Raw genomic sequence first — 46,650 nt, forward strand, 5'->3', positions numbered from 1 at the left:
CGATCGTCGCCCACATCCGCAGCGGCGACCGGAACATGCTGGGAGCCGTGGTCTTCCTCGCGTTCTCGATCGCGACATCAGTCGTGCTCGTTCTCAATGCTCTCGTCGCCTGAGCTGGCGTTTTACCTGGCTACTGGCTGAAGTCCGATGATGTAAGGCAACGCCGCGCCGACCAAACCGGCCGACACGGGGCATCGGAAATCAACGGGCAGAGCGCTGTACGGCCACCGGCAGTGCGCGCTCATGCCGAGCTGCGGAGGTTCGAGATTCTACCGGGCGCTGGTTCCGGCGGGCTGCCTGCCGCGGCTGCAGCTGTGCGGATCACTGCAACGGTGTCGTCCGGATCAGACTGTCAGGGTCCAAGGTCACTATCGGTACGGTTGTGCCAGTGCCACGACGTGAACTGGTGGCCTGTCCGCTCATCGACGGGCTGGAGTCGGATCCCCGGTCAGAGGGCCAGGAGGCGGACGCAGATGGTGACGACGGCGTCGCTTACGCCGGGGCGGGTGATGAGGCGGGGGGTGAGGGCGATGTCGTTGAGGACGGTTTGGGCCGCTTGCACGCGGAGGCGGGCGGTGGTGGGGTCCCAGTCGGGGTGAACGCGGCGAAGCAGGGTGACCCATTCGTCGATGTAGGTGTGCTGGCTTTCGCGGGCTCGGTGGCGGGCGTCGGCGGGGAGGTGGATGGTTTCGGAGATGAGAAGTTGGACCAGTTCGGGGTTTTCGGCGACGAAGGCGGCGTAGCTGAGCAGGAGGCGGTGCAGGCCGTCGGCGGGATCGGTGGCTCGGGCGAAGGCGCGGCGCATGTCGATGCGGAGCCATTCGTCGCCGCGGAAGACGGCGGCGACCAGGATATCGGTCTTGGTGTGGAAGTGGTTGTAGATGCTGGGGCCGGCGATGCCGACGGCGGCTCCGATATCGTCCATGCTGACGCCCGCAAATCCGTTGCGGGCGAAAAGTTTCGCAGCCGCGACGAGAATAACTTCGCGCCGGGAGGCGGTGATGGTCAGGCCCGCATGGGCGTCGGGTGGGGTCGCATCCTCGGGTAGCCGGATCGTCGCGTCCACCGCGGCGGTGACGAGTTCGCCCAGCAATCGGCTGAATTCGGGTTCGGGCAGCGAAAGGTTGTGGAAGGACACGCTGTTGCCGACGGCGAGGGCGCAGTGCGCCAGCAGGTTCGCCTCGGTGGCGGGCAATTCCGGGTGGCGCTCGCCGATCAGTTCGGCGAGGCGCGCGACGATCCGATGGGATGTCGACCGGAGCATGGCCCGGCTGTCGTCGGACAGATGCCGGGCCTCGCGCCACCAGAGCACACCCACAGTGCGATGCTCGAGCGCCGCCAACGCCAACAGGTCCGCCATGTCATCGGCGCTCGTCGTGTCGAGTGCGGACGCGATCCCGTCGAGCGCCTCCACCACCACCGCGGCCAGCAGATCCTGCTTGCCGCGGAAGTGTCGGTACAGCGCCGACGGCCCAATGGCCACCGCATCGGCGACCTCGCCCATGCCGACGGAGGAGTAGCCCTTGCGGTAGAGGAGGTCGGATGCCGCGGCCAGGATGAGCTGCCGCCGGTTGGCGGGCCGGGTACCTCGCGCCGGGGTGCCGAGAGCGGACCCCTTCGCCCCGTAGGCCATGCCTTTTCACCTCCGTGGTTCGCGTCGGCTGGTATGCCCGCCAACCAGTGGCACGCTACTGGATGCTGTCGCGCGCGCCGCATCGGTTCCCGTGCCCCTCGCCCACCGGCGGCAGGCGAGTGGCATCGAGGCTCACAGGGAGCGGGCGATCAATTCCTTCATCACTTCGTTGGCGCCCGCGTAGATGCGCTGTACCCGGGCATCGGCGTACATGCGTGCGATCGGGTATTCGAGCATGTAGCCGTAGCCGCCGAAGAGCTGGACGCAACGGTCTACCACCTTGCCCTGGACGTCGGTCGCGTACGCCTTGGCCATGGAGGCGGTGGCCCCGTCCAGCTCGCCGAGCAGGTGACGCTGGATGCACTGGTCGACGAATACCCGGGACACGTGCGCCTGGGTGGCGCAGTCGGCGAGTTCGAAGCGGGTGTTCTGCATGTCGAACAGCGGAGCTCCGAATGCCTTGCGGTCCTTGGTGTATCGCACCGTGAGTGCGACCGCGGCCTCGGTGGCAGCGGCGGCGCACACCGCGACCACCAGTCGTTCGTGGGCCAGCTGCTTCATCAGGTAGCCGAAACCCGCGCCCACGTCGCCGAGCAGGTTGGCGGCGGGCACGCGGACGTCATCGAAGAACAGTTCGGCGGTGTCCTGGCCCTTCATGCCGACCTTGTCCAGCACACGGCCGACTCGATAGCCGTGTGCGTCAGAGGTTTCCACGACAATGAGCGAGATGCCCTTCGCCCCGGCCGCCGGATCGGTCTTGGCCACGACGATGACCAGATCGGCGTGCAAGCCGTTGGAGATGAAGGTCTTCGCACCATTGACCACGAAGTGGTCGCCGTCGCGAACAGCGGTGGTGCGCAATGCTTTCAGATCTGATCCGGCACCAGGTTCGGTCATGGCGATGGCACCGACCAGTTCACCGGTGGCCATGCCGGGAAGCCAGCGCCGCTTCTGCTCCTCGGTGCCGTAGGCGAGCAGGTAGTGCGCGACCAGCCCGCTGTGCACCATATTGCCGAAGCTGGTGTCGCCCAATCGGTATTGGGCATCGAAGACGGCGAAATCGTGCGCGAAGGTACCTCCCCCACCGCCGTATTCCTCCGGTATGGAGGCGCACAGCAGTCCGAGTTCTCCTGCTTTGTTCCAGAATTCGCGGTCTACATGCTTCTGCTCCGCGAACCGCTCCTGATTGGGTAGCAGTTCGGCTTCGAAGAACTTGGTCGCCATGTCGTGCAGTGCCTGCACTTCGTCGTCGACCCAGGGGGACCGGTACACCGCGGTGGTCATGTCGCCGTCCTCAGAAGGCGAAGCCGCCGCCGCAGACCAGGGTCTGCCCGCTGACGTAATCGGATTCCGGGGTGCAGAGCAGGTATACCGCGCCGGCGGCCTCGCTCGGTGCACCCGCCCGGCCGAGGGGGATCGTGCGTTCCATGGCCGAGAACAGATCCGGGTTGACGCCGACCTTCAATTGGCGGCCCTGGACGTCGATGGTGCTGCTGCCGTCGGCCGATGCCTCGGTGAGCCGGGTCTTGATGAAGCCGAAGGCGACAGCATTGACGGTGACGTTGTAGCGGCCCCACTCCTTGGCCAGGGTCTTGGTCAGGCCGAGGACGCCCGACTTGGCGGAGGAGTAGTTCGCCTGTCCCGCATTGCCTCCGGTGCCCGCGATGGAGGAGATGTTGACGACCTTGCGGCACAGGATCGGCTCACCGGCCTCCTTGGCCTTCTTCACCTGTGCGGCGATCACCGGCTGGGCGGCGCGCAGGATCCGGAACGGGGCCTTGAGGTGCACGTCGAGGATGGCGTCCCATTGCTCGTCGGTCATCTTCTGGATCACCGAGTCCCAGGTGTAGCCGGCGTTGTTGACGATGATGTCCAGCCCGCCGAACCCCTCGACTGCCGTCTGCACGAACCGGTCGGCGAAGTCCTCGTCGGTCACACTGCCGATGCACGCGAGAGCTTGTCCCCCGGCGGCCTCGATGGCGGCGACGGTTTCCTTGGCCGGATCGGCGTCGAGGTCGTTGACGACGACCTTCGCCCCCTCTGCGGCCAGCTTCAGCGCGATCTCACGACCGATACCGCGCCCGGAGCCGGAGACGATCGCAACCTTGGCGTCGAGATTTCCCATGTGAGACACAACCTTTCAGTTCAGGACAGCGCGACGACGGCGTCGCCGCTGAGCGTGACAGTGCCGTCGGCGAGCGCGACGGTGAGTTCGAGGGTGGCGCGGCGTTCGCCGTCGACCTCGTCGATCGAGACAACGGTGCCGGTGGCCGTGGGCTCGCCCAGCACCGGCGTGATCGTGGCGAACCGCACCCGGAAGGACCGAATCGCTTGCGGGTCAACCCAATCGGTGAGCAACCGGCCCAGGTAGGCCATGGAGAGCATGCCGTGGGCGAAGACATCGCCGAGTCCCGCGGAGCGGGCGACGTCGATGTCGATGTGCATCGGGTTGTGATCGCCGGACGCCCCGGCGAACAGCGCGAGCGTGGTGCGCGAGATGGGCAGAATCCGCAACGGCGGCAGTTCGGTACCGACCTCGACGGTCTGTGCGATGGTCACTTGCCAACCTCCGGGTTACGCACGACGATCACGGTTTTCAGCTCGGCGACGAGCTCCCCGTTCGCGCGGGTGACGGTGGACGTCTTCTCGATGAACTCGAGCGTGCCGCCTTTTTTGCTGTAGACATTGCCGATGGTCGGGGTCGAGGTGAGCACGTCACCGGCCATGGCCGTCGAGTGATAGGTGAACGACTGCTCGCCGTGCAGCACCCGACGCAGATCCACGCCGAGCCCGGCCAACCACTCGAACGCGTCGGGTTGTTCGAGTTCGATGCCGAACAGGAACGTCGGTGGGACAGGAAGATTCGTGTGTCCGGCCGCTCGCGCCGCGTCCAGCTCGGTGAAGATCGGGTTGGTTTCACCGATGGCCTTGGCGAAGAATCGCAGTCGCCCGGCGTCGACGGTCAGAGTGCTGGACGGCAGTTGGGTGCCGATCACGCTGGGATCCAAGGGCATTGGTTCAGCTCACTTTCTCATACAGGGTCACCACGGCCGCGCCGCCGAGCCCGATGTTGTGCTGCAGTGCGACCTTCAAGTCCCCCTCGACCTGTCGCGCCTCGGCCTGCCCGCGCAGCTGCCACACCAGTTCCGCGCACTGCGCCAGACCCGTCGCACCGAGCGGATGCCCCTTGGACAGCAGACCACCCGACGGATTGGTGACCACCCGGCCGCCGTAGGTGTTGTCGCCGTCGTTGATGAACTTCTCGGCCGTGCCCTCGGGGGTCAGGCCGAGGGCCTCGTAGCTGAGCAGCTCGTTGGTGGTGAAGCAGTCGTGCAGTTCGACGACTCGCAGATCGGTTGGCGCGACACCGGAGGCTTCGTAAACCTGCTGCGCGGCAGCCTTGGACATGTCGTAGCCGACGATCTTCGTCATGTCCTTTTCGGTGAAGGTCGACGAAAAGTCGGTGGCCATGGCCTGCGCCTTGATCACGACACTCGAATCGATGCCGTTGGCCTTGGCGAACTTCTCACTCACCAGCACCGCCGCGGCCGCGCCGCAGGTGGGCGGGCAGCACTGCAGGCGGGTCAGCGGACCGTAAATGGGCGGGGAAGCAAGGACCTCTTCGACCGTCACCGGATCTTTGAACACCGCATAGGGATTGTTCGCCGCGTGCTTGCGCGACTTCACCGAGATCTTGGCGAAGGTCTCCGGCAAGGTGCCGTACCTCTCCGCGTACTGCCGTCCCGCGCCGCCGAACATCTGAGCCGCGAACGGCGCGTCGGTGCGCTCCTGGATTTCATCCATGACCGCGTCGAATCGCGTGAACGGACTGGGCCGATCGGCGTAGGCCATGGCCAGCGCACCGCGCTGCATCTGCTCGAACCCGACCGCCAGCGCCACGTCCACCGCGCCGGACTCCACCGCCTGCCGCGCCAGGAACAGCGCGGACGAGCCGGTCGAACAGTTGTTGTTGACGTTCACAACCGGAATCCCGGTCTGACCCAGGCCGTAGACAACGGCCTGCCCACAGGTCGAGTCGCCGTACACATAGCCGGCGTAAGCCTGCTGAATCTTCTCGTATCCGATACCCGCGTCGGACAAGGCGACCCGGGTGGCCGCGGTGCCCATGACGTCGTAGGTCTCGCTCCGGCTCGGCGTGGTGAAGGGAATCATCCCCACACCGGCCACAACAACGCGTTCACTCACCGTAGACATCCCCATTTGATAGTTAGTACAGATTCACTTAGTGAACACGGCGACGGGTGACTATGCAAGTGTCGCTCAAAAATGCATAACAAGCAGGCATTATTTCCGTCGAGGTCGAGGGTTCCCTCGCCATGTGAGCTCTGTTACAGTATTGAATATTCACATAGCACGTACGGAGGAATACGCCGATGTATCTCACCCAAGGCCTGCACCGAGCGGTCCAGCACAACCCGGACGGAGTGATGACGGTCCATGGGGAACGCATCCGAACCTTCCGCGAGGTGGCCGATCGGGTTGCTCGGCTGGCGGGTGCGCTGCGTGGTCTCGGAGTGACCAGCGGTGATCGGGTCGCGATGCTGGCACTGAATTCCGACCGGTACAGCGAGTACCTGCTAGCGGTCCCCTGGGCCGATGCGGTCGTCAATCCGGTCAATGTCCGCTGGAGTACCGCCGAAATCGTCTACAGCTTCGTCGATTCCGGCACCACCGTGCTCTTCATCGACGACACCTTCGCGCCGCTGCTACCCGCCATCCGGCAGCAGTACCGAGGACTGATCGCGGTCGTGCACTGCGGCGACGGGCCCGCCCCCGAGGGCACGCTGCCCTACGAGGAGCTCATCGCGACCACCGCACCGATCGAGGACGCGCGGCGCGGCGGGGATCAGCTCGCGGGACTGTTCTACACCGGTGGCACCACCGGATTCCCCAAAGGCGTGATGCTCAGCCATCACAATCTGTTCACCTCGGCGCTCGGCTCCATCGCCAGCGGCTACCTGTTCAAGCCGGGCGGCACCTACTTACACGCCGCGCCGATGTTCCATCTCGCCGACCTGGCGGGCTGGCTGGCGCAGGTGCTGCAGGGCGGCACCCACGTCATCATTCCGGCCTTCGAGCCGGTGGCCACGCTGAACGCCATCCAGGCGCACCGGGTGACCGATACGCTGCTGGTGCCGGTGATGATCCAGTTGCTCATCGATCACCCGGCCGCGGCCGACTACGACCTGTCCAGCCTCGAGTGCATCATGTACGGTGCTTCGCCGATCGCCCAGTCCGTCCTCGAGCGGGCCATGAAGGTGTTCCCAGGCGCCGGGTTGACCCAGGCATACGGCATGACCGAAGTAGCCCCGGTGGCAACGCTTCTCGGCCCCGCCGACCACACCGTCGGCCTGTTGCGGTCGGCCGGTCGCAGCGCGCCGCACGCCGAGGTGCGCATCCTGGACGCCGACGGCGCCGAGGTCCCGCGCGGCACGGTCGGGGAGATCACGGTGCGCGGCGACCATGTCATGCTCGGCTACTGGAACAAACCCGAGGAGACCGACGCGGTGATCCGCGACGGCGCGATGCACACCGGCGACGGCGGCTATATGGACGAGCACGGCTACGTGTTCGTGGTCGACCGGATCAAGGACATGATCGTCAGCGGCGGCGAGAACGTGTACTCCGCCGAGGTCGAGAACGCCGTCGCCGCCCACCCGAAGGTGGCCTCCTGCGCGGTGATCGGCGTGCCGGATGAGGAGTGGGGCGAGCGGGTGCACGCGGTCATCGTCTGCGTGTCGGGCACCACGGTCACCATGGACGAGATTCGCGAGCACACGAAGACGCTGATCGCCGGCTACAAGGCGCCGCGCAGCATCGAAGTAGTCGACGAGCTTCCGGTCTCGGGCGCGGGCAAGATTCTCAAGCGCGAACTGCGCAAGCAGTACTGGGGCCACACCGATCGCCAGGTGCACTGAGCACCGGGCCGGTTCGTACTTCCGACAGAGACCCCCAGCAAATACTTCCACCGTTTACACGATCAGATTCTATTTTCAGGCCAACCTCCCACTATTGGCGTCGCCGTCGATCGGCTGACGCGTGAACGGATCGGTTGGACAGAAGGACCTTGGATGAAGCGCAGCAGCGCCTGTATGGCCATGATTTTCGCGGCAGCCGTATGCGTCGGCCCGACGGCTGCGGCATCCGCCGAACCCCCGGCAAACGGAGCGGTGATCGATGCCCGCCCGATCACTCCGTACGGTCTCCGGCTGCCGGTTCAAGCGTGGCAGATACGGTTCCGGTCCTCGGACGAGAATGACCGGCCAACGACCGGAATCGTCACCATCGTGGAGCCGGCGACCCCATGGGCCGGGCCCGGTGCACGGCCGATGGTGAGCTATCAGTTGGCCGAGGACAGTCTCGGAACGCACTGCGCCCCTTCGGTATCCATCGAGCAGGGTGTGGCGGACGGGCTGAACAACAGCAATGGTGAAGCGGCGGCGTCGATCGCCGCGTTGCAGCGGGGCTGGGCCGTCGTGTTCCCGGATTACCAGGGACCACATGAGCGGTTCCTGGACAAGAAGCAGGCCGCACACGGTGTGCTGGATGGGTTGCGGGCGGCCCGGGCATTCGAGCCCGCGGAACTGTCGGCATCACCGATCGCCATGCTGGGATACTCGGGCGGATCGCTCGCCACCATCTGGGCGGCCCAGCAATTGTCCTCCTACGCACCAGAACTGACACTGGCCGGTATCGCGGTCGGCGGTGTCCCGGTCGATGTGTCCGCGTCGGTGGCCGAAGTGAGCGGTACGCAGAACGCGGGGCTCGGCATCCTGCTGCTCGCCGCATTCAACCGGTTCTCTCCCGAGGTGGACATTCCCGCACTACTCAATGAACGCGGCCGCCGGATGCTCGCCGAGACCACCGATTCCTGCGGATTCGACTTCGTGACGAAATACATGTTCGCTGATGTCGACGACTACACGGCCGCGCCGAATATCGGCGACAACCCCCGGATACGGGAGATCGCCGCCGAGATCGCGGTCGACACAACCGCTCCCCCCGTTCCCACCTACTTCTGGCACTCCACCGGCGATGACCTGCTGCCGATCGCCTACGACGATCGGCTCGCCGAATCCTGGTGCGCGGGCGGACAACTCACCTACGTCCGGACCAACATCCCGACCCACGCCGGCGGTGCGGTTGCCTGGATGCCCGCGGCCCTCGACGACCTCGGTCAGCGGTTCGACGGCACACCGCTGTCCCCCGCCTGCGGCTGAAGGACGCCCACTTACCCGAAGGACACCGAACGTGCCACAACTCACCGAACCACTACCCAACGACACCGATTTTCTCACCCGCCAGTCGCCTGGCCGCTGGACGCCCTCGGCGAATCCGCTGAGCAGCGCAACTCGACCACCACATCGTGAACGCCAGGCCGCACGAGCCGATTACGGTATTTCACGAGCAGACCAGTGTCGGCTGTTCGCGCCGATTCGCTCTCGGAGAGATTGATGGCGACTATCGATTCGACGTTGCGCGCGACAGCGAGCCGAGTTCCCCATCGCGAAGCGCTGGTGTTCGGTGACCGCCGTTACACATATGCGGAACTCGACGCCGAGGTCGACCGGGTCGCCGGCGTGCTTGCTCGACACGGCATTTCGAAGGGCGATCGGTTCGCATTGATGGCGACCAACTCCGACCGGTTCGTCATCGCGTTCTATGCCGCGCACCGGCTCGGTGCGATCTTCGTGCCGATCAATCCGGCCTTGGCCGCACCGGAACTCGACTACCTGGTGCGGGACTCGGGTGCGGCGATGCTGGTCTTCGACGCCGCCGCGACGGGGGTGGTGCGCAAAGCCGTCGAGAACGGCCTCCCGGACACCCTGCGCCTGCTCGCCATGGACGAAATCGACGGCTTCCCCGATCTTTTCGCGCTGGCCGAGACCTACGACGGCGCACCGATCGAGGCCGCGGTCGCGGAGTCCGACGACGCGCAGATCCTCTACACCTCGGGCACCACCGGCTCACCCAAGGGCGCGGTGTTCGACCAACACCGTGCACTGTGGGTCGCCGCCGCCATGCAGGCCACCTGCGGCATGACCGACGGTGACCGCTTCCTGCACGTCGCGCCGCTACATCACGCCGCGGAACTGTGCATCATGCTCATACCCGGCACCCTGATCGGCGCAACACACCTGGTGCGCAACGGATTCGATCCGGCCGCGGTGCTGGAGACCATGGAGCGCGAACGCATTACCATGTTCTTCGGTGTGCCGACCATGTACCAATTCCTGCTGCGCACACCGGGAGCCGCCGACCGCGACCTGTCCGCCTGGCGCACCGGCATGTTCGGCGCCGCACCCATGCCCGCCACCGCGGTAGAACAGCTCATCACGACCTGGCCGGACGTCAACTTCCTGCAGCTTTGCGGTCAGACCGAGGCCGGGCCCGGCGGCATCTTCGCCGACCGGGATCAGGTGCGTGCCCGCCCCGATGCCAGTGGCCGGCAGGCGCTGGTCATGATGGAGTGCCGAATCGTGGACGAGAGCGGCGACGACGTCGCCCCCGGTCAGGTCGGCGAGCTCATATTGCGCGGTGAGACCGTCATGAAGGGCTATTGGAACAAGCCCGAGGCGACCGCCGAGACGATTCGCGACGGCTGGCTGCACACCGGCGATCTGACCCGCCTCGACGCCGACGGGTACATGACACTGGTCGACCGCCTCAAGGACATGATCATCACCGGCGGCCGCAACGTGTATTCGATCGAAGTCGAGAACGCCGTCGCCGCACACCCGGACATCCTCGACTGCGCAGTCCTGGGCAGGCCGCATCCAGAATACGGTGAGAGCATCGTCGCCATCGCAGTACTCACAGCGGGCGTGACGCTGACCCTCGACGCCTTGCGCGAATTCTGCGCCGATCGCATCGCGAGCTACAAACTGCCGCACGAGCTGGTCATCGTCGACGCGATACCTCGCAACCCGTCGGGCAAGGTCCTCAAACGCACATTGCGCGAACAGATGGCGACGGACTGAACACGCAGCACCGAGTTTGCTCGAGCTGCCACATCCCACCGGCAACCGCCGAAGCCCTACCGCGAACGCGGTACCCCTGGTGAAGGAACATGAATGTCACAAGACCAGTACACATTTCGTGGTAGCGACGGTACCGACCTTGTCGCCTACCGGTGGGATCCGGACGGCAGCGCGGTTGCATCGGCCGTGCTGCTGCACGGGATGGGCGAGCACGTACTCCGCTATGCCGAGTTGGCGGCCGCGCTGAACCGGCGAGGGTTTGTCGTCTATGGGTACGACCACCGCGGACACGGTGCCACAGTCGGCTCCGGAACGAAGGGGGATCTGGGTCCCGGAGGCTGGCCTGCCCTCGTCGCCGATATCCGCGTCTTCGTCGACCGGCTCCGATCCGAAAATCGCTCGCTTCCCGTCGTATTGATCGCGCACAGCATGGGCTCGGTCGCGACCCAGCAGTTCCTGCTGGACAACAGTGACAGTGTCGACGCCGTCGCCCTCACCGGGACCGCGGCATTCGATCTGCTCGAACCCGCCCTCGATCTCGAGCAGGACCTCGACCTGGCGCTGTTCAACACCCTCTTCGAACCCGCCCGGACCGATTTCGACTGGCTTTCACGCGATCATGCCGCTGTGGACGCCTACCTCGCGGATCCGCTGTGCGGCTTCGCGATCGATCGAACATCGACCAAATCGATGTTCGAATGCGCACGCCGATTGAGCGATCCCACGCAAGTAGCGGCGATCCGATCCGATCTGCCGATCTACATCGCGGTCGGATCCAAGGATCCGGTGAATGCCGATCTGGCACTGGTTCAGGTCCTCGTGCAGCGCTTGCGAGACGCCGGCGTCGAGGATGTGACCTTGCGAGCGTACCCGGATGCGCGGCATGAGCTGTTCAACGAGGTCAACCGCACCGAGGTCATCGCAGATCTGGTCGATTGGCTCGACCGCGCGCTGAACCTCAACGATATCGAGACGACTCGCGAGCCACGGTGACATCGTCTGCAATGCAACAAAGTTCATCGACGGACCATCAGGACTGCTGCACGATCGGATGGCAGGTTCGGTCAAGCGGCATGACGGACAGGGGGTCATGGTGATCTCGTATTCGACTGACGTCAAACGGCCGACACCGGTTCGACGTCGCTGACGGTGCTGAGTCCGCCCGCTCCAGGCGACGATCGACAACGCGGGCATGCCGTGGCAAGTCAAGGTACACAACAACGTTCATCCATGCACTTTGCCGAATTCGAGCACGCGCCGATGCCCGATCGCACCCGCGGGTCGACGACCACGGCAAAGGCGCTACACCGCGACCCAGAGCACCGCCAAATTCGGCGCCAGCCGCCTCACCATCGATCGGCATCTGTCCGCTGACGCAGCGAAAGCGGGAGGCGTGACTGCGGTTGGTCGACCCGACCGACTAGCCGGACAACCGATACACCCCGAAACCCTTGCCGTACTGGTCAAGAGCATCGGCGTCCCCGCCGTTTCTGCTCGGACATCCGCGATCCCAGCACGTTCTACAGATGCCCGCCCCACCTGGAGCGCTCCGTCACTGCACCCCGTCACCAGACGGCTGGAAACCGTCGAGAATCCGCGAAAGCGGAATAGTCGAGCCCACCAGTCCTGAACCCCGATCGTCCCAAAGGGCCCGTCGACTCACCCGCACTGTGAGCGAATCCTCAATTCCGAAGCGGCGCAACCACACTCAACTCTCCGAACTTGGCTGAGCGCTTTGCACCATCACTGCACGCCCGAACGGCGGCCGACTCAGTTGTTACCCATCCATGCAAGAGCCCCTCCACCCGAGCGCTGATGTGAATCTCTAATAACCGTTAGATTTGCCAAAATTCTATTGATGTCAAGCTAGAGCCGTAGTAGATCAAGATAAGTGAATCATCAATAACCTAACAGCCTTGACTCTTGATGTGATGGCGCTTACCGTTGCCGCATGAGCAACATTCCGACGAGTTCGGCGCCCGGCAATGACGCGCGACCGGCTGTGCAAGTGACCCGGCCTGCGCCCGGAGTAGCGATGGTGACGCTGGACCGCCCGGCGTCCCTCAACGCTCTCGACGGTGCCGCGGTCGACGGCCTCATCGAGGCGTTCACCGAGTTGGCAATTGCCGACGAGGTGACCGTGGTAGTAGTGACCGGGGCGGGGCGCGGTTTCTGCGCCGGCGCGGACCTGTCGACCCTGGCCGACGGGGTGGCCGCCGCGCCGCCGCTGGCAATCATGCAATACGTCGGAAAGCCGTTGCGGGCGCTAGCGAATCTGCCGCAGGTCACGATCGCGGCGGTCGACGGTCCGGCGGTCGGCGCCGGGTGGGGGCTGGCGCTGGCATGCGATGTGCGCATCGGTGGACCGCGAGCCCGCTTCGGCGCGACCTTCGTCCGGATGGGCTTGGGCCCTGACTACGGGTTGTCGGCAACGCTGCCGCGGGCCGTCGGGCGCGACCGCGCCCTGGAGCTGCTCACCACGGGTCGGTTCATCGAGGCAGAGGAAGCCGCGCGGCTGGGAGCGGTATCCGAGGTTGTGCCCGATGCGCACGCTCGGGCATTGGAACTGGCCGCCTCGATCGCAGGTGCGCCCAATCGCACGATCCGGTCCATCAAACAGACCCTCGTGCGGGCCGAGAGCGCCGGCATCGACGAGGTCGTCGATGTGATCGAGGCGAACGCGCAGGCACGACTGATCGAACATCCGCATTTCCTCGCAGATGCCGAGTCATGGCTGAGTCGGCATAACGGGGCATCCCGACCCGGAGCCTGATCCAGGTCACGGGGGACTCCGGTAGGCGAGATAAGTTGAGAGAAAGAGATATTCGATGACAGGCGACCGCGAGTAGTCGCAGCGGCATCCCGATGGTCACCGTCGACAACAAGTTCCGCCGGGTCCACCGCCTCGCGATTGGAGAGCTGGCAGGCTCGACTCGACCGAGCAGAAAGGACGGACGAGTGACCACCTCTTCCCGACCCGTTCGGAGAACCCGGCCAGGAAGCCGACGGTCCTCCATCATCGAGGCCGCAACCCGCCTGTTCCGGACTCATGGCTACGAGCATGTGTCGATGAGCGACCTGGCCGAGGAAGTCGCCGTGGGACCGTCCGCGCTGTATCGCCATTTTCCCAGCAAGCAGGATCTGCTCCGGGAGGTCGTCAATTCGGGTCTGGACCCGATGACCGCCGAGATGGCCGCCCTCGACTTCGCCGATCGCCCCGCGGTCATGGCCGCGGTGGCCACGCTCGCGGTCGACAACAGCCATCTCGGCGCCATCTGGCTGCGCGAGGCGCGTCATCTGCCGACAGAATCCGCCGACGAGATCAGCCAGCGTCTGCGCGCCGTGGCGGCGACGGTGGCGGACGCGATCGGGCGCGCCCGGCCGGAGCTCACCGAACCCGGGCGTGAATTGATCGCCTGGACAGTCTTCGGGTTGCTGCTCAGCCCGTCGTTCACCCATCTCGACATCTCGCGCGGCCGCCATATCGCGGTGCTGGCCGAGATGGGCTGCCGGGCACTCGACGCGCCCGTGTCCCCGGAGTTCCGGTACGGCACGACCGCGGTGCCGACACCGGGACTGCTGCCGTTGTCACGGCGTGAAGCGCTACTAGGCCACGCCATCCAGTTGTTCGCCGAACGACGGTATGCCGGCGTCGGCATCGAGGAGGTCGCCGCATCGCTCGGCATGGCAGGTCCTGCGATTTACAAGCACTTTTCCAGTAAGTCCGAGCTGCTGGCCGACGCATTGGGTCGCGGCGCGGGGTATCTGGCGTTGCGGATCGGCGAAGCGCTGGCGGGTTCGCAGACACCGGCCCAGGCCCTGCATCGAGCGGCAGGTTCGTACATCGATCTCGCCGTCACACACCCGGCCCTGGTCAATATCCTCCTGACCGAGGTCCGCAATCTCACCGAGCCATACCGGGAGTTCGCGCTCCAAACCCAGCGCGATTACGCCGACGAATGGACTCACCTGCTTCGCCAGACCTGGCCGAATCTGGATAAGGTCACCGCTGGAGTGGAGGTTCGCGCCACCCTCAGCGTCATCAACACGATATCCGAAATCCGGCATCTGCAGAGTGGGCCGGGCATCGCCGACGCCCTGCTCGGCGTGGTCGACCACCTGCTGGACCTCCACGCCAACTGACACCTCGAGCAACCTGACGCTGGTATTGGAAGTGCACAAAGCAACTCACCTTTTCGCTCGCCGACGGGCGACGCACCGTTCGGAGATCTTGATCGGGTCGATCAGCCCGCTGCCGAAGGCCTCCACGAACAGGCCGAGCGGTCGACCTTCGACGGGTCCTTGCCGGAGAACGCGCCGCCACCGTGGCGGGCCATGCCGCTGTAGGTATCGCCGCCAGCGCACCGTCGCCCCATTACCGCGGCGCGCGATCTGTTGCAGCCGTCAGCCTTCCGCGTCGGTCAGCCGACGCGCTCGAACCGGCGAACCGGCTCTGTCATGACAGTTCACCTCGACAGCGAATCGATCCCCGCTATCGAGACTGCACTGCCGACAGCGGCACCGCTGCAAAATTCAGAGGCCCATCACCCAGCCCTGCCGAAGTTCGTGGTCACCGCACTAGCGAGCGCGAACCTGGTAGACGCCGTGCGCGACGGCAACGATCGTGTCGGAAAGGTCACGAATCACCATATCGACCTCGAACTCCGCCTTGCCCGCAGCCGCCACATCGCGTCGCAATCGGGCACAGGTCACCTGGTCGAGATCGGCGGCGACCCGGATATCGGTGGTCGCCGGTCGCCGGTACTCGATGCGGACGCTCTTCACGGTCGGGTAGTAGTGGGCAAGATCGAAATTCGCGATGGCCAACGCGCCACCCACCACTTCTGCGGCACCGAAAATCGTTGCCGCGTACATGGTTCCCAGATGGTTACCGTTTCCTTCCAGCGGCACCGCCGACACCGCATGTTCTGGGGATAGTTCTTCGACACGGATGCCGAGGCCATGCATCGGCGGGATCGATTGCGCAATCAGAGCGTTGACCACATCCTTCGGTTCTCCTTCGCTCGAACTCATCTGCGGCGCATCGAATGAAGTGGACATGCCTACCCCTTTACTTACAGGTCAATTGATCTGTAAATCACACTATACAGATCAAGTGATCTGTTTATGTAGACTTGGTTCTCATGACCACAGCCGAACCCGGGACGCGGCGGACCCAGGCGCAGCGCACCGCGCAGATGCGCCGTGCACTGATCGAGGCCACCATCGCCAGCATCCGTGACGCTGGATACCACGCCACGACCAACCGATCGGTGGCCGAATTGTCCGGAGCCTCCCTGGGGGCCATGTCGCACCATTTCGCCAACCGCAACGAACTCATCGCCTCGGCGCTCGACGAGGTCGGCAACCGGGTGATCACCGAACTGGGCGAACGAGCTGCGGCGATCACCGCGACCGGTACCAACCGGATCCGCGGGACCCTGGATGTGCTGTGGACGCTGTTCTCCGGCGATTTGTTCCAGGTGTGGCTGAAGGTCTGGTTCGCTGCCGCCGATGATCCGGAGCTTTACGCGGCGCTCGCTCCTATCGAGCGCCGACTTTCCGACACGATCGCCACCGAGATCGCGAAACTGACACCGCCACACCTCGACCGCAAATCGTGGGTGCGCCGCGTCGGCGTCGCCATGGACGCCATCCGTGGTCTCGCCCTGACCCAGCAGTTGGAACCGCGTCGGCCCGAACGCGGCCGCGACCGCTGGCCCACGGTGCGCTCAGAACTCCTCCGGATGATCGAGTGCTGACCGGCGCCACTTCGCCGGTGATCAGCTGCCCGGCACCCAGGCCAATGGACGCCGAGCCCCTGGTGTCGGCGTAAACAATGTTGTACCGCGACCTAGGTGGAATGTGATCGGTATCACGTGTCGTGGAAATACTCTGGGCACCCGCCAACTCTGTCCATTGCCCATGTCAGATCATTTCCCCGGGAATGAGGAATTGACCGTGGAGAAGTATTGGATGGCGGCGCCGATGGCGTCCCGGTCGGTGACTTCGAAGGAAGGCCGGAAGCTGGCGACTTACCTACCTTGCGTTGCCCGAGAAGATGATAGGCCGTGAACGCCGAAAGGTTGTTCACACCCGAAGGTGATGTGCACCTTCGGATCTGGCTGGCCGGCGTGCCCTTCGACTACACGGCCACCGCAGAGGCGGCGCGCAACTTGATCCACGACTGGAGACGAAAGCATTGGTGCACAATCGAATTGATCCGCGACACCATCGAGGACTGCCGACTGCTGCGGCGCCTGCCATGCGAACGACTATTCCTCGGGCCATGACCAGCAGCGCACAGATGCCAGCAAACCAGGTCGATCAGCGAGTTTCCGTCATGTTCGGACTGCATCGACACCCTCAACTCCGGGACCGGCGGCACGGTCATCGTCGTGCTTTCACAACACCTGCCGAAATCTGCCACAGTCGCTGTGAAAGCCGCTGAGCTGCAAAGATGTTCATCAACCGGTCGCCTCGCAGACCCGGACCCCCCAGAGAAAGAACTTCGCGCTGATTGCGGGGTTAGAGCCGCACGGTGCCCTCCCGCAGAACACAGATGATCCGAGCGCCGTCCCACTTCATCTCGACGGCCCATCCGGCGTGATCGGGTGGCTGTCCGGGCACCGCGAGCATCGGAGCCGGTACGACCATCCGGTCAGCGTATTCCCAGGTAGAACGCCCGTGTGACCAGTCGACCCGGAGAGTCACGGTGAGCGAAGTTCTAGAGCAGGAAGCCGCTGGGATCTCGGAGCTGGTCTCGCGCTCGCGTCCACGCCGGACGCGGATACGATTCGAACGGCTTGTCCCGTTTCTGTGCCTCCGCGCTCCACGATTGCAGTTCCAGGAACGAATCGAACGGTGGTTCACATCATGCGTATCGGGAACCTGTCGGCGCGGTCGCCGGCGATCCCGGCAAGCGGGCGCTGCGACGAGAGAGCCACACCGATCACGCTGGCGGGCGGCCGCTTGACGGAGCATCCCACCGGGCACCTGGACCGAATCCTGGCCGGGACCCGGCCCTAACACCAGTCTCGAGTAGCCGATGACCGAGCGCCGTGTCGGTGCCGTTTTCGCCGGCAGCGACACGCTCGTGGTGCTCAACCTGCGATCGCCGTCCGCGAGTGCCCCCTATGGGATGTCGCCACCGGCCAGAAGCAACGATCTCCGCTGATTCGCGGCTGCCGTGGCGAGGATTTCCGGTACGTCCTCGGCCAGCAGGAAGCCTGCCGCGACCGTCTTGTCGGTTGCCGCTCGGAATGCTGGGAGGTAGTCGTCCGGAGGGGGTCCCGGGAGTGGTCGCGTGCAGCCGAACATGATCGCCGGTCCGCCGTCCTCCTGTCCGAGCCCGGACAGCACTGCCAATGGTACGTCCAGCCACGGCGTGCGGATGCCGCCCAGCGCGTTGCCATAGACGTCCAGCACCAGTTCCCCGGCGGATACCGTGAGCCGATCGGCCTGCGCCGGAGCGGGTCCGCCGTCGGCCCATTGGGACAGCGCCACGATGGCTCGCTGCACGACGTAGTGATGTTGCGGACCGGAATTGATCGGCTCGGGGAAATCGACGCCCAGCGGATTGCGGCGCGGCGCCATCCGCTCGACCAGTTCCTCCGCGGTCAGAGAACCCGAGTCGGTGAACGATGCGCCGACGGTGTAAGAGTCCGCGTGCGCGGCGCCGGCCAGCTCCCAGAGCCGGAACCGGTCGGAGTCGGGCTGGCGGGCGGCAATCGAGCGCATGAGACCGACCACCTCGAACTCGGTTTGGAGCACGAGCACCGGCGCGGTCGAATCCGCACGCACCCGCGTACCGCCGTCCAGCGCCTCGGGGTCCACCAAGCCGGTCAGCGTGGCAGGGCGGCCCGGCCGCCCGTCGATGAGGTACGCATCGTACGGCGAACCATGCGGCGCAATAGCATTCACAAATGTCACGAGCGTGGCCGCGGATTGCGACTGCCCGGCCGCGAGCAACTGCCGGGTCCCTGGCAGCAGCCTTCGAACCAGTTCTCCCGCCTGCCGGTAGATGTCGTAGCAGTAGGCATCCCCGGGATGCGAAAGATCGGCGTACCGCACCGGATCCGCCTGCTTCAGCGGCGGCAGCAGGACCGAGTTCCAGGTGTCGTCCCCCTCGGCCGCCGCGGCCATGACGCTGCCGCCGTGAATCGGCGCGCACTGCGCGGAAACCCCGATCCAGGCCATCCGGGCCCGGATGAGATGCCGGTGTGCCAGCAGCCAGATCGGCGGCGCGTCCGCACCGGAGGACGCGTTGAGCCACTCCACGACAGCCGTTCCGCAGTCGCCCTCAACCGGCCGGTACAACACGAGTCTGGTCGTGAACGGTGCGAGGCCGTCCGGCTCGGTCGCCCACTCCCCGTCGTCACCGGCCGAGCCGGTCAGGCGGTAGGACCCGGCTGTACCGGACAGGAAGTACTCCTCGGCGACGTAACCGACATCGGACAGTGGGAAGAACGTCGAGATCAGGTTGATCGGACCAGCCACCGGACCGGAAAGCTCCATCCCGAAACCCTAACAAGTGCTTGGTTTTTGGACAATCGCTGAACTCGCGCCGACCCGCCAGCGGGCGGGTCACTCCGGCTTGGCTGGCCAGCCCGCCGGTATGTACCCCCAAATCGGCACATGAGCGTTCCACTCCACCGCAACAATCCCGCCAATCGAAACGCACTACAGTGCCCGTGGCGCGCCAACCGAGTCGGCCAGCGCGAGGCCGCCGAAGATCAACGCGCAGAGCCTCATACGGGTGCCAGCTGAGCACGCCCATACCGAATGCCGTGCATCCTGCTGCGTTGATCTGGACAGCGCGGCAGGCTGCGAGAGCCAGGATCCGTGCGTGCTCGATGAGATAGGCAAGGTCACATACGCGGTGGATGTAGCAGTGCGATACGCCTGGACCTGGGCCGGTATACGGATCTGGAGAGATTCCCCGCAGCGAAGGGTGGGCATCACTCGCCGCCGCTGCGCTTCTCGCCGGACTGGCCGCAGCCAACCGCCTGAGGCCGCACCGGACACCGCGCTGACCAAACCGGCCAACGCGGGGCCGTCGGCGAGACCGACCGTGGCGTAGGGACATCTGCTCATGCCGAATACAGCGGGCTCTCCGTCGGCCGTTGGACTTCCTGAGAAACCCAACAGAGCACCGTTGCCGTTGTCGGCGTTGGCATTCGACAGTTTGTGACGAAGCGCGGTTCGTATCGGCCAGAGCGAGCGCGGCCGGCAGCGAGACCCACTGCGGCCCAGGACATCCTCTTCTGTCGATGACCGGGAGATCGGAGTTGTCAGCCCATCTGGTTTCGGGTGGGGATTATTGCCGAGGTTTGAGCCGTATTGGCCGGTAGGTATTGTAACGAAATGCGTTTCAAGCCAGGGGGATTCGAAGGACGAACTCTTCCGACAGCGGTCCTGACACCGCGCAGGCTCCGAGTAGTGATGAATCTTGCTCCATCTCTTCTGTTCCTCGGGGTACGCGTCGAACGATTCGCCGAGGACTGGACATCCGCGGAGGTGAGCCTGCGGGTGCGTCGCTGGAACTCCAACCACAACGGCGCTGCCCCGGGTTGGTCGCTGTTCGCGATGACCGATCCGTTCTTCGGGATGATGGCCAATGCTCAACTCGGCCAGGGCTATCGGGTCTGGAACACCACCGCTGAGATCGAGTTCATAGCGCCCGGGCGCGGCACAGTGCGATCCACGATGCTGATGCCCCGCGAACTGGTGGACGATATCCGCCGTGCCACCGCCGACGGGATGAAGTCGATCACCGAACATGAGACACAGATCGTCGATTCGAACGGCGCCCTTGTTGCTCGTGCACGCCAGCATCTTTATGTCAGGAAGACGCAAGCGGCCTCCGCAACAGGCTCCTGATCCTTCGAACGCACTATTTGCCGTGGACCGCGCTGACCGAACCGGCCAGCGCGGGGCGTCGGCGGCCGGAACCTGCTGCGGCGCAGAACGTCCGCTGCTGCCGAGTTGCGGATAATTTCTGTGCCGCCATATCCTTCGCCCGGCGGGCTACGCTGATCCAACCCGACCAAAGGATCGAGTCGACAATGACCTGGTCGAGACCACGAACCACCATCGGCGATGAACGTCGGCTGCTCGAGAACATGCTCGACCGCAACCGGGCCGAATTGGTCAACACGCTGCGCGGCCTGTCGGAAGAAGATGCCCGCCGCCACCTCGTTGCATCGATGACCACCCCGATCGGACTGCTCAAGCACGCCGCAGTCGCTCAGCGGATCTGGTTCCAGCACATCCTGGCGGGACTACCCGAGAGCGAATGCGGTGGGGGCACGACGCCGGGTGATGCCAGTTTCGTCGTCGGCGAGAACGAAACGGTGGCCGATGTGATCGCCGAATTCGACCGCGGCAGCGAACGTTCCCGAGTGATCGCCGCCGACTTCGACCTCGACGACATCCGGACCCACCCTCGCCTCGGCGAGGTAAGCCTGCGATTCATCTACCTGTTCCTGATCGAGGACTTCGCACGTCACGCCGGCCACGGTGACATCCTGCGCGAGCAGATCGAACATCCGTAAGCATTGTGCGGCACGACAATCCGACAATGGTCAATGCAAGTGATCGCCCTTGCCGCGTGGCGCGCTGACCGAAGCGGCCGGCGCGGCTGCGTGGAAGATCAACGGGCAGGGGCCATCTGAGCCCGCCGACCGAGCCAGAGCAAACCCTACTGGCCACACCCGCACGGTAACCCGGTGGGACGCGAGCCACGAGTCGCATTCACCGCCGAGATGGGGGATCGAGGTATGCGGCCGTCGCTGTTTGCACGAACGATCGGATCAACGGGTTGGCATCGCCCTCGTTCCAGACCACCACCACCCTGCTCGGCGCCATATCGATCAGCGGGACCGCGGCCAGTCCCTCGGGCACGTTGTGCCCGAGCGGAGTTATGCCGACGGTGCCGTTCCAAAGCACGGCTTGCACACATTCTTGAACGACCCGCACGACCGGGCCCTCCCGCGGTTCGCCACCGTTCCAGTAGGTCTGCCAGAGGGGGTCGGTGCCGGCGGGAAACTGGAACCAGTGACGGTCGGCCAAGTCGGTCAGCTTCAGGTGGTCGCGGTGAGCCAGCGGGTCGTCGGCGCGTAGTACGGCTCCGACCGGGTCGGCGCGCAGTTCACGGACGGTCAGGGCGGTGTCGTTGAAGGGTGCACGGGTCACGGCGACGTCGACCAGTCCGGCCTTCAGCCCGCAGGTGGGGTCGGTGAGGTCGGTGTCGCGGATACGGATGTCGACCTCGGGATGCCTGTGGCGGTAAGCGGCGGCCAGTCTGGTGATGCCGGGGTCGGTGGTGTCACCCAGGATGCCGATGGTGAGGTTCGCGTTTCCGGCCGCGGCGGCCACCCGCACGCTGACCCGGTCGGCCTGCTCGAGCAGAGCACGCGCCTCGTCGAGTAGCACCGCCCCGACCGGGGTGAGACCGACACCGGTGGGCGACCGATCGAACAGGGCGGCACCGATTTCCGCCTCCAGTTGCCGGATGGCGCGGCTCAGCGGCGGTTGGCTCATGTGCAGCCGGGTGGCGGCGCGACCGAAGTGGCGTTCCCCGGCGACAGCTACGAAGTAACGCAGCGTACGTAGCTCCACACTGGCACGATACCCGTCCGGTATCGGTATCGCGGAACAGGTCTTGGACACCTCCGGTGTCCCGGCGGTGCAATCGAAATATGACCGACGAAGCACACAGCGACGAAACGAACTCCGCCACAACGGTTTCGATAGTGCGTCCCGGCGAGGGTGAGGTGATCATGTTGGGTGCCACGCGAATGCGTATCCTCGAGGACGGCAGCAATACCGGCCACCGTCTCGGACTCGCCGAATCCGTCGTGGCCCCCTACACTCCGGGACCTCCGCAGCACCGGCACGCCCAGCACGACGAAGGCTTCTACATCATCTGCGGCACGGTGCGGTTCACCGTCGGCGACACCGCCTACGACGCGACAGCGGGCACGCTGGTGATGGTCCCACCCGGCGTCCCGCACACCTTCGCCAACATCACCGGCCAACCGGCCGTCATGCTCAGCACCTTCACACCCGACCTGTATGTGCAGTATTTCCGCGACCTACAGGACATGATCGCCGACGGCCGGGAACTGACACCACAGGTGAACATCGACGTGATGAGCCACTACGCCACCGAGCCCGCCACCGACTTCACCTGAACCCCCAGCGGACCGAGGCGCTTTCGCCACGGTCCCTGATGCCACCACTGGATAGGAATTGTGAACATCGCATTCTGGATCGCGGCCGGCCTGCTCGCTCTCTTCTACCTGTATGCAGGCGCACTGAAGATCACCCGAAGCCGGGATCGACTCCGGCCCATGATGGCCTGGGTGGACCGCACACCCCTACCCGCCGTCCGCGCCATCGGCGTGCTCGAAGTACTCGGCGCGCTCGGGCTGATCCTTCCACCCCTGACCGGCGTCGCGCCCTGGCTCGCTGCGATCGCGGCCGTTGGATTCGTACTCCTGCAATTGGGTGCGATCCCGGTCCACCGGACCGGCGGAGATCGAAAAGTCGCCCTCAACATCACCCTTCTTCTCACAGCAGCCGTGACCGTTTTGTTCGCGACCACCTGGGTGTGACTCTCTGCAGCGCAAGGTTCGGCAGCTGATCTTCGGACGCCGCGACGATCGGGTCCCAAAAGATCCGGAAATTCTTGGGTCGTGGATGTCGAGAACGCCCGGGCGGCTCCGTCCCAGGGGTACGAAGGCGAACGGGCCTCGACGACACCGACTTAGGAGCGAGCATCATGCAAGCGAACGAGATCACCGCGATCCTGAACCTCCCGATCAGCCAGGAGCTGCTGGCTCGCGACCTGTTGCGGATGGCCTATGTCGCCAAGGACGGCACGCCTCGCAACATCCCGATCGCATTCACCTGGAACGGCTCGGAGATCGTCGTCTGCACCACGAAGAATGCTCCGAAGCTGCCCTCCCTGCGGCACAACCCGGAGGTCGCGCTGACGATCGATACCGAGGCGCATCCGCCGAAGATCCTGCTCATCCGCGGTCGAGTGGAGATGGATGTGGTGGATGGCATCCCGGAGGAGTATCTGCGGATGAATGGCAACTACGAGATGACCCCGGAGCAGCGGGTCGAGTGGGAGGCCGAGGTTCGCTCGCTGTACGACGGCATGGTCCGGATTGTCATCACCCCGACGTGGGTCAAACTCATCGACTTCGAAACCACCCTCCCGACCGCGGTCGAAGAACTGGTCCGGCAACGGGCCGAGCGTCAGAGCGCCTGAACCGATCGAACGCGGCCAGAATGGGCCGTACGAACCGAGGAGAACATCATGCCGAAATACCTGCTGCTCAAGCACTACCGGGGTGCGCCGGCCTCGGTCAACGACGTGCAGATGGACCAGTGGACGCCGGACGAGATCTCGGCCCACGTGCAGTACATGGAGGACTTCGCCGCGCGACTCGAGACCACCGGCGAGTACGTCGACAGTCAGGCGCTCTCGCCGAAGGGCACGTTCGTCCGGTCCGACGGCGAGGGTCGCCCGCCGGTCACCGACGGCCCGTTCGCGGAGACCAAGGATCTGATCGCCGGGTGGATGATCATCGACGTCGAGACCTACGAGCGGGCGCTCGAGGTGGCCGGCGAGCTGTCCGCGGCGCCGGGCGCGGGCGGGAAGCCGATCCAGGAGTGGCTCGAGCTGCGACCGTTTCTCACCGCGTCACCCACGGTCACCGAGTGAACGAGTCGCTGCTACGCGAACTCGTACCCGCGGTGATCGGCGTCCTCGTCCGCCGCGGAGCCGACTTCGCCCCGGCCGAGGATGCGGTGCAGGAGGCGCTGATTCGGGCACTGGAAACGTGGCCGGACGAGCCACCGCGCGATGCCAAGGCGTGGCTCGTCGCGGCCGCCTGGCACAAGTTCCTCGATGCCGCCCGCGCCGAAACATCCAGGCGGGGAAGGGAACTCGCCATGGAGGTCGAGCCTCCGGCAGGTCCGGTCGCCGTCACGGATGACACGCTGTGGCTGTATTTCCTGTGCGCGCACCCCTCCCTGTCCCCCGGGTCGGCCGTCGCATTGACCTTGCGCGCCGTCGGCGGCCTGACGACCCGGCAGATAGCCACGGCCTATCTCGTCCCCGAAGCGACTGTGGCGCAACGGATCAGCCGCGCCAAACGGCGGATCACGGGACTGCCACTCGACCGGCCCGGCGACGTCACGACGGTGCTGCGCGTGCTCTACCTCGTCTTCAACGAAGGCTACAGCGGGGACGTCGATCTGGCGGCCGAAGCCATCCGCCTCACCCGCCAGCTCGCCGCCTCGACCGACGATCCCGAGGTCGCGGGGCTGCTCGCGCTGATGCTGCTGCATCATGCTCGCCGGGCATCTCGCACCGGCCCGGGTGGCCGCCTGGTGCCGCTCGCAGCGCAGGACCGATCCCGTTGGGACACAGGCCTTATCGCCGAGGGGGTGGGGATTCTGCAGAACGCGTTGGCCTGCGACCGGCTGGGCGAATACCAGGCCCAGGCCGCGATCGCCGCCCTGCACGCCGATGCCCCGAGCACCGCCGAGACGGACTGGGTACAGATCGTGGAGTGGTACGACGAACTGCTACTCCTCACCGACAGCCCGGTAGTGCGCCTGAACCGCGCAGTGGCAGTCGGCGAGGCCGACGGCCCCCGAGCCGGCCTGGCCGCGCTGGCCGAACTGGACCCAGAACTCCCCCGCCACACCGCAGTCCGCGCCTACCTCCACGAACGCGCCGGCAACCTCGAGCAGGCCGCCACCCTGTACGCCGAGGCATCCCGCGCAGCCACCACCGTGCCCGAGCGCGACCACCTCACCCGCGAGGCAGCCCGGGTGCGGCAGCTGCTGCGCTCCTGAGCCCGGTTGCCGCACAACCACACTCGACCTCCCGGGTGGCAGCATCGCGCGGACGCGAGCAGCCAGCACGGTTTGGCCGGCGCACGGAACCGACTGCGGCCGAGAACGTCCTCTACTGCCGATTATGTGATGTGGCAGGTGTCAGGATTGCTCCCTGAAGACTGCGCGACGCCACCGCTCGAATCTGCTGGTCATGCGGCCACGCAATGCCAGTCGGGCACGACGAACACACGGGAATACGCAATGACGACGAATGAACTCCTTGTACAGCAATTGATTTCAGCAATCACTGCTCTACCGGGAGTTCACTCGACTCTCGAGCGTCATGCACCCATCACCGGAGTTCTCAGACGCTCACTCAGATGCACCAGACGACACTGCCGAGGGGGATACACCACGTAGCTGATCCGAACGATCCGTCGACCGGAGTGGCGGAGGGCGACGGGGGCGCCGTGGCAGTCGAATCGGCAGTGGCCGCGGGCGCGGCGAGGACGAGCAGGGGCGCGGCAATAAGAGTCGCGGCAAGGGTTTTGATGATCTTGCTAGACATTTTGCTTCCTTACAACGAGCTTTATGACGTCCGGGTACTGGGCGGCGCTGCCGAGCTACCGGACTGGGTCTGCGAGTGCGTCACATGCCGAATCGACTTTGCGACACCCGATTCGCTCCTTGGTGAAGTTCATGATGCGTCCCGACAGAAACGCGCATTCTCGCCGGCCGACATCTGCAGCATCGACCAGACCGGACAAGACGTCATTTGGTACCGAGAAAGACGCCAGTATCAGCTTACCGCTGGCTACCAGAACACTGAAGCCGGTCACCGCCTTGCGATGGGTGCGTCTACTTGTGGTCGATGCGGCCGATCGGATCGATGGTCTGCGCGAGATCGGTCTGCACCTGCTTCCATGCCATGTCATCGATTCCGAGGGCGCTACAGAGGTAGGCCCACGAAGCCTTCCGGATCAGCGCGACGCGGTCGGGGCTTTCGTCGGTGGTGTCCTTGGCGTTGTAGCCATGGATTCCGCCCAGTGAATGATCGCCTCCGAAGATGGTGAGCAAGCTTTGGGCGCCAGGGCTGTAGGCGTAGACGTCGGTGAACCAGTCGGGGCCGCGGGTCGAGAGATGGGATTGATCGTGATCGCCCGCGACCACGAGGGTCGGTGTGGTCAGGTTGTCGAAGTTTGGGTTCATGAAGGAGAAGTTCTCGGCGGCGAACGGGGTCAGGGTGTCGCCGCCGAGGCCGGTAGTAGCAAGCAGGACACCGGCTTTCACCCGCGCATCGGTCAGATCGGGTCCAGGCCGCCCGTCGGCGCCGAGGACGCGTGCGCCGAGCAGGATGCCGACGGTCTGTCCGCCCCAGGAATGTCCTGCGACGGCAATACGATCGCGGTCGATGCGTTCGTCGAGCCCTGGAATCGCGGCAGCGATCCGGTCGAGCTGGTCGAGTACCTGCGTGACGTCGCGGACTCGGACGCGCCAGATGTCCGGGTAGCGGGGATCGGCCGGAGTGAGGCCGAGGGTCCGTGAATCGAGGAACGTGGGCTGCACGACGACGAAACCGTTGCCGGCCCAGAAGTCGACCAGCGGGTCGTAGGAGGACATCGACTCGCCGTAGCCGTGGGCGAGCACGACGATGGGCAGACCGGTGCCGACGGTGGGTGCGGATACGCGCACCTGCAGGTCGTCGCCGCGTTCGGACGCGGGCAGGACGACCGGTTTGACGCTGATGATCGGGGTGGTCAGGGCGGGCACAGCGCTCGGGGCGGCAGTGTCTGGTCCGGGCATGGGGTTTCCCTCCGATAGTGATGAGCGCTGCGCCGTGGCGGGGTCGAGAATCCGCGCGAACCGCGGATATACTCAAGCGGAGCACTGTTCCGAATATACGGAGCAGTGTTCCGCTTGGCAACCGTTGCTGTGAAGAAGGGAAGTCACGTGGGCGCACACGATGAGCGGATGCCGGCCACCGCCAGTTCGGCCAAACGCGCCGACGCGCGACGGAACGAGCGGGCCCTGCTCGATGCCGCGGCATCGGTGTTCGTCACCCATGGCGTGGACGCGCCGGTACGCCAGATCGCCGCCGCGGCGGGCGTCGGCATGGGCACGATCTACCGGCACTTCCCCGCGCGAGCGGACCTCGTCGCGGCCGTCTACCGGCATCAGATCGACGCCTGCGCCGAGGCCGGGCCCGCCCTGCTCGCGGCGGAGTCCTCACCCTTCGCCGCACTGCGTCGATGGGTGGATCTGTTCGTGGACTTCCTGGTGACCAAGCATGGACTCGCCGCCGCGATGCGCAGCGACCCCGACCGCTTCACCGCCCTGCACACACTGTTCCTCGACCGACTCGTGCCGGTGTTCGACAGTCTCCTCACCGCCGGCCGCAACGCCGGCGAGATCACCGCCGACGTCTCCGCCTATCAACTGCTGCGCGCGATCGGCGACATCTGCGCGGGCGCAGAGCTGGTCGACCCGAACTACGAGGTGCATCTCACCATCGGCCTGCTGCTCGACGGGTGCCGGCGGTAACGACCGCGAAATTCGAAGGTGCACAGCCACATCCGGCCACGCATCGCCACTGCCACCGCGCCGGGCCGCAACCACCCGATACGCACCAAACCCTTGCGCCCCAAGCAATTCTGGGCTATCGGGTATCAAGCACCATCGTCATAGGAACACGGATCTCACCGCCAGGCTCGAAATGCAGGACAACCATGTCCTGATTCCAGTCGATGCGCGGCTCGGTGCTCCAAGTGAGCGGTATCGCCACGACGTGACCGCGCGGTACCCCGCCGTCGACCAACTGTCCGAGCCAGACTTCGTAGCGGTCGAGATCCATCGGGCTATGTACTCGTTTCACCGCGGCGGCGTAGTTGTCGGCCGACGATGCCGGATACGTTTGAACCGTATCGGTGCGATGCATGAAGAATCCGGCTGCCGCGACCGTCGTAATAGCCACCCCGCCAACGAAACCGACGATCAGTCCGAGGAACGGTCGCCTTGCCGACCTTCGTGCATCCACCCCATCCCGGGACGGCGTCGGTTTCGTCATGGGCTCATCATGCCGTGGCAGGCGCACCTTCTTGCCGCGGGATCGTTGCAGCTGTGGGTTCATGCCGATCAGCAGCGACGTCGAGAACTCACGATGAGATCCCGACGCCAAAATCTGCCTTGCCGCATGCCGAACCGGCCAACGCGGACCGGTCGGCGGCGAGACCGACTGCGGCGCAGGAACATCCACTTCTGTCGATGTGCACGCTCGGTACACATCAGATCGCCGAGCGCGTCGTCATGGAGTCACCGGCTAACTGAGGCGAACGTCTATGGTGGCCAGACCGAAGATCTTGCGCCCAGCGGACTTCGCGGTGAGAACGACTGTGGCGGTTCTGGTTTCTGGGTCGATCGATTTGATCCGGCCGCTGAACTCCACGTCCCCGGCCGAGACGGCTCCGACGACGGTGTAGTTCGACAGCCGGGCTCCGTACCGGATGATGGCACCGGGGTCGCCGAGCCAGTCGGTGACAAACCCCGCCCCGAGGCCCATGGTCAGCATGCCGTGCGCGATCACATCGGGAAGGCCGGCCAATGAAGCGACTTCCTCGTTCCAGTGGATCGGATTCACATCACCGGCGACTCCCGCGTAGTTCACCAGGTCGCCCCGCGTCAGTCGGACGGCCCGGGCCGGTAGCTCGTCACCGACGGCGATGTCCTCGAAACGGATTGCTGTGTGCGGCAAACGTGTTCGCGAGACGTGCGATTGCCGGGGGGCGGCCTGTGCAGGCTGATCGGCCACTGGGTGTCCGGCGGGTGGCGCCGAGGCTGCGGGCGAGGGCGCGGGTTCCAATCCGCTCATGATCACGCCCTCGATGGCATCGCCGATGTCGGCATCGACGTCATCGCTGGTGATGCCGACGACCGTGGTGTGCATGATCTGCACGATCTGGTCGGACTGGTCGGTGAATGTATTGGTAATGGTGAGCAGGTCCTTGCCTGCGACACGGCGAACCGCGGACAGTTCGACATCACTGATCAATCGGTCACCGGCCAGGACAGGCTTGTACATCTCGAAGACCTGGTCGGTGTGCACGAACATGTCGTAGCCGGCCAGGACGTTCTCGAGCAGAGCACGATTGGCCCGCATCGCCACGATCGAGGCGAACGTCGCCGGCGCGACCAACCCGGCAAACCCGAGCTCATTGGCAGCGGACTCGCTCCAGTGTGCTGAATGGGAGTCCTGGACAGCTCGCGCGTATTCGCGGATCTTCTCCCGACCAACTTCGTAGTAGTCATCGACGCGATAGCGATAGCCGATCAGCCCGGCCACATCGAATGCTGCTTCCATCAAGCCTCCCCTTCATCGTTCGACCAACCTCAGACCCGGATCCGCAGAGCCGAATTCATGAGCGGGCACCACTCTTCCACAGGACAGCAAGCTTGCTGAGGAGAACAAACGGCCTTGCCAGCGAGTCGGCCGATGCCTCAGCACAGGGCCGAAGCGCATCCGACGGGCTATCGGCACGCCGCTTCAGCTAGGACGAGGTCCGCTGAACGCACCCAATTGCCACATAGCGCGTGGCGGCGAGTCCAACGTCAGACTGCGGCATACCGCCTGCCCCAATACGCTTCGGCCGTGCCCAAGATCAGATTCACCAACCCGCACTCGGACAAACCATTCTTGATTTGGGTTGAGCCATGGGCAGAGGAGTACTGGCTGCGCCCGGGCGATGTGTTCATAGTCGAGTTCGATGAAAGCGATCGCGCAGAACAGATGATCGGCGACGCAGACTTCGACGTGTCCTGGTACGACTTCGGAATCTCGGTGTGGACAGCGTCAGGCAACGACGTCGCGGTGCTCGACCAGTCAGGTACCAAGCTCGAACACGGCCACCAGCGACCCAGCGACAACTGAACTCCTGCAACACGCTGTTCGATATGCGCGCTCTATTGCGCGACCCGCGCGGTTCGAGGCGGCTACACGGCCGCCTGAAAGACCAACAGCTCGAGCGAGTCCGACCGCCGGCACTGCACGCCCATGCCCGTTGCGTCGCTTGACCTAAATAAAGCGGTGATACGCACCCAGGCTAGACCCGCAGCCCGTCGGACAGCAGAGTGAGCAACCGGCGCCAGTCGCCACTGCCGGAGCGAATGGTGGCGGACAGTGCGCCGACGACCATGTACACATCGGCGACGGTCAAGTCCGGGCGCACCGTTCCAGCGGCCCGGTCGGATTCGATGAGCGCGCCGAGGATCTCGGCGAGCTGTTCCAGCGCAGCGCCGCGCGGTTCACTACCGCGCGATTGACGGGAGGCTTCGATGGCGGCGGACAATCCACTGTCGGCCGCCAGGGTTTCGCCGACATGGGTCAGATAATCCAGCACTGCCCGGCCGGGCTCGGCGTGGTTCAGACATTCGGTGCGCGCATATTCCTCGATCTCGGCGAAGCGTTGCGCGGCCGCGGCTTCGATCAGGTCGGCCTGGGCCGGGAAGTGCCGGTACACGGTGCCGATCCCGACACCCGCGGCCCGCGCCACTTCCGGCAGTTGGACCTGGCTTCCCCGCTCCGCGAACAGGTTTCGCGCGGCTTCCAGGATGCGGTCACGATTGCGGGAGGCGTCCGCACGCGGCTTGCGCGCCGGCGACAATGGGCTTGACACTCGGGTCCCCTTCCGACCTACACTCGAAACGGATCCGGATTCCGGTTCCGTTTCTCTTGAGTCGGAGGATACCACCATGTCCCACAATCGATTTCTGCTGCTCGACGCCGGCGCGGCCCGCCCCGGCCGCCTGCCCCTGCCGCCCGCGTTCGCTGTGAAGGCCACCACCGCCGATACCGAAGGCCGCTTCTCGCTCCTGGAAGTCACCCTCGCCCGCGATATCCCCCGCCACACCCATCACGTGGCCGACGAATGCATCTACGTGCTCGACGGCACACTCGAGGTGGAATTCGACGACCGCGTCCAGCACGCCACCGCCGGGATGTTCGTCCTACTCCCCCACGGCATTCCGCACGCCCTGCGCTGCGCCTCCACACCCCCGCCTCGCCTCATCCAGATCTCGTCACCGGGCGGCTGGGAGTGCTATCTGGAGGATCTGATCGAGGCGGGGCCGGCCGTGCTCACCGCGGGTGCCCTCGACCCGGCCAAGATCAACCCGATCGCCGCCAGGCACCAAATCCGGTACGAGGAACCCACGGTGGCGTAGTACTGCAACGGCACTCGTCGGTCAGGTGAGTGGGTAGCCCGTCGCCGGTAGTTGGACAGGCGAGTGGTATTGGCGGCATCGCCGCCACCTCGACCAGGACCAGAATGTGCTCGAGAAGACCTTTGTCGGAGAAGCGAACACCGTTTTCCGAAGCAGAGGTCGAGGAGGTGGGGCGGCGGTGGCGATACGGGCAGGCGATCAAGGTGCTCGCCCAGAGATGCGCCGGCATCCATCGACGATGCGGGACTTGCCCAAACGCTGTGGTGAAGTCCCTCCCGCGTCGCCGCAGAACGTCCACTACTGCCGCTACCCGAGCGCTCAGGCCGGGCACCCCGCGGTCGGCGTTCGCGCTGAGCCGCGCGGGATCATCAATCGGTGCAGTCCTACGAGTGCGCGTTCCGCGGCGATCCGGTCCACGACACGAGCGCTGGGTTTCGTGTTCTAACGGTGTCCGCTCCCGAGGTACAAAGTTTCCAAGAGCTTTTCACACACCGGCGCTGTTTGGTCGCCGCGCTGCGTCCCTCGTTCCCGCTCAGCGAAGTCCTCGAACCCACAGCGGTAGAACGGACATGCTGACATGCCGCATACCGCGCTGACCGAACCGGCCAGCGCGGCTGCGTGGAAGATCAACGGGCAGGGGTCATCTGAGCCCGCCGACCGAACGTCGTCAGCGCGCGGTATAGCCGATGGGCGGGCGCGTTGAACCTTCGTCCACGCTTCAATGCAGGACAGGTAAACTGCGCAGTTAGGCTGTATATCTCACTACGGGGGGATCGATGAAGACCGTGCACTTGCGGGTCGATGGGCGACGACGGTCGTTCGCGCTTCGGCTACCCGCCGCGCCGCGTGCGGACTTGCCGCTGGTGCTGGTTCTGCACGGCAACCGTTCATCTGTACTCGGACCGCTCCAGCGCTTCGCCGATTCGATATCGCGGCGCACCAACGGTTTTGGCGCGTGCGCCGATCGGCATGGCATCGCGGTGGCCTATCCGGAAGCTTTCGGCGGCGCCTGGGCGGACGGCCGCGGTGTCACCACCGGTGACCGACATGCGGTGGACGACGTCGCCTTCCTGCGGACAGTCGCCAAGTGGTGCGCCGATCAGCACGGCACCAGACATGACGGATTGCTGTTGGCGGGCATCTCGAATGGCGCGTTCATGGCGCACCGGATGGCGCTGGAGGCCTCCGAATCGGTTGCGGTGTTTGCCGCGATCGCGGGCGGGTTACCCGCCGAATTGGCCGACCTGCAGCCGACCCACGCAGTCTCGGCGCTGCTGATCAACGGAACCGCCGATCGGGTTGTCCCGATCGAGGGCGGACACTCACGACGCCGCGGCCCGAATGGCGAACTCCGCGGACGGACCCTCTCACTTGCCGAAACTGCTAGGCACTGGGGCGAAATCGATCGCTGCGCCGCGGACGAGACGGTCGAAGAACGGCCGGCAGGTTCCGACCCCAACCATCTGGCGGTAACCCGGCGCGCCGTCGGCGGTGGCGTCGGCGGGACTCGCGTGGAGGCATGGACCATTCACGGCATGGGCCACACCTGGCCCGGCGCGCCCGCCCCCCGAATCCTCGAGCCAATACTGGGCAAGACCCCACAAAACGTCGATGCAGCTGAAGAACTGTGCAACTTCGCCCTTCCCCTACTCATCCCGGCCGACGACCGCCGACTCTGAACACCACCAGTCAGTCCGTTCAATGCGTCTCATCGCTCCGCCCCGCAGTCGGCGTATCGACAATCGTGAGACTCGCGGCAAACGTAAATGCACGCTAATGCCGCATGGCGCGCTGTTCAAACTGGCGACGCTACCGTCGGGCGAGTCCTGACAGCGGATAACTATTGTGCGCGAACGAGCAGAGCGCGATGGAGGTAGCGACGGCGGTGAAGCACGTATCCGGCGGCGAAGAATTCCCGCAATCGATTGAGGACGTCGAGGGCGTTGTTTGGCCGATACACCCTTCGGAGGCAACCAGCTTGGTTCGGACAGTCCACAGGCTGCGACAGGTTCCGATAGGAGAACTGAGTACCGAGGACCTGCGAATCATGTTGTCGCAGAACGTCGGAACCGCAGCAATCCTGCCCCGGACACTTGACCGGCTGGAGGCGAATCCGCTCGCTGCTGGTGACTTTTATCCGGGAGATCTGTTGCGTGCCGCGCTCCGGCTTCGTCAGGACCAATGGTTAGGCCCGGCAGGGCTCTTGGACAAGGCGCGGGGCATTGCCCGGCGAGCGGATGCGATGATCGCGGAGCTGGACGGCACGCAAGCTCCAGAGCTGCGCCGCTTGATCCTCGAGTTCCTGTCAGACCGATCCGGGTTCGATCCAGGTCGAACGCACTGAACTGCCGCTGACCGCGCTGACCGAACCGGCCAGTGAGAGGCAGGCGAAGGTCAACTGGCCCTGCTGATCCGGCGCTGGCGGAACGCATCATTTTGCAGTGTGAGTACGGCCTGAACCCGTACGCCGAGGTGGAGTCGGAGGCTGAGCAAGATCGGTCAAGCGGGTTTCGGGGCCGCGTTGGCAGACTCGTCGTGTGGCCAAGACCGGACGAGATCGACTACGCGAACTGCTCGACGCGGTGCTGGACGAGAACAACACCACGCTCGGTGCGATGGCGGCTGATGCCTTCGTTTCGCCGTTCCATTTCACCCGACAGTTCTCGCGCGGTACCGGCGAGCCGCCGGTGGCGCTGAAGCGGCGGGTGCTGCTGGAGCGGGCGGCGTGGGAGCTGTCGACGGGTAAGTCGGTGACCGACGTCGCGTTCGCGGCTGGGTACGACTCGGTGGAGGGTTTCAGCCGCGCGTTCAGCGCCGCCTTCGGGCATCCACCGAGCCTGACTCCCGCGGACGAGCGCCGACGGTGGTTGCCCACGAGCAATGGCATCCACTTTCACCCACCCATGTCGCTGTGGGTGACGAGTGCGCCGAAAGAACAGGCCGTGCTGGATCCCACGACCCTGCTGATCCATCACGATATCGACGACACCCGCGAACTCCTCGGTATGGCAGCGCAACTCGACGAATCGCAGTACCGGCGGGTGCGATTTCCGGGCCTGCTGGTGGAGTCGTTCCGGGGGCCCGAGGAATCCATTGCCACCGTGCTCGCCCATCTCATCGAGTCGAAGGAGGTGTGGCTGGCCGCGATCGACGGCGAGGACATCCCGACGGCCGCCAACGACGCTCTCCCGGAATTGGTGAAACGCCATGAGCGCGTAGCGGTTCGGTGGCTGGATACCATCCGCGATCTCACCCGGCGTGGCGGGTGGGACGACACCCTGATCGATGCGCTGTGCGAGCCGCCGCAGAGCTTCGTCATCGGCAGCGTGATCGCCCACATCCTCAGCTACTCCACCCACCGCAGGTATCTCGTACGGCATTGGCTGCGAACCGAGTTATCCATCGCCGGAACCGAAATCGGAGACGGCGATCCCATCGAATGGCTACACCAGAGAGGATGACGTGACCTTCAAGACCGTCTACCACACCGCTACCAGCCTGGACGGCTTCCTGGCGACCCCCGACCACAACCTGGATTGGCTGCTGTCTCGGCAGGTCGACTGGGACGGCCCGCTGGGATTGAACCGGTTCGCGGCTGGTGCGGGCGCGATCGCCATGGGCTCGAGCACCTATCAATGGATCAATGAGAATTCCACCGAGCCCTGGCCTTACAACATGCCGACCTGGGTGTTCACCCATCGCGAGTTCCCGGCCTTCGACGACGGCCGCGACGTCCGATTGACCTCGAAGCCGGTGGAGGTCGTACACAAGGAGATGGCCGCGGCCGCCGACGGCAAAGACCTCTGGCTGATGGGCGGCGGCGAGCTGGTCGGCCAATTCGCCGATCAGGGCCTGCTGGACGAAATCATCGTCTCCATCGCCCCCGTCACGCTGGGCGCGGGCGCACCCCTGCTCCCCCGCCGTCTCGAACTGAAGACCACGGAAGTCGCCCATAACGGCGAATTCGCCTGCGTGCGTTACTCGGTCGTGCGCTGACGCCCCACCATCCCATTCATCGCGGTAAGGATTTCGGAGTATGGCATACAAATTGTCGCGCAACGTGATTCGTGGCGCGTTTGGCGTGGTTGCGATGAGTGCGGCCGTCATCGGCGGCGCCGACTCTGCTTCAGCGGCCGCGGTGAGCGTCGAGCTGGCAGCGGTTCCGGGTGCGGCATTCCCGATCGGGTCGGGCAATACCGGGTCCAGCTGAACCGGGTCCGCCGGTGACGGATCGATCATCTGCTGGCTGCTCCATCCAGCCCCACCTGCCAGATCTGACAGTGCTCAAAACACCATGCCGGCTTCGAGGATCGAAGGAGACAAATGTGAGCATCAGAAATACAGTGGCGGTGGGGGTATCGAGTGTCGCCCTCGTGCTGGCGGCCATGATGAGCGCGGCGGCGAGCGCGGACCCGGCCCCGCTCCGACCATCGGCAGCTCGAACATCCAGTGCTTCATCCAGGTTCTGCTCAACGGCGAGATGCCAGGGATCTACTGATATCGCCCCGCGGTCGGGCAACCGTCTCCAGAACCACCTGATGCCCATGGCCAGCTGGCTCCAGCGAACGATCTCGTCCTCCGTCGCTGGAGCCCGCAGCTCTCGCGGGTCGCCTACTGCCGCCAGAGCCATCCCATGCCTGCTTGTCTTCACCCGCGGTGAGGAATCGTCGGTCCGATCGCGATCTGGTCGGCCACGTCGAGAACACTTCAGTGAGAGATTCGGCGCTGAGGACAGCCAGGATCGCCCTGGTCCAGGCCGGAATGGGCGGGGTGAGCGAAGTCGGATCGGTCAGGAACTCGTCGACTGTTGGTTACCCGTAACCGGCACCGGCCGCGCCGATTCCACGAGTGGAACGTCACCTTCTCACAAGAACGTGTACTCGTGGCGAGAAATGCAAAGCTCGCACTGGTCCAGTGGCAGTCACGCCTGATAAACGAGATGGCAGGCAGGGTGGGGAAGCTGGCTGGAGCCGGCGTTCGTCAGGCTGTTGGCCAGCGAGCTACCCGCGTTCAGCGGTGTCGGAGGAGTGTAATCGGCCTCCATCTTGCTGACGGGGCCGCCGGTCGCACTGGTTTGGGTCGCGACCACGTGGAACGGGGTGTGGGAGCAGTCGAGCGCGAGCTCGATGTGGTACGACCCGTCCGACGACGGTTTGGGTGTGAACGGGCTCCCTGCAAGCACCGCGCCGTTGATCGTGAACGAGACAGGTGTCGCATCCGTGAGGCCGGCTTGGATGTCCGCGTAGTCGCAGCCGCCCGAGAACCCCTGAGGGACGCACGTTGTGGTCAATGTGGTGATCGTTGCGGAGGCGGGTGCCGCGGCCATCACGAGACTGGTTGCGGCGGCAACGGTCACAATGCCGAACGCGTTGGCGACCAATGATTTCAGATGCATCACACAGGGCTTTCTCACTCGATCCGCCCCGGCGAAGAAGCTCGCGGGGCGATCGAAAGTCTAGCCAGCGGAACAGGATTCTGAACTGAATCGTTTTCACAGCTTTTGGGGTGTTGACGCCGTTGATCATGGTGGGAGTCCGCGTGTCGTTGTAGGCGTGGAACACCCGCATTTGCAGCATGACCAGAGCGAACGGCGCCAGTACAACATCGACGACGTCCTCACCACCAGCGGTGGCGTCGTGATCCGCTTCGGCGAACCACCGACACCCGTTCCCGCACCGTTCGCCAGCCTGCTCATCGAGCTGATCGACCGCCGCACGAACATGCGGACCGCCGGCGTTGCAAACGTCCGGAAATGCCGCATACCGCGCTGACCGAACCGGCCAGCGCGGAGCATCGGAAGATCAACTGGCCGTGCCGATCCGAGGCCGGCGGAATGTCAGCTATTGCCGATGAGCGTGCGAGGGGTCATCGGCCCGATCTGTCATTGCCGGCTGGGTATTCCGCATGGATGTCGCCGCCGAACAACTTCCAGTAGAAGGCGTTCATCCTCGCGGCGGCGGGTGCGTGCCGGGTCAGGATCTCGGCCACAACCGGCGACACGTCGTCGGGGATGTGGCCGGCGGCGCACTGAAGGACGTACTCGTTGCGGGCAACCGGGCCGCCGGTGGTCGGCAGCGGTATCCCGCAGACATCGGTCACAAGCCAGTTGACCAGTCGCATGGCGGCGTAGTCGGCGTCATGGCGGGCGTGCCGTTCAGCGAAGTCGCGCTCGGCGGCCGACAGGTCGAAAAGCGGCGAGGTAGCACGGTCGGTCGAACTCCATCCGCTCTTGCACGGACGTCCTGCCGCAAACCGCGCTGACCGATCTGGCCAGCGCGGCGCGGTGGAAGACCAACCGGCCGTATCCATCCGAGGACGGCCGAACGCACCGCAATGCCGATGACCGAGCAGTATCGACTAACAACGTCGGTGGATGTCAGCGACCACGAACTGTGCGCAGTCGGGATACTGCTGGCCCAGAACAGAATCAAAAGCGGCTGTTCTTGCCGCCCTGCCCGCGTAAACGGTCAAATGATCGGGCTGCCGCGTAATCCGATCTAGGTCGTCGTGGTGCCGGACCAGCCGAAGTCGAAGCTGTGTCCCTTCGAATTGCACAGGATCCCGCCGCGCCCGCCACCACTGCACGTGGCGCCCGCGTAGCTGATGGTCGAGCCGTATCCGTTGCCCTGCGGGAGGGTGTTGGCATCGGAACGACCGTATGGACCGAACACGCCGAAGGTCGGGTGCGCGGGCAGGAACGGCACATCGATGGCGAGATCGGTCACCGGAATCATGTTCAGCCACCTGGCGATGCCGGGCGCGATGTCACAACCCGTCGTGCCATCCGACTTGATCGAACACTGCGCGGGACCCACGTTGAAGTAGACGGTGTCACCGATCATGTAGTCGTTCGGATTCACCGCATCCGCATTGGCGGTACCCGCACAGGCCATCGAAATCAGTGCTGCGGCCACGGCCATACCAGCGAAGGCACGCATTCTCATTCGTTCTCCCCTCTGAGTTCGGTCCGACCAGATCTCGGACACTGCACGTTCCCTTGAAGTGGCGAGTTTTCTTGAGCCAGTTAACGATACGATCAGACAGCACGAAATCGAGGCAATCGGTGAAACCACCATCGGACTGCGATCGAGAAGATCGATCCTGACGATCGGTTCGCGCCGGAACCGGTCCCCGCGGCCCGCTCCTGGCTAGCCGAACGACCCGGTTCGGAACGCATTGTATGCACTTTCTCCGCCACATAGTGCACGGTTCGAAACGGCCATGGGCTCAGTGTCATGGGCCCCGGTCGCAGACCATTGACTGCCGCATAGCACTTCACGACCGTCAACCCCTTTACTCTCGCCGAGCTGTGGAGTGGACGCGGCGAATGTGCCCGAGGAAACCGACGTGGCCGGGATCATCGATACATGCGGTTCTTCCGTGGCCGGCCCTGTGCACCAAGGTGATTCCTGGGCGCCGGACGGCGGGGAGTTGCTCGGGCTACGGGGTGATGGGGTGTATGACGACCGAGCAGGGGTACATGCTGCCGGTCTCCACCGGTTGGGTGGCGGTCATGTCGGGTGGAGTGACGTTGAGGGTGTGGGATACCGGGCAGGGGCGGCCGTTGTCGGTGGTGGTGCTTTCGACGATGGCGTGGGCGGGCTGCCCGGGCTTGATCGTCACCTGCTGTGGGGTCAAGAAGCTGTGGTCGGGGTTCTGGCCGTAGACGGCGCTGTACAGGGAGCGCCGGGCGTGCACCCAGTTGTTGCCCGGGGCCCACATGTCGACGCCGGGGTAGCCGACCATCCAGCACGAGGTGTCGCCAGTGGTTTCGAAGATCAGCGCGGTGCCGGCGTAGTTCTGGTTCAGGGCTGCCAGGTTTTCGGCGCGGACATGGATCTGACCGTTCGTGCATTCCGCGATGGGCGCGACCGTCGGCGTCGGCGCCGTGGTCCCGGTCGAACCATCGCCCGCAACCGGACTACCTCCGCCGGATGGCTGCCCGCCGCCGGAATCCGGCGAGCCCCCCGACCCCGGCGAAGCAGGCGCACCGCTGGGTGCCGGCGTCCCACCCGAACCCGTCGGACCGCCGGTCGGAACCGAGCTCGACACGGTGGCCGGACCCGGCGAAACCGTCAGCGACCCATTTCCGTTCGCGGTGCACCCAGCGGTCACCGCCACCAACACGCCGGCCAACACTGCCACACCCGCGGTATTTCGCTTCATGATCCGATCACTCCCTCGTTCGCGCCGTATCCCGTTGCACTGCAAACCGATCGGCGACACTGCTGCAACGATTGACATATCTGCGCAACCGCCCCGAGTGTTAGCGAACAAGAATGTTCCCAATCGCCGGTGCGGCGTATACCCCCGGGTCGGAGGGAGGCGCTCCGCTGCCGGCGATTACGGCGAGCCCACCTCGACCACCTACCGGCCGCGTGCGGTCATGGCGAATACCGTGCTGACCGAACAGGCCAGTGCGGGGCATCGGAAGATCAACGGGCAGAGCGCCGTACGACCGCCTGCAGTGCGCGCTCATGCCGAATGCGGCGCTTCACGAGGACGGTGGATATCCAGTTGCCGCGCATGCGATTGGATCACCACTATCGCAGGCATGGACGTGGAATTGTCGCCGGCACTTGAACCGGGCGTAGGACCTCCGCAACGAATCGACTTGGGGGACCTGCTGATCCGTCGCTGGCAGCCGGAGGATCTGATGGCCCGGTTCGAGGCGATCACGACGTCCTTCGAGCATCTCCATCCCTGGATGCACTGGCTGGCCGAACCGACCACCCTGGAGCAGCAACGCGCATTCGGTGAGAACGTCGCACAGGGCTGGCCCAGTGCCGATCGCGGTTTCGACTACGGCATCTTCGGTAGTGACGGCACAGTACTCGGCGCGATCGGCGTGCACGACCGTCTCGGCCCCTCGGTGCTCGAGATCGGTTATTGGTGCCACGCCGAGCACACCGGACGCGGTGTGATGACCCGCAGCGCGGACGCGCTGACCCGGATCGCGATAGCGCTGCCGGGGATCGACAGACTCGAGATCCACTGCGATGCAGCCAATCTGCGCAGCGCCGCTGTCGCACACCGGCTCGGCTACCGACTCGACCGGATAGCCCCCCGCGAAAAGCGGGCCCCGGCTGAATCCGGTCGCGGGATGTACTGGATCAGGCAGCGGTAAGCCTCTACGAGTTCAGCAGGGTCTCCCACGAGCCATCCGACGATCCTCGCGACAACGCACTGATCTGCCGCATACCGCGCTGACCGAACCGGCCAGCGCGGGGCGCCGGTGGTCGGAACCTGTTGCGGTGCAGAACGTCCGCTATTGCCGAGTTGCGTGTGTTCGTTGGTCACGGTCCGCGGTGGCAGCGCGGAATTCGGTTAGTGGCTGATCTTTTCCAGTTCGTCGATTTCGTTGTCGGAGAGCGACATTCCCGCGCCGACGAGATTCTCGCGCAGGTGGATCGTCGATGAGGTACCTGGGATCAGCAGGATATTCGGTGATCGATGCAGCAGCCAGGCCAGGGCCACTGACATCGGTGTCGCATTCAACCGGTCGGCGGCGGCCGACAGCGCCGCGGACTGTAGTGGACTGAAGCCACCGAGCGGGAAGAAAGGTACGTAGGCGATGCCCTGCTCGGCGAGGGTGTCGATCAGTTCGTCGTCTCGACGGTAGGCAAGGTTGTACATGTTCTGCACGCACACGATCGGCGCGATCGTCTGCGCCTCGGCGACCTGTTCGGCCGTCGCGTTGCTCACGCCGAGGTGGCGGATCAGACCCTGCTGCTGGAGTTCGGCGAGGGTCTCGAACGGCTCTGCGAGTGAACCGGACTGTGGCCCTCGAGCATTGCCGAGCCGGAGGTTGACCACGTCGAGCGCCTCGAGACCGAGCGCTTCCAGGTTCTCGTGGACGGCGCGGCGCAATTCTTCGGGTCGTCGGGCCGGGGGCCATCCACCCTGCTGATCTCGGGTCGCCCCAACCTTGGTCACGATGTGCAGCTGTTCGGGGTAAGGGTGCAGTGCTTCGCGGATCAGCTGGTTTGTGATGCGTGGCCCGTAGGCGTCGGCGGTATCGATGTGGGTGATGCCGAAGTCGACGACCTCGCGCAGGACGGCGAGCGCGCCGTCGCGATCGGCAGGCGGACCCATGACCCCAGGGCCGGCGAGTTGCATTGCGCCGTAACCGAACCGGGTAACAGTCAGGTCGCCCAGGGTCCAGGTTCCGCCGGGAAGCGAAGGGGAGGGTGCGTTCATACCTCTGTCTCTCATCTCGAGCCGGTTGGTCTCTGCTGGTGTCCTTCTCCATCATTGACCTGTAACTTCCTGATAGGAAGTAGGCACCTCGAAGTGCGTAACTCACCCACAGGTTGGAGAAGCCGCTGATGGCAACGATGACGGCAGCCCAGAAGAGAGCGCAGTCCAAGGCCGAATACGACGCCTTCCTGGCGGCATGCCCGAGCCGCAAACTGCTGGAACGGATCTCCGATAAATGGGTCACACTGATCGTGACCGCGCTCGGCAACGGCGGGTCACATCAGCCCGGCACCCCCTGCGCCGGCGAGCCGCGTTCGATGCGCTACTCGGAGCTGTCGCGCCAGCTGGCAGGCGTCAGCCAGAAGATGCTTACCCAAACCCTCCGCTCCCTGGAGCGAGACGGTCTGATCACCCGCACGGCAATACCGACCGTGCCCGTGACGGTCTCCTACGAACTGACCGACCTCGGCCTCTCGCTGCACCGATTGGTTCGCGAGATCAAGGGCTGGGCCGAAACGCACATGGATGAAGTGCTCACCAACCGCGCAGCACACGACACCCCCGTCGACTGAACCACGCAACCCAAACCCGCCCTCTTCCCCCACTCCAGCAGGACTACTGCATATGGTCAGCGATAGCGAGCTCTCATGGCGCATACCGCGCTGACCGAACCGGCCGCGTGGGCATCGGAAGATCGACGGGCAGAGGGTCGTATAGCTGGCGGCAGTGCTCGCTCATGCTGATGTGAGATGAGTTGTAGTACAGGCAATCCGGAATGTCATGAGGTATGCCTTAGCCTGGTGAAAGACGTCGCCGCATGTCACGTGGACGCCAGGATCGCACTTCTGGATTGGTCTGTGTCATGCTGCGGCTAGTTGGATCCGTCCAGCGGCTGCCGGCGGCCGGAACCTGTTGCGCTGCAGAACATCCGGAAATGCCGAATGTGGTGCGGCAGTTGACGGGGATAGTGGTGCAATCGCGCCGGATCTCGTTCGAATGTGCCGGCCCGCGACGGCCTCTCCTCACAGTGGGCTGGTTACAGCCAGGGTGAGGGTGTGCCGCGGCCACCGTGGCCGCCTGTGGGCGCGATCTCGTTGATGCGTGCGAGGTCCGCCGCGGTCAGTGTCACGTCAGTGGCGGCGATGTTCGCGGCGACGCGGTCGGGATTACGGGAGCCGGGGATCGGCACATTGTAGTCGCGCTGCACCAGCGTCCAGGCCAGCGCTAGCTGCGATACGGTCATGCCCCTCGAGGCGGCCAGGTCGGTGAGCTGGTCGACTATGCCGGCGTTGGCGTCGTAGTTGTCCGGGTTCCACCACGGCATCCGGGTCCGGAAATCGGCGGGCCCGTACGCGTCGGCGGGTTTCGCGGTACCGGTCAGGAACCCGCGGGCCAGTGGCGAGTAGGCGACGAACCCGATCCCGAGTTCATCCAGCAGAGGAAACAGGGGTTCGGCGTCACGGGCGAAGATCGAGTATTCGGTTTGCAGCGCCGAGATCGGGTGCACCGCATGGGCTTTGCGGATATCGTCCGGGGCGGCTTCGGACAGACCGAGGTAGCGGACCTTGCCGGCGGTGACGAACTCGGCCATCGTGCCGACCACGTCCTCGATCGGCACCTGCGGGTCGACGCGGTGCTGATACAGCAGGTCGATCGAGTCCACGCCGAGGTTGCGCAGGCTGGCGTCGACCACCTCGCGGATATGGTTCGGACGAGAATCGGTGCCGAAGCTGGGGGTGAATCCGAACTTGGTGGCGATGACCACCTCGTCGCGGAACGGTGCCACCGCCCGGCCCAGCAGCTTCTCGCCTTCGCCCCACCCGTACATCTCGGCGGTGTCGAAGAACGTCACTCCCAGCTCGCGGGCGCGGCGGATCGCGGCAACGGATTCGGTGTCGTCGGTGGCGCCGTAGCCGATGACGGTGCCCATCGCGCCGTAGCCCATCGCCGACACGGTCAGGCCCTGTGTGCCGAGTGTCCTGTCCTGCATGAACGCCTTCTTCCTTGGTCGAACCGAACTGTTCGGTTCGACGCTACGCTCGAGGGTTCACCTGGTCAAACAGAACGGTTCGGTTTGGTAGGGTGGGTAAATGCCGTCCCCGTCTCGTGCCAACTCGACACGTGACCGGATCGTCGTTGCAGCGAAATCCGAGTTCTCCCGACACGGGATCGCCGGTGCCCGGGTGGACCGGATCGCAGCGACGGCGAAGACCGGCAAGGAACGCGTCTATGCATATTTCCGCAGCAAACAGGACCTCTACCGGTTCGTCGCGGCCCAGGAGCTGGACGCGGTGGCCGAGGCGACGCGAATGGACCCCACCGACCTGCCCGGCTACGCGGGCCGAGTCCACGACTACTTCACCGCCCACCCCGACAACCTCCGGCTGATGCAGTGGGGACAGCTCGAATTCGCCGGCGACGGACCCGACGACGCCACCCGCGACACGATGACACGCAAGACCGAGCAGCTACGCCGCGCCCAGCGCGACGGTCACCTCGACCCCACGTGGGACCCGGCCGACATCCTCATGTTCGTCAATCAGCTCGCCATGTCCTGGGCCGGCCACCCCAGCCTCACCAGACCAGCCACGCCCGCAGGCCAGGAACAGTTCACAGCCGATCGTCGCGCGGCCATCGTCGCCGCCGTCGGGCGACTATTCCCCGCCTCCCCGCCAACAGCGCCTGAACCAACCAGCGAAAAGCCCGCCTAACGCCGGATCCAGTTCGGCTACACCACTAAGCCTTTGACTTCACGACAAGAGGCGCGGGAGTTTGACTTACGTTGCCGAAGCCGCGTGGTGGACGGCGGCGGCGAGGCGATGATGTTCGGAGGTAGGGCCAGGTGGAGGAGAACCGGCGCCGAATGTATCCGCAGGTGATGCCGCTGCGCAGGTCGGTGAAGGCTTCCGAGCCCGCGGAACCGTCGTGGCCGAACGCACGGGCGCTGAGGGACGGGTACTGCCAGCCTTTGCCTGGAACCCGAGCGCGTAGTGCTTGTCCGATTGAGGCCGTGTACCGCGGCGGTGTAGAGCCCGGCGAGTCCGCGGGCGTTGCTGACTTCGCCGCACGAGGCTGGGCCGAGCGCGCGGACACGTCGGGTAATGGCGAAGGCCATCTGCTCGCGGCTCTGACGTGCGGCAGTGCTCGCCCATGCTGATGCGAGATGAGTTGTAGTACAGGCAATCCGGAATGTCATGAGGTATGCCTTAGCCTGGTGAAAGACGCCACCTCATGTCACGTGGACGCCAGGATCGCACTTCTGGATTGGTCTGTGCCATGCTGCGGCTAGTTGGATCCGTCCAGCGGCTGGCGGCCGGAACCTGGTGCGCTGCAGAACATCCGGAAATGCCGATGAGCGATCGCCGAGGAGATCGGCCAGTGAGTCATCGACGATCGCGGAGTTCAAGTACCCGGCTGGCACGCTGCGTGAGAGTCGAGCGCTCACTGCCTGTCGATCCCCAACAAGGGAAGATCCAACGGCCGGTTGCCCGCGCGGGCATTCCACGCTGTGTACACCAGCAGATCGGGGCTGGGAACGTGGAACGCGTCCCGCAGGCCAACTATCACCATGGTGGCCAACTCTCGACCGGCCACCGGCTGCACCGACCGAGGCACCTGGAACCACCAGTTATCCCAGTCGATGTCAGGAGGATGCCAGCCAGCGCGCAGTGCGAGCTGGTGCCCGGGATTGTGCAGCCCGGCGTTACGGTCCAGGTCGGCGTATGCGCCTAGTTCGGCGTGCAGCATGTCTTCGGACTGAGCGAATTGGGCGAAGCCGGGCTGAGTGTCGGGTTCGTCGGTATCGATCAGAAGGATCGCCCCGTCGGGGAGGAGGGCAAACTGGTAGGCGAGTCCACGCGCGAATTCGTCCCAGCTGGTCACCGTAGCCCCTTGTCCAGCCATTCCGGCCGCCTCGTCCTCGATGACAAATAGCGTGTTGGCTTGAAGTCCAGCCCCGGCATCGAGTCTCCGATATATCGCGAGTTGTAATGTGCCGCAAAGACTACGAGCCTCCACCGACACTCTGCGCCTGGCCGACCCAGCAGGGGCATAGTGCTGAAGACCGGCGGAGCCAGAAGCATCCGGAACTGCCGCATACCGCGCTGACCGAACCGGCCAGCGCGGGGCAAGTAAAGATCAACGGGCAGGGAGCATCTGACCCTGCCGACCGGATGTCGTCAGTGCACGGTAATGCCGATGACCGAGCGGCTTGCCGCCCGGGAAATCAGCCCAGCTACCGGTCTGCCACTCGATGGATCTGGCAGCGGATATGCTTTTCGGGCGTCCGCCACTGCTGCGGATTGCGTCGGCTGGGCGCTTCGGTGACTGGGGCACAGCCAGATTCGCTCACCGGCATGGCCCCGAAAAGTCGCCACGTGAATCCGCGGCAGTGGCCGGGAATCAGCGGGTGGCGTCAGGAACCCACATGTACCCGCTGATCCCGGTGTTGACGCAGATGACAGGTTCCCCGGTGTTCACATCCCACGTCGGATGCATCAACTCGCTGTGTGGACACCAGGTGTTCACTACCGGCGTCGCCGTCGCCGACGCCGACCCGGCCAATCCGATGACCGCCGCCGCAATGACTCCGCCGAGGACGGCTGTGCTCGCGAGTGCCTTCACTGTGTTCTCCCTTCCTCGTCTGACAAGACCACTCTGCGAGGACGGCGTTAACGAAACCTTGGGGTTCGCTTATCGACGGTTCGCACGATGCTCGACAACAGTTGGACGCGGCAA

General features: G+C 65.0%; 50 protein-coding genes and 1 pseudogene. 27 read left to right on the plus strand and 24 right to left on the minus strand.

The features are described from left to right. Nucleotides 1-448 precede the first annotated feature (448 nt). The 6 genes from ACFXIV_RS45280 to ACFXIV_RS45305 form a co-directional block, all read right to left on the minus strand. The gene (locus ACFXIV_RS45280; protein WP_379403660.1) at nucleotides 449-1,633 is read right to left on the minus strand and encodes a TetR/AcrR family transcriptional regulator; all 1,185 of its coding nucleotides are present in this window, start codon (nucleotides 1,631-1,633) and stop codon (nucleotides 449-451) included. 132 nt (nucleotides 1,634-1,765) lie between these two features. Next, entirely contained in the window at nucleotides 1,766-2,917 is a 1,152-nt protein-coding gene (locus ACFXIV_RS45285) for an acyl-CoA dehydrogenase family protein (RefSeq protein ID WP_379403661.1), read from the minus strand. Between the two features lie 10 nt (nucleotides 2,918-2,927). Then, a complete protein-coding gene (locus ACFXIV_RS45290; RefSeq protein ID WP_379403662.1) occupies nucleotides 2,928-3,758 on the minus strand; it encodes an SDR family NAD(P)-dependent oxidoreductase in 831 nt (276 codons plus the stop codon). Between the two features lie 20 nt (nucleotides 3,759-3,778). Then, nucleotides 3,779-4,192 (minus strand): MaoC/PaaZ C-terminal domain-containing protein, encoded by a 414-nt coding sequence (locus ACFXIV_RS45295; RefSeq protein ID WP_379403663.1) that lies wholly within the window; start codon nucleotides 4,190-4,192, stop codon nucleotides 3,779-3,781. Beyond that, complete coding sequence (locus tag ACFXIV_RS45300; protein WP_379403664.1) at nucleotides 4,189-4,647, minus strand: MaoC family dehydratase N-terminal domain-containing protein; 459 nt, start codon at nucleotides 4,645-4,647, stop codon at nucleotides 4,189-4,191. Before ACFXIV_RS45300 ends, ACFXIV_RS45295 begins: the two co-directional genes overlap by 4 nt. A 4-nt stretch (nucleotides 4,648-4,651) precedes the next feature. Further along, a complete protein-coding gene (locus tag ACFXIV_RS45305) occupies nucleotides 4,652-5,839 on the minus strand; it encodes a lipid-transfer protein (RefSeq protein ID WP_379403665.1) in 1,188 nt (395 codons plus the stop codon). A 188-nt stretch (nucleotides 5,840-6,027) separates the two neighbouring features. Here ACFXIV_RS45305 and ACFXIV_RS45310 point away from each other — a divergent pair, with 188 nt between their 5' ends. From ACFXIV_RS45310 to ACFXIV_RS45335, 6 genes are all read left to right on the plus strand, one after another. Then, nucleotides 6,028-7,572: a long-chain fatty acid--CoA ligase gene (locus tag ACFXIV_RS45310; protein WP_379403666.1), complete on the plus strand. Its 1,545-nt coding sequence runs from the start codon at nucleotides 6,028-6,030 to the stop codon at nucleotides 7,570-7,572. A gap of 411 nt (nucleotides 7,573-7,983) precedes the next feature. Then, entirely contained in the window at nucleotides 7,984-8,874 is an 891-nt protein-coding gene (locus tag ACFXIV_RS45315) for a lipase family protein (protein WP_379421465.1), read from the plus strand. 234 nt (nucleotides 8,875-9,108) lie between these two features. Then, nucleotides 9,109-10,635, plus strand: coding sequence for a class I adenylate-forming enzyme family protein (locus tag ACFXIV_RS45320; protein ID WP_379403668.1), 1,527 nt, complete (start codon nucleotides 9,109-9,111; stop codon nucleotides 10,633-10,635). A 93-nt stretch (nucleotides 10,636-10,728) separates the two neighbouring features. Next, complete coding sequence (locus ACFXIV_RS45325; RefSeq protein WP_379403669.1) at nucleotides 10,729-11,628, plus strand: alpha/beta fold hydrolase; 900 nt, start codon at nucleotides 10,729-10,731, stop codon at nucleotides 11,626-11,628. A gap of 958 nt (nucleotides 11,629-12,586) precedes the next feature. After that, the gene (locus ACFXIV_RS45330; RefSeq protein WP_379403670.1) at nucleotides 12,587-13,408 is read left to right on the plus strand and encodes an enoyl-CoA hydratase/isomerase family protein; all 822 of its coding nucleotides are present in this window, start codon (nucleotides 12,587-12,589) and stop codon (nucleotides 13,406-13,408) included. Nucleotides 13,409-13,500: 92 nt separating this feature from the next. Beyond that, entirely contained in the window at nucleotides 13,501-14,778 is a 1,278-nt protein-coding gene (locus ACFXIV_RS45335) for a TetR/AcrR family transcriptional regulator (protein WP_379403671.1), read from the plus strand. Between the two features lie 131 nt (nucleotides 14,779-14,909). On the opposite strand, the pseudogene ACFXIV_RS45340 reads toward ACFXIV_RS45335, so the two are convergent. Continuing rightward, nucleotides 14,910-15,014: pseudogene (locus ACFXIV_RS45340) on the minus strand (methionine adenosyltransferase domain-containing protein); the annotation flags it as partial. Between the two features lie 199 nt (nucleotides 15,015-15,213). Continuing rightward, a complete protein-coding gene (locus ACFXIV_RS45345) occupies nucleotides 15,214-15,696 on the minus strand; it encodes a YiiD C-terminal domain-containing protein (protein WP_379403672.1) in 483 nt (160 codons plus the stop codon). A gap of 83 nt (nucleotides 15,697-15,779) precedes the next feature. On the opposite strand from ACFXIV_RS45345, the gene ACFXIV_RS45350 reads away from it, so the two are divergent. Together ACFXIV_RS45350 and ACFXIV_RS45355 are read left to right on the plus strand one after the other, a co-directional pair. Beyond that, a complete protein-coding gene (locus tag ACFXIV_RS45350) occupies nucleotides 15,780-16,397 on the plus strand; it encodes a TetR/AcrR family transcriptional regulator (protein WP_379403673.1) in 618 nt (205 codons plus the stop codon). A 309-nt stretch (nucleotides 16,398-16,706) separates the two neighbouring features. Beyond that, complete coding sequence (locus ACFXIV_RS45355; RefSeq protein WP_379421466.1) at nucleotides 16,707-16,928, plus strand: hypothetical protein; 222 nt, start codon at nucleotides 16,707-16,709, stop codon at nucleotides 16,926-16,928. A 235-nt stretch (nucleotides 16,929-17,163) separates the two neighbouring features. Here the strand turns inward: ACFXIV_RS45355 and ACFXIV_RS45360 are convergent, their stop codons facing one another. Both ACFXIV_RS45360 and ACFXIV_RS45365 read right to left on the minus strand, forming a co-directional pair. Next, on the minus strand, nucleotides 17,164-17,292 hold the full coding sequence (locus ACFXIV_RS45360; protein ID WP_379403674.1) for a hypothetical protein: 129 nt from the start codon (nucleotides 17,290-17,292) through the stop codon (nucleotides 17,164-17,166). Between the two features lie 477 nt (nucleotides 17,293-17,769). Then, nucleotides 17,770-19,152: an alpha/beta hydrolase domain-containing protein gene (locus tag ACFXIV_RS45365; protein ID WP_379403676.1), complete on the minus strand. Its 1,383-nt coding sequence runs from the start codon at nucleotides 19,150-19,152 to the stop codon at nucleotides 17,770-17,772. A gap of 927 nt (nucleotides 19,153-20,079) precedes the next feature. On the opposite strand from ACFXIV_RS45365, the gene ACFXIV_RS45370 reads away from it, so the two are divergent. Both ACFXIV_RS45370 and ACFXIV_RS45375 read left to right on the plus strand, forming a co-directional pair. Then, nucleotides 20,080-20,517 (plus strand): DUF4442 domain-containing protein, encoded by a 438-nt coding sequence (locus tag ACFXIV_RS45370; protein WP_379403706.1) that lies wholly within the window; start codon nucleotides 20,080-20,082, stop codon nucleotides 20,515-20,517. Between the two features lie 185 nt (nucleotides 20,518-20,702). Further along, nucleotides 20,703-21,191 (plus strand): DinB family protein, encoded by a 489-nt coding sequence (locus tag ACFXIV_RS45375; RefSeq protein WP_379403677.1) that lies wholly within the window; start codon nucleotides 20,703-20,705, stop codon nucleotides 21,189-21,191. Between the two features lie 199 nt (nucleotides 21,192-21,390). Here ACFXIV_RS45375 and ACFXIV_RS45380 read toward each other — a convergent pair whose 3' ends face one another. Next, nucleotides 21,391-22,257, minus strand: coding sequence for a LysR substrate-binding domain-containing protein (locus ACFXIV_RS45380; protein WP_379403678.1), 867 nt, complete (start codon nucleotides 22,255-22,257; stop codon nucleotides 21,391-21,393). An 80-nt stretch (nucleotides 22,258-22,337) separates the two neighbouring features. Here ACFXIV_RS45380 and ACFXIV_RS45385 point away from each other — a divergent pair, with 80 nt between their 5' ends. From ACFXIV_RS45385 to ACFXIV_RS45405, 5 genes are all read left to right on the plus strand, one after another. Next, nucleotides 22,338-22,832, plus strand: a complete 495-nt coding sequence (locus ACFXIV_RS45385; protein WP_379403679.1) for a cupin domain-containing protein — start codon at nucleotides 22,338-22,340, stop codon at nucleotides 22,830-22,832. Between the two features lie 60 nt (nucleotides 22,833-22,892). Continuing rightward, nucleotides 22,893-23,255 (plus strand): DoxX family protein, encoded by a 363-nt coding sequence (locus tag ACFXIV_RS45390; protein WP_379403680.1) that lies wholly within the window; start codon nucleotides 22,893-22,895, stop codon nucleotides 23,253-23,255. 167 nt (nucleotides 23,256-23,422) lie between these two features. Further along, nucleotides 23,423-23,920, plus strand: coding sequence for a pyridoxamine 5'-phosphate oxidase family protein (locus tag ACFXIV_RS45395; RefSeq protein ID WP_379403681.1), 498 nt, complete (start codon nucleotides 23,423-23,425; stop codon nucleotides 23,918-23,920). A 48-nt stretch (nucleotides 23,921-23,968) separates the two neighbouring features. Continuing rightward, nucleotides 23,969-24,376 carry a YciI family protein gene (locus ACFXIV_RS45400; RefSeq protein ID WP_379403682.1) on the plus strand — a complete coding sequence of 136 codons (408 nt, stop codon included), beginning with the start codon at nucleotides 23,969-23,971 and terminating at the stop codon, nucleotides 24,374-24,376. Then, a complete protein-coding gene (locus ACFXIV_RS45405; protein ID WP_379403683.1) occupies nucleotides 24,373-25,518 on the plus strand; it encodes an RNA polymerase sigma factor in 1,146 nt (381 codons plus the stop codon). Before ACFXIV_RS45400 ends, ACFXIV_RS45405 begins: the two co-directional genes overlap by 4 nt. Before the next feature lie 358 nt (nucleotides 25,519-25,876). Here the strand turns inward: ACFXIV_RS45405 and ACFXIV_RS45410 are convergent, their stop codons facing one another. Next, nucleotides 25,877-26,068 carry a hypothetical protein gene (locus tag ACFXIV_RS45410; RefSeq protein ID WP_379403684.1) on the minus strand — a complete coding sequence of 64 codons (192 nt, stop codon included), beginning with the start codon at nucleotides 26,066-26,068 and terminating at the stop codon, nucleotides 25,877-25,879. Between the two features lie 290 nt (nucleotides 26,069-26,358). Continuing rightward, complete coding sequence (locus ACFXIV_RS45415; protein WP_379403685.1) at nucleotides 26,359-27,303, minus strand: alpha/beta hydrolase family protein; 945 nt, start codon at nucleotides 27,301-27,303, stop codon at nucleotides 26,359-26,361. 168 nt (nucleotides 27,304-27,471) lie between these two features. Between ACFXIV_RS45415 and ACFXIV_RS45420 the strand changes: the two genes are divergently transcribed. Then, nucleotides 27,472-28,041: a TetR/AcrR family transcriptional regulator gene (locus tag ACFXIV_RS45420; RefSeq protein ID WP_379403707.1), complete on the plus strand. Its 570-nt coding sequence runs from the start codon at nucleotides 27,472-27,474 to the stop codon at nucleotides 28,039-28,041. Nucleotides 28,042-28,156: 115 nt separating this feature from the next. On the opposite strand, the gene ACFXIV_RS45425 is transcribed toward ACFXIV_RS45420, so the two are convergent. Both ACFXIV_RS45425 and ACFXIV_RS45430 read right to left on the minus strand, forming a co-directional pair. After that, nucleotides 28,157-28,753 carry a hypothetical protein gene (locus ACFXIV_RS45425; RefSeq protein WP_379403686.1) on the minus strand — a complete coding sequence of 199 codons (597 nt, stop codon included), beginning with the start codon at nucleotides 28,751-28,753 and terminating at the stop codon, nucleotides 28,157-28,159. Nucleotides 28,754-28,816: 63 nt separating this feature from the next. Then, complete coding sequence (locus tag ACFXIV_RS45430) at nucleotides 28,817-29,854, minus strand: fused (3R)-hydroxyacyl-ACP dehydratase subunits HadA/HadB (protein ID WP_379403687.1); 1,038 nt, start codon at nucleotides 29,852-29,854, stop codon at nucleotides 28,817-28,819. Between the two features lie 288 nt (nucleotides 29,855-30,142). Here ACFXIV_RS45430 and ACFXIV_RS45435 point away from each other — a divergent pair, with 288 nt between their 5' ends. Then, nucleotides 30,143-30,421: a hypothetical protein gene (locus ACFXIV_RS45435; RefSeq protein WP_379403688.1), complete on the plus strand. Its 279-nt coding sequence runs from the start codon at nucleotides 30,143-30,145 to the stop codon at nucleotides 30,419-30,421. A 172-nt stretch (nucleotides 30,422-30,593) separates the two neighbouring features. Here ACFXIV_RS45435 and ACFXIV_RS45440 read toward each other — a convergent pair whose 3' ends face one another. Beyond that, nucleotides 30,594-31,166, minus strand: coding sequence for a TetR/AcrR family transcriptional regulator (locus ACFXIV_RS45440; protein ID WP_379403689.1), 573 nt, complete (start codon nucleotides 31,164-31,166; stop codon nucleotides 30,594-30,596). Between the two features lie 76 nt (nucleotides 31,167-31,242). On the opposite strand from ACFXIV_RS45440, the gene ACFXIV_RS45445 reads away from it, so the two are divergent. From ACFXIV_RS45445 to ACFXIV_RS45470, 6 genes are all read left to right on the plus strand, one after another. Further along, nucleotides 31,243-31,713, plus strand: a complete 471-nt coding sequence (locus tag ACFXIV_RS45445) for a cupin domain-containing protein (protein WP_379403690.1) — start codon at nucleotides 31,243-31,245, stop codon at nucleotides 31,711-31,713. A gap of 776 nt (nucleotides 31,714-32,489) precedes the next feature. Next, nucleotides 32,490-33,392 carry an alpha/beta hydrolase family esterase gene (locus ACFXIV_RS45450; protein WP_379403691.1) on the plus strand — a complete coding sequence of 301 codons (903 nt, stop codon included), beginning with the start codon at nucleotides 32,490-32,492 and terminating at the stop codon, nucleotides 33,390-33,392. A gap of 188 nt (nucleotides 33,393-33,580) precedes the next feature. Then, the gene (locus ACFXIV_RS45455) at nucleotides 33,581-34,057 is read left to right on the plus strand and encodes a contact-dependent growth inhibition system immunity protein (RefSeq protein ID WP_379403692.1); all 477 of its coding nucleotides are present in this window, start codon (nucleotides 33,581-33,583) and stop codon (nucleotides 34,055-34,057) included. A 193-nt stretch (nucleotides 34,058-34,250) separates the two neighbouring features. Further along, entirely contained in the window at nucleotides 34,251-35,174 is a 924-nt protein-coding gene (locus ACFXIV_RS45460; protein WP_379403693.1) for a helix-turn-helix domain-containing protein, read from the plus strand. A gap of 1 nt (nucleotide 35,175) precedes the next feature. Then, entirely contained in the window at nucleotides 35,176-35,709 is a 534-nt protein-coding gene (locus ACFXIV_RS45465) for a dihydrofolate reductase family protein (protein ID WP_379403694.1), read from the plus strand. Between the two features lie 40 nt (nucleotides 35,710-35,749). Continuing rightward, nucleotides 35,750-35,923, plus strand: a complete 174-nt coding sequence (locus tag ACFXIV_RS45470) for a hypothetical protein (protein WP_379403695.1) — start codon at nucleotides 35,750-35,752, stop codon at nucleotides 35,921-35,923. A 711-nt stretch (nucleotides 35,924-36,634) separates the two neighbouring features. On the opposite strand, the gene ACFXIV_RS45475 is transcribed toward ACFXIV_RS45470, so the two are convergent. Then, complete coding sequence (locus ACFXIV_RS45475; protein ID WP_379403696.1) at nucleotides 36,635-37,111, minus strand: hypothetical protein; 477 nt, start codon at nucleotides 37,109-37,111, stop codon at nucleotides 36,635-36,637. Between the two features lie 154 nt (nucleotides 37,112-37,265). Between ACFXIV_RS45475 and ACFXIV_RS45480 the strand changes: the two genes are divergently transcribed. Continuing rightward, nucleotides 37,266-37,484 (plus strand): hypothetical protein, encoded by a 219-nt coding sequence (locus ACFXIV_RS45480; RefSeq protein WP_379403697.1) that lies wholly within the window; start codon nucleotides 37,266-37,268, stop codon nucleotides 37,482-37,484. 94 nt (nucleotides 37,485-37,578) lie between these two features. Here the strand turns inward: ACFXIV_RS45480 and ACFXIV_RS45485 are convergent, their stop codons facing one another. The 3 genes from ACFXIV_RS45485 to ACFXIV_RS45495 all read right to left on the minus strand — a co-directional run bounded on the left by ACFXIV_RS45485 (nucleotide 37,579) and on the right by ACFXIV_RS45495 (nucleotide 39,879). Continuing rightward, nucleotides 37,579-38,022 carry a hypothetical protein gene (locus tag ACFXIV_RS45485; RefSeq protein ID WP_379403698.1) on the minus strand — a complete coding sequence of 148 codons (444 nt, stop codon included), beginning with the start codon at nucleotides 38,020-38,022 and terminating at the stop codon, nucleotides 37,579-37,581. A gap of 188 nt (nucleotides 38,023-38,210) precedes the next feature. Beyond that, nucleotides 38,211-38,651, minus strand: coding sequence for a hypothetical protein (locus ACFXIV_RS45490; protein WP_379403699.1), 441 nt, complete (start codon nucleotides 38,649-38,651; stop codon nucleotides 38,211-38,213). A 502-nt stretch (nucleotides 38,652-39,153) separates the two neighbouring features. After that, on the minus strand, nucleotides 39,154-39,879 hold the full coding sequence (locus ACFXIV_RS45495; RefSeq protein ID WP_379403700.1) for a DUF4232 domain-containing protein: 726 nt from the start codon (nucleotides 39,877-39,879) through the stop codon (nucleotides 39,154-39,156). A gap of 220 nt (nucleotides 39,880-40,099) precedes the next feature. Between ACFXIV_RS45495 and ACFXIV_RS45500 the strand changes: the two genes are divergently transcribed. Further along, nucleotides 40,100-40,840, plus strand: coding sequence for a GNAT family N-acetyltransferase (locus tag ACFXIV_RS45500; RefSeq protein ID WP_379421467.1), 741 nt, complete (start codon nucleotides 40,100-40,102; stop codon nucleotides 40,838-40,840). A 200-nt stretch (nucleotides 40,841-41,040) separates the two neighbouring features. Here the strand turns inward: ACFXIV_RS45500 and ACFXIV_RS45505 are convergent, their stop codons facing one another. Beyond that, on the minus strand, nucleotides 41,041-41,913 hold the full coding sequence (locus ACFXIV_RS45505; protein ID WP_379403702.1) for an aldo/keto reductase family oxidoreductase: 873 nt from the start codon (nucleotides 41,911-41,913) through the stop codon (nucleotides 41,041-41,043). Between the two features lie 128 nt (nucleotides 41,914-42,041). On the opposite strand from ACFXIV_RS45505, the gene ACFXIV_RS45510 reads away from it, so the two are divergent. Next, nucleotides 42,042-42,485 (plus strand): winged helix-turn-helix transcriptional regulator, encoded by a 444-nt coding sequence (locus ACFXIV_RS45510; RefSeq protein WP_379385297.1) that lies wholly within the window; start codon nucleotides 42,042-42,044, stop codon nucleotides 42,483-42,485. A 464-nt stretch (nucleotides 42,486-42,949) separates the two neighbouring features. Here ACFXIV_RS45510 and ACFXIV_RS45515 read toward each other — a convergent pair whose 3' ends face one another. Next, nucleotides 42,950-43,903, minus strand: coding sequence for an aldo/keto reductase (locus tag ACFXIV_RS45515; RefSeq protein ID WP_379403703.1), 954 nt, complete (start codon nucleotides 43,901-43,903; stop codon nucleotides 42,950-42,952). Nucleotides 43,904-44,003: 100 nt separating this feature from the next. Here ACFXIV_RS45515 and ACFXIV_RS45520 point away from each other — a divergent pair, with 100 nt between their 5' ends. Next, nucleotides 44,004-44,624, plus strand: a complete 621-nt coding sequence (locus ACFXIV_RS45520) for a TetR family transcriptional regulator (protein WP_379403704.1) — start codon at nucleotides 44,004-44,006, stop codon at nucleotides 44,622-44,624. A 730-nt stretch (nucleotides 44,625-45,354) separates the two neighbouring features. Here ACFXIV_RS45520 and ACFXIV_RS45525 read toward each other — a convergent pair. Together ACFXIV_RS45525 and ACFXIV_RS45530 are read right to left on the minus strand one after the other, a co-directional pair. Next, nucleotides 45,355-45,795: a hypothetical protein gene (locus ACFXIV_RS45525; protein WP_379403705.1), complete on the minus strand. Its 441-nt coding sequence runs from the start codon at nucleotides 45,793-45,795 to the stop codon at nucleotides 45,355-45,357. A gap of 519 nt (nucleotides 45,796-46,314) precedes the next feature. Further along, complete coding sequence (locus ACFXIV_RS45530; RefSeq protein ID WP_157184744.1) at nucleotides 46,315-46,536, minus strand: hypothetical protein; 222 nt, start codon at nucleotides 46,534-46,536, stop codon at nucleotides 46,315-46,317. Between the last annotated feature and the right edge of the window lie 114 nt (nucleotides 46,537-46,650).

Origin of the sequence: Nocardia sp. NPDC059236 (genome assembly GCF_042754085.1) — a bacterium.
GTDB lineage: Bacteria > Actinomycetota > Actinomycetes > Mycobacteriales > Mycobacteriaceae > Nocardia.

What these genes read in the sequence shown, in the direction of transcription:
- ACFXIV_RS45280 (WP_379403660.1), bottom strand. Translation starts at nt 1,633, where the DNA reads ATGGCCTACGGGGCGAAGGGGTCCGCTCTCGGCACCCCGGCGCGAGGT.
- ACFXIV_RS45285 (WP_379403661.1), bottom strand. Translation starts at nt 2,917, where the DNA reads ATGACCACCGCGGTGTACCGGTCCCCCTGGGTCGACGACGAAGTGCAG.
- ACFXIV_RS45290 (WP_379403662.1), bottom strand. Translation starts at nt 3,758, where the DNA reads ATGGGAAATCTCGACGCCAAGGTTGCGATCGTCTCCGGCTCCGGGCGC.
- ACFXIV_RS45300 (WP_379403664.1), bottom strand. Translation starts at nt 4,647, where the DNA reads ATGCCCTTGGATCCCAGCGTGATCGGCACCCAACTGCCGTCCAGCACT.
- ACFXIV_RS45310 (WP_379403666.1), top strand. Translation starts at nt 6,028, where the DNA reads ATGTATCTCACCCAAGGCCTGCACCGAGCGGTCCAGCACAACCCGGAC.
- ACFXIV_RS45315 (WP_379421465.1), top strand. Translation starts at nt 7,984, where the DNA reads ATGGTGAGCTATCAGTTGGCCGAGGACAGTCTCGGAACGCACTGCGCC.
- ACFXIV_RS45320 (WP_379403668.1), top strand. Translation starts at nt 9,109, where the DNA reads ATGGCGACTATCGATTCGACGTTGCGCGCGACAGCGAGCCGAGTTCCC.
- ACFXIV_RS45325 (WP_379403669.1), top strand. Translation starts at nt 10,729, where the DNA reads ATGTCACAAGACCAGTACACATTTCGTGGTAGCGACGGTACCGACCTT.
- ACFXIV_RS45330 (WP_379403670.1), top strand. Translation starts at nt 12,587, where the DNA reads ATGAGCAACATTCCGACGAGTTCGGCGCCCGGCAATGACGCGCGACCG.
- ACFXIV_RS45335 (WP_379403671.1), top strand. Translation starts at nt 13,501, where the DNA reads ATGGTCACCGTCGACAACAAGTTCCGCCGGGTCCACCGCCTCGCGATT.
- ACFXIV_RS45345 (WP_379403672.1), bottom strand. Translation starts at nt 15,696, where the DNA reads ATGTCCACTTCATTCGATGCGCCGCAGATGAGTTCGAGCGAAGGAGAA.
- ACFXIV_RS45350 (WP_379403673.1), top strand. Translation starts at nt 15,780, where the DNA reads ATGACCACAGCCGAACCCGGGACGCGGCGGACCCAGGCGCAGCGCACC.
- ACFXIV_RS45360 (WP_379403674.1), bottom strand. Translation starts at nt 17,292, where the DNA reads ATGGTCGTACCGGCTCCGATGCTCGCGGTGCCCGGACAGCCACCCGAT.
- ACFXIV_RS45365 (WP_379403676.1), bottom strand. Translation starts at nt 19,152, where the DNA reads ATGGAGCTTTCCGGTCCGGTGGCTGGTCCGATCAACCTGATCTCGACG.
- ACFXIV_RS45370 (WP_379403706.1), top strand. Translation starts at nt 20,080, where the DNA reads ATGAATCTTGCTCCATCTCTTCTGTTCCTCGGGGTACGCGTCGAACGA.
- ACFXIV_RS45375 (WP_379403677.1), top strand. Translation starts at nt 20,703, where the DNA reads ATGACCTGGTCGAGACCACGAACCACCATCGGCGATGAACGTCGGCTG.
- ACFXIV_RS45385 (WP_379403679.1), top strand. Translation starts at nt 22,338, where the DNA reads ATGACCGACGAAGCACACAGCGACGAAACGAACTCCGCCACAACGGTT.
- ACFXIV_RS45395 (WP_379403681.1), top strand. Translation starts at nt 23,423, where the DNA reads ATGCAAGCGAACGAGATCACCGCGATCCTGAACCTCCCGATCAGCCAG.
- ACFXIV_RS45400 (WP_379403682.1), top strand. Translation starts at nt 23,969, where the DNA reads ATGCCGAAATACCTGCTGCTCAAGCACTACCGGGGTGCGCCGGCCTCG.
- ACFXIV_RS45410 (WP_379403684.1), bottom strand. Translation starts at nt 26,068, where the DNA reads ATGTCTAGCAAGATCATCAAAACCCTTGCCGCGACTCTTATTGCCGCG.
- ACFXIV_RS45415 (WP_379403685.1), bottom strand. Translation starts at nt 27,303, where the DNA reads ATGCCCGGACCAGACACTGCCGCCCCGAGCGCTGTGCCCGCCCTGACC.
- ACFXIV_RS45420 (WP_379403707.1), top strand. Translation starts at nt 27,472, where the DNA reads ATGCCGGCCACCGCCAGTTCGGCCAAACGCGCCGACGCGCGACGGAAC.
- ACFXIV_RS45430 (WP_379403687.1), bottom strand. Translation starts at nt 29,854, where the DNA reads ATGGAAGCAGCATTCGATGTGGCCGGGCTGATCGGCTATCGCTATCGC.
- ACFXIV_RS45445 (WP_379403690.1), top strand. Translation starts at nt 31,243, where the DNA reads ATGTCCCACAATCGATTTCTGCTGCTCGACGCCGGCGCGGCCCGCCCC.
- ACFXIV_RS45450 (WP_379403691.1), top strand. Translation starts at nt 32,490, where the DNA reads ATGAAGACCGTGCACTTGCGGGTCGATGGGCGACGACGGTCGTTCGCG.
- ACFXIV_RS45455 (WP_379403692.1), top strand. Translation starts at nt 33,581, where the DNA reads ATGGAGGTAGCGACGGCGGTGAAGCACGTATCCGGCGGCGAAGAATTC.
- ACFXIV_RS45470 (WP_379403695.1), top strand. Translation starts at nt 35,750, where the DNA reads ATGGCATACAAATTGTCGCGCAACGTGATTCGTGGCGCGTTTGGCGTG.
- ACFXIV_RS45485 (WP_379403698.1), bottom strand. Translation starts at nt 38,022, where the DNA reads ATGGATACGGCCGGTTGGTCTTCCACCGCGCCGCGCTGGCCAGATCGG.
- ACFXIV_RS45490 (WP_379403699.1), bottom strand. Translation starts at nt 38,651, where the DNA reads ATGCGTGCCTTCGCTGGTATGGCCGTGGCCGCAGCACTGATTTCGATG.
- ACFXIV_RS45495 (WP_379403700.1), bottom strand. Translation starts at nt 39,879, where the DNA reads ATGAAGCGAAATACCGCGGGTGTGGCAGTGTTGGCCGGCGTGTTGGTG.
- ACFXIV_RS45500 (WP_379421467.1), top strand. Translation starts at nt 40,100, where the DNA reads ATGGCGAATACCGTGCTGACCGAACAGGCCAGTGCGGGGCATCGGAAG.
- ACFXIV_RS45505 (WP_379403702.1), bottom strand. Translation starts at nt 41,913, where the DNA reads ATGAACGCACCCTCCCCTTCGCTTCCCGGCGGAACCTGGACCCTGGGC.
- ACFXIV_RS45510 (WP_379385297.1), top strand. Translation starts at nt 42,042, where the DNA reads ATGGCAACGATGACGGCAGCCCAGAAGAGAGCGCAGTCCAAGGCCGAA.
- ACFXIV_RS45515 (WP_379403703.1), bottom strand. Translation starts at nt 43,903, where the DNA reads ATGCAGGACAGGACACTCGGCACACAGGGCCTGACCGTGTCGGCGATG.
- ACFXIV_RS45520 (WP_379403704.1), top strand. Translation starts at nt 44,004, where the DNA reads ATGCCGTCCCCGTCTCGTGCCAACTCGACACGTGACCGGATCGTCGTT.